The sequence below is a fragment of the Burkholderia sp. E168m15 genome (assembly GCF_016586105.1).
GTDB classification, from domain to species: Bacteria; Pseudomonadota; Gammaproteobacteria; order Burkholderiales; family Burkholderiaceae; genus Burkholderia; species Burkholderia orbicola.
The window spans coordinates 1-57,105 of the sequence record NZ_BCPO01000037.1 but is presented as its reverse complement, the minus strand read 5'-3'; the positions used below and the strand labels follow the sequence as shown (position 1 = coordinate 57,105).

Here is a 57,105-nt window from a genome sequence, read left to right as displayed (position 1 = left end):
TCGCACATGCTCAACGACATGATCCAGTCGTTGATCCTCGCGATCTACCCGATGCTCAAGAGCCAGTTCGCGCTGTCGTTCGCGCAGATCGGCCTGATCACGCTCACTTACCAGATCACCGCGTCGCTGCTGCAGCCGCTCGTGGGCCTCTATACCGACAAGCATCCGAAGCCGTATTCGCTGCCGGTCGGCATGGGCTTCACGCTCGCGGGGCTGCTGCTGATGTCGGCCGCGCCGAATTTCCCGATGCTGCTGGTGGCCGCCGCGCTCGTCGGCTGCGGCTCGTCGGTGTTCCACCCCGAATCGTCGCGGGTCGCGCGGATGGCGTCGGGCGGCCGGCACGGGCTCGCGCAGTCGGTGTTCCAGGTGGGCGGCAATGCCGGCTCCGCGCTCGGGCCGCTGCTCGCCGCGCTCGTGATCATTCCGCACGGCCAGCACAGCATCGCTTGGTTCTCGGCGGCCGCGCTCGTCGCGATGATCGTGCTCACGCAGATCGGCCACTGGTACAAGAAGCATCCGTCGATGAAGAAGAAGGCCGCCTCGGCCGGCCACCCGACGCTGTCGCGCGGCCGCGTGATGGCCGCGATCGGCGTGCTGGTGCTGCTCGTGTTCTCGAAGTACTTCTACCTCGCGAGCATCAACAGCTATTTCACGTTCTACCTGATCGACAAGTTCCACCTGTCGGTGCAGGCCGCGCAGATCCACCTGTTCGTGTTCCTCGCGGCGGTGGCGGCCGGCACGCTGATCGGCGGGCCCGTCGGCGACCGGATCGGCCGCAAGTACGTGATCTGGGTGTCGATCCTGGGCGTCGCGCCGTTCACGATGCTGCTGCCGTACGCGAACCTGTTCTGGACGAGCGTGCTGACCGTGATCATCGGCGTCGTGCTGGCGTCGGCGTTCGCCGCGATCCTCGTCTATGCGACCGAGCTGATGCCCGGCAAGGTCGGGATGGTCGCGGGCCTGTTCTTCGGCTTCGCGTTCGGCCTGGGCGGCGTCGGCGCGGCCGTGCTCGGCCAGCTCGCCGATGCGACGAGCATTCCGTTCGTCTACAAGGTGTGCTCGTTCCTGCCGCTGATCGGCGTGCTGACGGTGTTCCTGCCGAACCTCGAAAGCAGCCGGCGCAAAAAGGCGTGACGAACGACTGGCCGCGGCGTGCGCGCTGCGGCCGGTCGAATGGTTTGGACGGGAAAGTGCGAGACGGCGGCTTCAGGCCGCCGTCGTCGCATGCAGCGTCAGGAAACGCTTGAGGATGCCGGACGAATAGCTGCTCGCGATCGCCGACAGGAAATGCGAGAACGACTGCGTCGCGTGATCGTCGGCCGTATCGGAGATCGTGCGCACGAGCGCGAACGGCACGTCGTGCTCCGCGCACACCTGCGCGATCGCCGCGCCTTCCATCTCGACCGCGAGCGCGTCCGGCAACGCGTCGCGCAGCGCGAGCACTTCCTGCTCGCTCGACACGAACCGGTCGCCGCTGATGACGAGCCCCGCGTGCAGCGCCGCGCCGGCGAGCCCGAAGCGCTCGGCGAACCGCGCGCCCTCTTCCTCGACGAACAGCGTGCATGCAGCCCGCAAGCGGGCCGTCAGCGCCGCGTCGGTCGCGAAGCGCGTGATGCCGAGCAACGGCACCTCGTAGCGCGGAAAGAGCGGCGATGCATCGAGATCGTGCTGCAGCAACGTATCGGCCACGACGACGTCGCCGATACGCACCGTGCGCGACACACCGCCCGCGACACCGGTGAACACCACGCCCGACACGCCGAACACGTGGATCAGCGCGCTGACCGTCGCGGCCGCCGCGACCTTGCCGACCCGCGCGAGCGTGACGACGCAGGCCGCGCCGTGCACGGTGCCGACGTGGTAATCGCGGCGGCCGAGCGTGACCGTCTTCATCGCGCCGTCGGCGCGCATCGCGGCGATCAGGTCGCCGAGCTCCTCGGGCAGCGCGGCCAGAATGCCGAGCGGACGGGCGGCAGGCGTCACGGCGAGGTCGACGTCCATCATTCCACCGCCTGCAGTTTCGCGACCGCGAGCGCGAGCCATTTCTCGCCGTGGCGCTTGAACTTCACCTGCGCCTTCGCATCGGTGCCGTTGCCTTCGAGCGCGGTGACCGTGCCTTCGCCGAACTTGGTGTGGAACACCTGCTGGCCGACCCGGAAGCCGGTGTCGGCCGCGCGCTGCTTGTTCGCGAACGCGGGCAGCGGCGCGGACACGGCCGCATCGACGATCTGCTCACGGCTGCCGCCGCCCGGCCGCGCGAACCAGTCACGCCCGTAGCCGGCATTGTCCGAACGCCCGCCCCAGCGCGACCCGGCCTCGACCTTCGGCGTGAGCCACTTCAGCACGTGCTCGGGCAGTTCGTCGAAGAAGCGCGAGCGCACGTTGTAGCGGGTCTGGCCGTGCAGCATCCGGCTCTGCGCGAACGACAGATAGAGCCGCTCCTTCGCGCGCGTGATCGCGACGTACATCAGCCGGCGCTCTTCCTCGAGGCCGTCCGATTCGAGCACGCTGTTCTCGTGCGGGAAGAGGCCCTCCTCGAGCCCCGTGATGAACACGGCCGCGAATTCGAGCCCTTTCGCCGCGTGCACGGTCATCAGTTGCACCGCGTCCTGGCCGGCCTGCGCCTGGTTGTCGCCGGCCTCCAGCGACGCATGCGACAGGAAGCCCGCGAGCGGCGTCATCGTGTCGGGGTTCTGTGCGGGGTCGGCGGGCGACGCCGGATCGAGCACGTCGACCGCCGGATCGTCGGTTGCGGTGCCGAGCTCGGGCGCCGCGATCGCGCCCGCGCGCAGCGGGATCGAGCGGGCCGGCGTGTCGAGCCCGTAGCCTTCCTCGGCGATGAACGCGGTGGCCGCGTTTACGAGTTCCTGCAGGTTTTCGAGGCGATCCTGCCCTTCGCGCTCGCCCTGGTAGAAATCGGCGAGGCCGCTCGCGCGCACGATGTGCTCGACGGTGTCGGGCAGGTTCATGTGCTGCGTGTCGGCACGCATCTTCGCGATCAGGTTCGCGAACCCGCCGAGGCTCGTGCCGGCCTTGCCGGTCACGTACGGAATCGCGGCGGCCATCGAGCAGCCGTACAGGCGCGCGGCGTCGGCCAGTTGCTCGACCGAGCGCGCACCGATGCCGCGGGTCGGGAAGTTCACGACGCGCGCGAATGCCGTGTCGTCGTTCGGGTTGTCGATCAGGCGCAGGTACGCGAGCGCGTGCTTCACTTCCTGCCGCTCGAAAAAGCGCAGGCCGCCGTACACGCGGTACGGAATGCCGGACGACATCAGCGTGTGCTCGATCGAGCGCGATTGCGCGTTGCTGCGGTACAGGACGGCCACTTCGCTGCGCGCCATCCCGGTATTGATCAGCGAACGGATCTCCTCGACGATCCAGCCGGCTTCCTGCGAATCGGTGCTGGCTTCGTACACGCGTACCGGCTCGCCGTGGCCGGCATCGGTACGCAGGTTCTTGCCGAGGCGGTGCGCGTTGTTCGAGATCAGCTGGTTCGCCGCGTCGAGGATGTTGCCGTGCGAACGGTAATTCTGCTCGAGCTTGATCAGGTTGCGCACGCGGAATTCGTCTTCGAAGTCGCGCATGTTGCCGACGTTCGCGCCGCGGAACGCATAGATCGACTGGTCGTCGTCGCCGACCGCGAAGATCGCGTTCTCGCCGCCCGCGAGCATCTTGAGCCACGCGTACTGCAGCTTGTTGGTGTCCTGGAACTCGTCGACGAGGATGTGCCGGAAGCGCGCCTGGTAGTGCGCGCGCAGCGGCGCGTTGTACGCGAGCAGCTCGTAGCAGCGCAGCAGCAGCTCGGGGAAATCGACGACGCCTTCGCGCTGGCACTGCTGATCGTACGCCTGGTACAGCTCGACGAACTTGCGGTTGAAGTTGTCGGTCGCGTCGACCTTGTCCGGGCGCAGCCCCTGCTCCTTCGCGTTGTTGATGAAGTACTGGACGTTCTTCGGCGGATACTTTTCGTCGTCGACGTTCGCCGCCTTCATCAGCCGCTTGATCGCGGACAGCTGGTCGGCCGTGTCGAGGATCTGGAAGGTCTGCGGCAGGCCCGCGTCGCGCCAGTGCGTACGCAGCATCCGGTTGCACAGGCCGTGGAACGTGCCGATCCACATCCCGCGCGTATCGATCGGCATCATCGCCGACAGGCGCGCCATCATCTCGCGCGCGGCCTTGTTCGTGAAGGTGACGGCGAGCACGGTGGGCGGCGACGCATAGCCCTGCTGGATCAGCCACGCGATGCGCGTGATCAGCACGCGGGTCTTGCCGCTGCCCGCCCCTGCGAGGATCAGCGCCGGTTCGTTCGGCAACGTGACGGCGGCGAGTTGTTCGGGGTTCAGATTGGCGAGCAGATCGGGCATGGAGCGGCGGCTAACGGGCGAGAAAAATGCGGACCCGACATTATAAGTCGGCCGCGCGATGCCGTTTCCGATCCGTTCGGTCGCACGCTGCCTGCGTGTTGCGGGCGGGTTGCGGACACGTTGCGGCCGCGTCCCGGCGGGCCCGCGCCGGCAAGGCGATGGCTGGCCGATGGGCATCCATTTATAATTGTCAGATTCGGCATCCAATTCACGCATTTTTCGGCAGATTTCCAACATGAGCGACAACACGCTTGCGAAGAGCTTCGAGCCCCATACCATCGAGTCCCAATGGGGGCCGGAGTGGGAAAAACGCGGCTATGCCGCCCCGGCATTCGATCCGGCCCGCCCTGATTTCGCGATCCAGTTGCCGCCGCCGAACGTGACGGGCACGCTGCACATGGGCCACGCGTTCAACCAGACGATCATGGACGGCCTCGCCCGCTACCACCGGATGCTCGGCGAGAACACGCTGTGGGTGCCCGGCACCGACCACGCCGGGATCGCCACCCAGATCGTGGTCGAGCGCCAGCTCGACGCGCAGGGCGTGTCGCGCCACGACCTCGGCCGCGAGAAGTTCGTCGAGCGCGTGTGGGAGTGGAAGCAGCAGTCCGGCTCGACGATCACCGGCCAGGTGCGCCGCCTCGGCGCGTCGACCGACTGGTCGCGCGAATACTTCACGATGGACGACAAGATGTCGGCCGCCGTGCGCGACGTGTTCGTCACGCTGTATGAACAGGGCCTGATCTATCGCGGCAAGCGCCTCGTCAACTGGGATCCGGTGCTGATGACCGCCGTGTCGGATCTCGAAGTCGTCAGCGAGGAAGAAAACGGCCACCTGTGGCACATCCGCTACCCGCTCGTCGACGGCTCGGGCTCGCTGACGGTCGCCACCACGCGTCCCGAGACGATGCTCGGCGACGTCGCGCTGATGGTTCACCCGGAAGACGAGCGCTACGTGCACCTGATCGGCAAGCTCGTCACGCTGCCGCTGACGGGCCGCGAGATCCCGGTGATCGCCGACGACTACGTCGACCGCGAGTTCGGCACCGGCGTCGTGAAAGTCACGCCCGCGCACGACTTCAACGACTATCAGGTCGGCCTGCGCCACAAGCTCGCGCCGATCGAGATCCTGACGCTCGACGCGAAGATCAACGACAACGGCCCCGAGCAGTATCGCGGCCTCGACCGCTTCGACGCGCGCAAGGCGATCGTGGCCGACCTCGACGCGCAGGGCTTCCTCGACTCGGTGAAGCCGCACAAGCTGATGGTGCCGCGCGGCGACCGCACGGGCGTCGTGATCGAACCGATGCTGACCGACCAGTGGTTCGTCGCGATGACGAAGCCGGCGCCGGAAGGCACGTTCCATCCGGGCAAGTCGATCACCGAGGTATCGCTCGACGTGGTGCGCGACGGCCAGATCAAGTTCGTCCCGGAAAACTGGACGACCACCTACTACCAGTGGCTCGAGAACATCCAGGACTGGTGCATCTCGCGCCAGCTGTGGTGGGGTCACCAGATTCCCGCATGGTACGGCGAGAACGGCGAGGTGTTCGTCGCGCGCGACGAGGAAGAAGCGCGCGCGCAGGCCGCGGCGAAGGGTTATGCAGGCGCGCTCAAGCGCGACGAGGACGTGCTCGACACGTGGTTCTCGTCGGCGCTCGTGCCGTTCTCGTCGCTCGGCTGGCCCAACGAAACGCCTGAGCTGCAGCACTTCCTGCCGTCGTCGGTACTCGTCACCGGCTTCGACATCATCTTCTTCTGGGTCGCCCGGATGGTGATGATGACGACGCACTTCACCGGCAAGGTGCCGTTCCATACCGTCTACGTGCACGGCCTCGTGCGCGACGCGGAAGGCCAGAAGATGTCGAAGAGCAAGGGCAACACGCTCGACCCGATCGACATCGTCGACGGCATCGACCTCGACACGCTGGTCGCGAAGCGCACGACGGGCCTGATGAACCCGAAGCAGGCCGCGACCATCGAGAAGAAGACGCGCAAGGAATTCCCGGACGGCATCCCCGCGTTCGGCACCGACGCGCTGCGCTTCACGATGGCGTCGATGGCGACGCTCGGCCGCAACGTGAACTTCGACCTCGCGCGCTGCGAAGGCTATCGCAACTTCTGCAACAAGCTGTGGAACGCGACGCGCTTCGTGCTGATGAACTGCGAAGGCCACGACTGCGGCGCCGACAAGCCGGAAGTGTGCGGCGCGGGCGACTGCGGCCCCGGCGGCTACCTCGACTTCTCGGCGGCCGACCGCTGGATCGTGTCGCTCTTGCAGCGCACCGAAGCCGACATCGCGAAGGGCTTCGCCGATTACCGCTTCGACAACATCGCGAGCAGCATCTACAAGTTCGTGTGGGACGAGTACTGCGACTGGTATCTCGAACTCGCGAAGGTGCAGATCCAGAACGGCACGCCGGAACAGCAGCGCGCCACCCGCCGCACGCTGCTGCGCGTGCTGGAAACGGTGCTGCGCCTCGCGCACCCGGTCATCCCGTTCATCACCGAAGCGCTCTGGCAGAAGGTCGCGCCGCTCGCCGGCCGCTATCCGCAGGGCAAGGCCGACGGCGAGGCATCGCTGATGACGCAGGCGTATCCGGTCGCGAACCTGCAAAAGCTCGACGAGGCATCCGAGCAGTGGGCAGCCGACCTGAAGGCGATCGTCGACGCGTGCCGCAACCTGCGCGGCGAGATGAACCTGTCGCCCGCGACCAAGGTGCCGCTGCTGGCGGCCGGCGACGCCGAGCGCCTGCGCTCGTTCGCGCCGTACGTCCAGGCGCTCGCACGCCTGTCCGAAGTGCAGATCCTCGCGGACGAAGCCGCGCTCGACCAGCAAGCGCACGGCGCGCCGATCGCGATCGTCGGCCCGAACAAGCTGGTGCTGAAGGTGGAAATCGACGTCGCGGCCGAGCGCGAGCGCCTGTCGAAGGAAATCACGCGCCTGACGGGCGAGATCGCGAAGTGCAACGCGAAGCTCGGCAACGAGGCTTTCGTTGCGAAAGCGCCGCCGGCCGTGGTCGAACAGGAGCAGAAACGTGTCGCGGAATTCCAGAGCACGCTCGAAAAACTGCGTGCGCAGCTCGATCGGTTGCCTGCGTAACAAACGGTAAGGTCATTTGCGTTCACTATAATGCGAACGTGAACATAGACCGTCTGACAAGTCGATTACAGGAATAAAGGTTCGATCATGTTGAAAGTCACCAAGGCGGTATTCCCCGTTGCCGGTCTCGGCACGCGGTTCCTCCCGGCAACGAAGGCGAGCCCGAAGGAAATGCTGCCGGTCGTCGACAAGCCGCTGATCCAGTACGCGGTCGAGGAAGCGATCGCGGCCGGCATTACCGAGATGATCTTCGTCACCGGGCGCAGCAAGCGCGCGATCGAGGACCACTTCGACAAGTCGTACGAGGTCGAGGCCGAACTCGAGGCGCGCGGCAAGGAAAAGCTGCTCGAACTCGTGCGCAGCATCAAGCCGAGCCATGTCGACTGCTTCTACGTGCGCCAGCCGGAAGCGCTCGGCCTCGGCCACGCGGTGCTGTGCGCGGAAAAGCTCGTCGCCGACAACCCGTTCGCGGTGATCCTCGCGGACGACCTGCTCGACGGCAACCCGCCGGTGATGAAGCAGATGGTCGACGTGTTCGACCACTATCACAGCTCGGTGATCGGCGTCGAAGAGATCCCGCCGTCGGAGACGAAGTCGTACGGGATCGTCGACGGCAAGGAATGGGAAGAGTCGATCGTCAAGATGTCGGCGATCGTCGAGAAGCCGGCGCCGGAAGTCGCGCCGTCGAACCTCGGCGTGGTCGGCCGCTACGTGCTGAAACCGCGGATCTTCGATCACCTGCGTGCGCTGAAGCCGGGCGCGGGCGGCGAACTGCAGCTCACCGATGCGATCCAGGCGCTGCTCGCCGACGAACAGGTGCTGGCCTACAAGTACCAGGGCACGCGCTACGACTGCGGCAGCAAGCTCGGCTACCTGAAGGCGACGGTCGAATTCGCGCTGCGCCACCCGGAAGTCGGTGCGGAATTCGAGACGTACCTGCGCACCCGCGACGGCGCCCAACCGACCGTCTGAACGCGGCAAGGGCGCGCTCCGGCGCGCCCGCCCTCACCTCGCGGCCGCCGCTTCAGCGCGCGTCGGCCGGCTTCACCGAGACGACGCCCGGCATGCCGCCCGCGTCGTCTTTTTTCGTCTTGACCAGCCAGCCGCTGCCGTCGCCGAACGGCACCTTCGCCAGCGCGCTCTTCACGAGCGCCGGCGCGGCCTGCTGCGTACCGGGATCGCGATCGCGCAGCGACGCCGACACGCGATAGACGTCGGCGCCCGATTTCGCATCGACGAAGCGCAGCGTCAGCACGTGACGGTACACGCGGCCCATGAACGGTAGCGCGAACGGCGCGGGCCCGTCGACCGTCACGCACGCGCTGCTCGCCGCGCCGCACCGCTCGGCGCTCGCCGCGACCGCCGCCGGCTGCGTCGCGTACGCGATCGACAGCCGGTAACGCGCGTCCTTGAGCGGCTGCGCATCGAAGCCGCGGCGCGCGAGCTCGTCGCGCACGAGCGTCTCGATCTGCCGGTATTCGGCGTCGTCCGCCTGTGCGGCCGTCCGCGCGAAGTCGTAGCCGTGCGCACCGGATGCAAATGCATTCGGCTGCCCGACCGCACTCACGCCGCTCGTCACGCCGGCGCAACCCGTCAACAGCGACGCCGCCAGCGCGGTCGCTGCCCATTGCTTTCTCATGACTTTCCCCAAATGCCTGCCGTCGCGCCCGGCCCTGTCAGGCGGACGGCTCGTCGATCGCGGGCAGCGACACCGTCACCGCGGTGCCGACACCCACTTCGCTGTCGACCGACACGCTGCCCCCATGGCGCGTGACGACCGTCTTCACGAACGCCATGCCGAGCCCGGAACCCGAGATTTCGGGCCGCTCGCCGGCATGGAATCGCTTGAAACGCTCGAACAGATGCCGCTGATCTTCCGGCGCAATGCCGTACCCCTGATCGCGAATCGTACAGAACATCCGCTTCGATGCGTGCTCGACCGTCAGCGTACACGTGATCACCGTGTCGGACGGACTGTATTTGACCGCATTGTTCAGCAGGTTCACGAAGGCGCGCGTGATCAGCGAGCGGTCCGCGCGCACCCAGCACATGTCGGTGCCCACGCCGGTCTCCACGCGAATGTGCTTCGCCTGCGCCTGCGGCCACACCTCGTCGCTCGCGTCGATCAGCACGTCGACGAGGCTCGTCACCTCGAGCTGGTACGCCTGCGACTCGGCGCGCGCCAGTTGGACGAACTCGTCGGCGAGCGACAGCGCGCGGTGCGCATAGCGCTCGATTCGCGCGAGCAGCCCGCGCATCGCGTCGCTTTCGACGCGGTCGCGCTCGATCTCGACCAGCGCGAGGATCGACGACTGCGGCGAACGCATGTCGTGCGACAGCAGGTGCAGCGCTTCCTCGCGCTGCCGCTCGGCCGCGTGCAGCTCGGTCACGTCGACGAGGCCGGCAATCCAGCCGGTCACGCGCCCTTGCGCGTTCGTACATGCCGCGTAGCGTAGCAGATGGTCGAGCCCGTCGCGATCGCGCACCTCGATGCCGCGCGCCATCGCGTCGTGCTCGGCCTCGAGCGTCGGATCGAGCACGGCCGGCCAGTGCTCGCGGATCGCCGCGTCATGCTCGGCGTTGCCGTCGACGGTCTTCATGAAGGTCAGCTCGCCGAGCGCGGTGCGCAGCGGGCGCCCTTCCGGCAGCGGCAGCGCGAGCCGCGACCCGTAGCGTTTCGCGGCATGGTTGGCGATCAGCACGGTGCCGGCGAGGTCGGTCACGAAGATCGGCTCGGGCATGCTGTCGAGGCTGTCCCACACGAAGCGCTTCATGTCCTGCACACGCTGCGCGGCCTGCGCCATCAGCGCCATCTGCCGCTCCAGCACGTCGCCGCCGACGCTGCGCGTGCGCGGCGCCTCGGGCAGCAAGTGCGGCTCGTCGGCGAGCTTCTGCAGCTCGCGGCGCAGGTACGACATCGTCATTTCCAGCCGCCGCCAGTTCCAGATCGGATAGACGGCGATCAGCCCGAAGATCGCGGGCGCCGGCGTCAGCCAGATGCGCGCCTCGAACAGCAGCGCCAGGCTCGCGACGATGGCGAGCGCGGCGAGGCTCAGCGTCAGCAGCAACGCGCGCCACGGCGACAGCATCAGGAAGCCGCCCAGCAACACGGCGAGCGGCAGCAGCGACGCGACGAACAACCCCGCACGCGACGCGGGCGAAATCGCACTGCCGGTCGCCAGCATGTCGAGCACGTTGGCATGGATATACACGCCGGCGAGCGGGCCGAACTCGCCGGACACCGGCGTCGCGAAGCGATCGTACAGCCCGGATGCCGTCACGCCGACGACGACGATCTTGCCGCGCAGCGCGTCGGGTTTCACGCGCCCTTCGAGCACGTCGTCGAACGACAGCGTCGGATACGCGGGCGTATTGCGGCTGAACGGAATCAGGTAGCGGCCGTCGCCCGCCGCATCACGCGACAGGTCGTGCGCGTCCGCGCCGGGCACGCCGCCGACCGGGTGCAGCCGGCCGGCCTGGATCGCGCGATAGACGGGCACCATCAGTTGCGGCCAGCGCACGCGGCCGTCGCTTTCGAACAGCGCGACGCTGCGCACGATGCCGTCGCGATCGACTTCGAGATTGATATGGCCCAGCCCCGTCGCGCGCGCGGCGAGGGCGGCCACCGGCGGATCGACGGAGCGCGTGCCGTCCGCCTGCTCGGGGCTCAACAGCACGGGCAGGAAGGTCGGCACGCGGCTCATCGCGTCCGCGAACGCGCGATCCTCCGACGATGGTTCGGTAAACAGCACGTCGTAGACGACCGCGGCCGGCTGCGCGCGCGCGAGCGTATCGAGCAGCCGCGCATGCACGTCGCGCGGCCACGGCCAGCGGCCGAGCGCGGATACGCTCTGGTTGTCGATGTCGACGACGACCACGTCGGGCGACAGCGGCAGGCTGCGCAGCATCAGCAGCCGGTCGTAGATCAGCCCGTCGACGCTCGACGACAGGCGGCCGAGCGCGCACACGAGAATCACCGCGATCCCGAGGCAGCCGATCGCGATCCATTCGATCAGGAAGCGGCGGCCGAGGTGCCGCCGCGGAGAAACGGAGTCGGGTTTCATGCGCCGCGGATCAGCGCGACAACGTGAACGCGCTGACCGGACTGGTCTTCTCGTAGAACTTGCCGCCTTCGAATTCCTCGACGGTCACGGCCCAGAAATAGTCGCCCGGCGGCAGGTGCGCGACGGTGATCTGGCGCGCGTGCAGGCCGACCTGGTCGACGACCGGCGCGCTCAGGTCCTTCGAGCGCGACAGCACGAACCGGTAACGCGCATTCTTGCCCGAGCCGTTCGGCGACCAGCGGAACTCGTAACCGCCCGCGCCCTGCGACGCGCTCGCGTCGAGCCCCATCACGCGGCGTTCGAACGCATAGGTGCGCGGCAGCCCCTCGAGGCCGTTCGCATCGATCGCGGCGATCCGCACGAAGTAGTTGCCGTTCGGCACGTCGCGGAACACCGCGCGCGGCGAATCGGTGCGCGTTTCGCGGAACAGGTCGAGCAGCCCCGCATCGTGCGCGAGCTGCACGCGATACGCATGCGCCTGCGCGAGCGGCGTGACGTCGAATGCGACGTCGGGCTCGTCCTGCACCTTGTCGGGATGCGCGAGCGCGGGGGCGCCCAGCAGCTGGACGGGCGCGCCGACCGCGCCGGACGACGTCGCGACGCTGCCGAAATTCGCATGCACGAGCGTCGCGTCGGCCGGCTGCCGGCCGCCCGCGACGCCGACGGTGCCGTCGAGCACTTCGACGCGCGTCGACGCAGTGCCGGCCGCGTCGTAGTTCACGCGAAAGCGCGTGCCGCGCACGCCGGCCACGACCGACGGCGAGCGGATCTGGAAGCGGTCGTCGCGTTTCTTCAGGTGGGTGACTTCGCTGTCGACCGAGCCGCGCGTGAGTTCGAACTCGCGATCGAGCGTACCGGTCAGCACCGTGCGGCGCAGCGACTTCAGGTCGAGCTGGCTGTCGGGCGGCAGGCTCATGTGCGTGCCGTCGGCCAGCTCGATCGTCACGAAGCCGTTCGGGCCGGTACGCACGCGATCGCCTTCGGCGAGCGTCGCATCGTTCGCGAGCGGCGCGAAAGCCGCGCCGGACGCACGCTCGGCCGTGCCCTGCACCGCGATCACGCGTGCGGTGAGCTTTTCCTTGCGCAGGCGCGCGACCGGCAGCTTCAGCGCGATGCCGGGCTGCAGGTGCTTCGGCGCCGGCACGCCGTTGATCTGCTGGAGCAGTTGCCAGTCGTCCGCGCCCTGCAGGTAGCGCGCGGCGACGTCGTACAGCGTGTCGCCGGCCTGCGTGCGATAGACGACCGTCTTGCCTGCGGCGGCGGCCGGCTGCGCCGCGGCCTGCTGCGCGGCGAACGCCAACGCGACCGCGCAGGCCGCGCGCAGCGCTGCCGTACCCAGGTTCGCCGTGCGCTGCGTGAGTCGCGTCGTCACTCCGGTTCCCCCTGGCCGACCCGTTCGAGCCGGTAGCCGTACCCGTAGATCGGCGCGAGACGGTAGCCGTTCTCGGGCCGCAGGCCGAGCTTGGTGCGCAGCATCGAAATGTGCGTATCCATCGTGCGCGACGGAATGTCGGTCGCCTGCTTCCACACGAGGTCGAGAATGTGCGCGCGCGACAGCGGCCGGTCGAGATGCTGGAACAGCAGCAGCGCGAGCTCGAATTCCTTTTGCGTGAGGCTCACGGCCTTGTCGCCGACGTACGCCTGCTTCAGGTTCACGTCGAAACGGAACTGATCGAATTCGCGGACGGTCGCCTCGGCGTTGACCGGATACGCGCGGCGCAGCAGCGAACCGATGCGCGCGCGCAGGATCGGGCCCGACACCGGCTTGACCACGTAATCGTCGGCGCCGGCGTTGAGGATCTGCGTGATCCCCGCCTCGTCGTCGCGGCTCGTCATGAAGATGATCGGCAGGCTGTGCTCGGTCTGGTTGGCGCGCACCCACTTGAGCACTTCCTCGCCGGACATGTCGGGCACGTTCCAGTCGAGCACCAGCAGATCGAACGTCTCGCGCTGCAGGCGCTTCTTCAGGGCCTTGCCTTCCTTGAACGCATAGCACGTATGGCCAACGGCCGTCAGCGTTTGACTGACGAAATCCGTCTGGGCCGGATCGTCATCCAGTACAGCAATTCTCATAGCACCCCGCAAATCGAAGTCGGTTCGTCCATTCGGCTCCCGCGCCTGCCCCGGCCGCGCAACCTGCGCGCGGCGGCGGATACCGGCCAGCGAGCCGTCGTTCGCCGCTCGCGCCACCTGCGCAAACCGGCGACCCCGGCTAAATATCTCAAAAACGGGGCACGGACGAACCGGCGATTTCATCATAGTAGTATGAAATTCGCCAAGAAATTGCGCGGACTATCGCCCTTTCTTCGAATAATCCTTTCTGTTGCGCAACCGGACGCCTAATCGGCGCCCGCGATGCCGGCCACCGGCTCGGCTAAATCGTCGGTCGGCATGCGTGGCGATGGCGGCTCCGACAGCGGCGGTTGCGCCAGCATCCGCTGCAGCTGGTCGCGCACGCGCTCCCACGCATTGGCCGCGTAGTCGGGCTGGCCCGCCGCCCATGCCTGCGCCAGATCGAACACGCGTTCGATCGTTGCGCCACAGTAGGTCGGGCCCGAGCCGTCGTCCCGCGCGGCGTCGCGCAGCCGTTCGTCGAGCCACTCGGCCAGCCACGGCATCTCGGCCGCGGCCGAATCTGCATATGCCTCCAGCGCGGCACGCGCGTGGCGGTCCTGCTGCGGATCGAGCTCGATCCGGCTCAATTCCGAGGTGCGCACGGGCGCGATGCTTTCCGCTCCGGACGGACTTCGAAGGGTCCCTGGTCTGAAGGACATGTCCTCTCCCCGTTGTACGACGGTAGCGTCAGGCATGGCCCCCGAGCCCGCCGTGCGACGTACCGTGGCCGGCGCCTCCGCTGGGAGCGGACGACCGGCCGGGTCAGTATACGCAGCCGGTCACGCAATGAGGTTTAAGAATTGTCAGAGAGGGACGCCCGGTTAGGGAGGCCCGGTTAGGGACGCCCGGTTAGGGAGGCCCGGTTAGGGACGCCCGGTTAGGGACGCCCGGCCAAGGGGGCAACCGGCTTGGGGCGGTCGGCCAGGCGCGACTGCCGAGGCGCGGCCGGCCGGCAGCCCGGCACCGCGGGACGTGCGATGCGTGCCTTCAGCGGCGGCGCATCAGAAACACGAAGGTCTTGTCCTGCGTCGTCGATTCGACGATCTCGTTGCCCGTCTGCTTCGCGAACGCGGCGAAATCGCGCTGCGAGCCCGGATCGGTCGCGAGCACCTTGAGGATCTGCCCGCTTTCCATATCGGCAAGCGCTTTCTTGGCACGCAGGATCGGCAACGGGCAATTGAGCCCGCGCGCGTCCACTTCCTTGTGAATCTGCATCGGCTGTCGACCTTCGAATGACGCGCCACACACGGCGCGGGAGGAAGCCGCGATTTTACCGCAGCGCCGCCGCGCCTGCCCGGCCGCCCACGGCCCCGCGCCCGCCGGCAGGCGGCTCACGCGCCGGAGAAGCCGCCCGCGAGCCGCTCGCGCAAGTGGCGCACCAGCGCGCGCACCGCGCTCGGCACGACCGGGCTGTACGGACGAATCGCGAAAATGTGATCGCCGAACGCGCCCGACGGCCGCCAGCCGTCGAGCAGCGCGACGAGCCGGCCGGCGTCGAGATCGCGCCTCGCGCTGAAATCGGGCAGCAGCGCGATGCCGAGCCCGCCGAGCGCGGCCTCGCGCATCGCCTCGCTGTTGTTCGCCGCGAAACTGCCGCGCACCGGCACGCTCACGCGCTGGCGCCGGCGGCCGTCCGGCTCGAAGCTCCACGCGGCCGGCTCGTTGTCGCGCAGGTAGCACAGGCAGCTGTGATCGACGAGTTCGCTCGGGTGGCGCGGCGCGCCGCGCGCGTCGAGATAGTCGCGGCTCGCGACCAGCAGCGAACGCGTGTCGCACAGCTTCCACGCGACGTGGGTCTGCGGCGCGGTGGTGGTATGGCGAATCGCGAGGTCGAAGCCTTCCTGCGTCAGCGAATGCAGGCGGTCCGACAGGTCGAGCTCGATCTGCACGCCCGGATGCTGGCGCAGGAAATCGGGCAGGTGCGGCACGACCTGCTGGCGCCCGAGCGCGACCGGCACCGTGACGCGCAGCAGCCCGCGCGGCTCGCCGGCGAGATCCTTCACCCGCGCGAAATGCTGACCGATCGACTCGAACGCGTCGCGCGTGCTGTCGACCAGTGTCTGGCCCGCGTCAGTGAGCCGCACGCTGCGCGTGGTGCGGCGCACGAGCGGCACGCCGGCCGCCTTTTCGAGATCGGCGATGCGCTGGCTCATCGCGGCCTTGCTGATGCCGAGCCGCTGCGCGGCAGCCGTGAAACTGCCCGCGGCGGCCAGCACCGTCAGCGAATGGATATGCGGCCAGAGCGCCTGGACATTTTGCTGATTCATCCATTGATTATTCAGAATTCTGAACAGTGAATCAAGTTTCGCGGCCTTCTCCCGCCCTGCCGGTTTCCCTAGACTAGGCGCTGTTGCCCCTCATCCCCAGGAGACACGCATGACCACGGTTCCCGCCTATACGTCCGACGCCGACGTCGGCCACTACCTCGACGGCGCGCCCGTCGCCGGCCGCAGCGGCCGCTTCCAGGACGTCTTCAATCCGGCGCTCGGTCGCGCGGTGCGGCGCGTCGCGCTGGCCGGCAACGACGAAGTCGAACGGGCCGTCGCGTCGGCCCACGCGGCGTTCCCGGCCTGGGCCGACACGCCGCCGATCCGCCGCACGCGCGTGCTGCACCGCTTCCTGCAGTTGATGAACGAGCACCGCGACACGCTGGCGGCGATCATCACGGCTGAGCACGGCAAGGTGTTCTCGGATGCGCAGGGCGAAGTCGCGCGCGGCATCGACATCATCGAATTCGCGTGCGGCGTGCCGCAACTGCTGAAGGGCGACTTCACCGACCAGGTCAGCACCGGCATCGACAACTGGACGATGCGCCAGCCGCTCGGCGTCGTCGCGGGCATCACGCCGTTCAACTTCCCGTGCATGGTGCCGTGCTGGATGTTCCCGGTCGCGCTCGCGACGGGCAACACGTTCGTGCTGAAGCCGAGCGAGCGCGATCCGTCGGCCGCGCTGTTCATCGCCGACCTGCTCACGCAGGCCGGCCTGCCCGCCGGCGTGTTCAACGTCGTGCAGGGCGACAAGGGCGCGGTCGATGCCCTTCTCGATCACCCGGACGTGCAGGCCGTCAGCTTCGTCGGCTCGACGCCGATCGCGGCCTACGTGCAGCAGCGCGCGGTGCAGTCGGGCAAGCGCGTGCAGGCGCTCGGCGGCGCGAAGAACCATCTCGTCGTGATGCCCGACGCGAACATCGACCAGGCGGTCGATGCGCTGATCGGCGCCGCGTACGGCTCGGCCGGCGAGCGTTGCATGGCGATCAGCATCGCGGTGCTGGTCGGCGACGTGGCCGACAAGATCGTGCCGGCCGTGGCCGAACGCGCGCGCAAGCTGGTGATCGGCGACGGGATGTCGCCGGAAGTCGAGATGGGGCCGATCGTCACCGGCGAAGCGCTCAAGCGCATCGAAGGCTATATCGAGCAAGGCGTGAACGAAGGCGCGCAACTGGTGGTCGACGGCCGCGGGCTGCGCGTGCCGGGCCGCGAGGCCGGCTTCTTCACCGGTGGCACACTGTTCGACCACGTGAGCCCCGACATGCGGATCTACAAGGAAGAGATCTTCGGGCCGGTGCTCGGCTGCGTGCGCGTGAAGGATTTCGGCGAGGCGGTCGACCTGATCAACGCGCACGAGTTCGGCAACGGCGTGTCGTGCTTCACGAGCGACGGCGGGATCGCGCGCGAATTCGCGCGGCGCATCCAGGTCGGCATGGTCGGCATCAACGTGCCGATTCCGGTGCCGATGGCGTGGCACGGCTTCGGCGGCTGGAAGAAGAGCCTGTTCGGCGACATGCACGCGTACGGCGAGGAAGGCGTGCGCTTCTACACGCGCCAGAAGTCGGTGATGCAGCGCTGGTCGTCGAGCATCGGCAAGGGCGCCGAGTTCGCGATGCCGACCGCGAAGTAAGCCGGCCGGTGCGCCCTCCGCCGATCCGTTCGGCGGGCGGCGCACCGGCAGTCGGGATCAACCGGCCTTCGTGCCGTGCGCGCCGTCGGCGGTCGGCAGGTACGACAGCTCGAGCCGGTACGCGAGCGCGACGAACAGGCTCTGCGCAAGGCCCATCGTGGCCGTCAGCGCGCGAAAGCCGAACGTCGCGCTGTCCTGCACCATCAGCGTCACTTCCGCTTCCCGCGCAAGCGGGCTCATCCGGCTGTCGGTGATCGCGATCAAGCGTGCGCCGCGCTGCGCGGCCTGCTGCGCGACCTGCACGGTCTCGTCCGCATACGGCATGAACGAGATCGCGATCATCACGTCGCCCTCGCGCACCGAGCGGATCTGGCCGAGATGCATGCTGCCGAGCGCGTCGAACAGCCCGATGCGCTTGTCGGTGTGCTGCAGCGCATAGTCGAGATACACGGCGATCGGAAACGCACGCCGCGACCCGGCGATCCAGATCGCCTGCGTATCGGCGAGCAGGTCGACGGCCTGCGCGAGTGCCTGCGAATCGAGTGTCTGCCGCAACTGCTGCATCCCGGCAATGCTGCCCTTGATGAATTCGTCGGCGATCTGTTCGGGCTGCAGGCTCGAGGAGCCGGCCTCGATCACGTCGCGCAGCCGCAGGTTGTACGCACGCCCCGGCGCGATCTGCTGCGCGAGCCCCTCGCGGAACAACCGCTGCATCTCGGAGAAACCGGAGAAGCCGAAGTGCTTCGCGAACCGCACGACGGCCGACGGCTGGACGCCGCAGGCTTCCGCGAGCGACTGGATGCCTTCCAGCCCAAGCTGGTCCCGATGCGTTTCCACGTGGCGCGCGATCACCTTCAGGCGATTGCTGAGGCCGTCGTACTCCTGCGTCAGGTGCTGCAGGAACGCCTCGACGGTGGCGGGAGGTTTCTCGGATGAGCTCATCGGATAGCGCGAAGTTGACGGCCCCGATGCGCGCGCGCGGCTGGCCGGCGCGGCCCGGGGCTCGACTGGATACATGCATGAAGGGCGAATTTAATCACGTTTGCGGCACGACCCGCGCCGCCGGCTCGCTCCCACGCGCTCGGTCATCACTTGCACACGCTCCACGGCAAGACTGGAAACGATTGTCCAACGCGCTCGCTGCGCCGTAAAGATCAGGGTGTGTACCAAGGCCGGCTACCACGGCGAAGCGTGGTGCAGCCGACCTGCCTCCGTTCAACGATAGTCGACCCACACGCCGCCCGCATCGGCCGAACGCACGCAATTCTCGACCCAGCGCACGCCCTCGACGCCCGCGTGGACGTCCGGAATGCGGATGGCCCTCACCGCTGCGGCGTCGCCGCGATCGGCCGCATCCATCGCGAGTGCGAAACGCGCGTACAGGTTCGACCATGCCTCGAACAGCCCTTCCGGATGCCCGGCACCGATGCGGTCTTCGCGCGTGGCGTTCGGATGCAGGTACGGCATCCCGCGATCGAGCACCTGCGCGGGCTGCCCCTGGATTTCGTAGCGCAACTGGTTCGGATGCTCGTCCCACCATTCGACGCTCGCCTTCGAGCCGATCACGCGCACCTTCTGCCCGTGCATCGAACCGGCGTTCACCGCGCTCGACCACACGTAGCCGATCGCGCCGGTGTCGTACTCCATGATCGTGAACGCGTTGTCCTCGAGCGGCGCGCGGCTCTTCACGAAGCTCTGCCGCGAACACATCAGCCGGCGGATCTTCAGTTCCGGCGCCATCACCTCGGAGATGTACAGCGGATGCGTGCCGATGTCGCCGAGCACGTAGCTCGGGCCCGCGAACTTCGGATCGACGCGCCAGCGCGCGGCCGCGCTCGCGGCCTCGACGCCCTCGCTGTGGAACCCGTGTGCGAACTGCATCTGCACGATGCGGATTTCGCCGAGATCGCCGCGCGCGATCATCTCGCGCGCCTGTTCGATCATCTGGTGTCCGGAATAGCCGTATGCGACGCCGACGATCCGGTTCTTTTCGACCGACAGCCGCTGCAGCGCCTCGGCCTCCTCGGTCGTGAAGCACAGCGGCTTCTCGCAGACCACGTGCAGCCCCGCGTTCAGCGCGGCGCGGCAGATCTCGAAGTGCGTGTTGTTCGGCGTCGCGATCGACACCGCACGGATGCCGTCCGGGCGGCGCGCCTCGGCGTCGAACATCGTCGCGTAGTCGGGATAACAACGCTCGGCGGCGACGCCGAGCTTCACGCCGAACTGGCGGCCGCGTTCGGGATCGATATCGAACGCGCCGGCGACCAGCTGGAAGCTGCCGTCGCGCAACGCGGCCGACCGGTGGCTGTAGCCGATCTGGCTGCCGAGCCCGCCGCCGACCGTGCCCCAGCGAATCGAATGTCCAAGCAGAATCTGTCCGTCAATCATGATGGTGGTGTTCCTGGTCCGTGTTCAGGGGGTTCGGGGGTGCAACGCGCGATGCATCATGCGAAGCCGGCCGACGCGAGAAACGCGCGGCTCGCGGCGACGTCGCGCAGGCTCGTGCCGGCATTGCGCGGGTCGCGCTCCTGTTCGATCGTGATGTACCCGGCGTAGCCGATGTCGTCGAGCGCGTGGCGGATCGACCGGTAGTCGAGCACGCCGGTGCCGATCGGGCACATCACGCCGCGCGCGCACGCGGCGAAGAACGCGATGTGCTCGCCCATCACCGCGTCGTACACGCCCGCGTCGATGTCCTTGAAGTGCACATAGTCGAGGCGCGCCGCATGGCGGCGCAGCCAGGTTTCCGGGTCCATGCCCGAGTAATGCAGGTGGCCGGTATCCAGACAGAGGCCGGCCGTGTCGGCCGGAACGTCGGCGACGATCCGGTCGATCTCGTCCGCGAATTCGATGTAGCCGCCCGCATGCGGATGGATCACCGTGCGCACGCCGAATTCGTCGCGCGCGATCGTCGCGATCTGCCGGATGTGCTCGACCATGCCGGCCCAGCGTGCGCCGGACAGCCGCGGCGCGCGATCGCCGTGGCCGGCCGCGTAGTCGCGTTCTTCATGCCCCCAGTCAATCACGACCAGGTACGGCGCCGCGTAGCGCTGGCCGTCCTGCGTCGGCAGTTTCGGCAGCCGCGTGATCAGCGCGCAGATCTCGCGCGTCTGGCGCAACAGGTTCGGCAGGTTCTCCGGCGCCACGAGATCGTCGAAGATCGTACCGGCGGTGATGCTCAGGCGTTGCCGCTCGAGCTCGGCGCTCACCACGTCGAGTTCGAGCGGGATGTAGCCGTACGGCCCGAGCTCGATGCCCGAGTAACCGGCCTGCGCAGCCTCGGCGAGCACGTGCCGCCACGGCGGCAGGTGCGGGTTCTTCACGTCGTCGACGCCCCAGCAACACGGCGCGCAGCCAATCTTCATCGTCATGTCGGTCTCTCCTGCGGTTCAGCCGCGATAGAACGCGGGGCGTTCGGCCATCGCGATCGATTCGACCGCGCCGCTCTGCTGGGCCCGTACGCACGCGTCGGCCGCGACCGCCGCCGCGTAGCCGTCCCACGCGGACGGCCCGGTCAGCGCGCCCTGCCGCACGCCGTCGATGAACGCCTGCAGCTCGACGTCGTAAGACGCGATGAAGCGCTCCTTCCAGTCGGTCATGATCTCGACCGACTGCCGCGCCGCATGCTTGAGCCCGACGGCCGGCGGATCGGGCAGCTTCGCGATGCCCTGCTCGCCGACGACCTCGCACTGAATGTCGTAGCCGTACTGGCAGTTCACGAAGATCTCGACGTCGATGCGCACGCCGCTCGCGGTTTCGAGCAGCACGATCTGCGGATCGGCGAGATGCGCGGATGCATGGCGCGTCTTCTTCGGATAGACGACCTGCGCGCTCGTGTAATCCTCGCCGAGCAGCCAGCGCAGCACGTCGAGCTCGTGGATCAGCGTGTCGGTGATCGCCATGTCGGTCGTGTAGCGCTCGCCGACCGACTGGTTGCGGTGCGCGCAATGCAGCATCAGCGGCGCACCGATCTGGCCGCTGTCGATCACGCGCTTGAGCGCGCGATAGCCTTCATCGTACGGCCGCATGAAGCCGACCTGCACGAGCCGCTTGCCGTGCGCGACTTCGGCTTCGACGATCCGCATGCAGCCGTCGGCCGTGACGGCCAGCGGCTTCTCGCAGAACACCGGCTTGCCGTGCGCGATCGCGTCGAGCACGAACGCTTCGTGCGTCGGCCCCCACGACGTGACGAGCACGGCCTGCACGTCGGCGGCCGCGACCACTTCGTGGCCGTCGCCGTAGATCTCGGCGTCGAGCCCGTACTTCGTCACCGCATCGCGCGCCTGCTGCGGATCGATGTCGTTGACGGCCACGACGCGCGCGCCGGACAGCGTGCGCGTCAGTCTGCGAATATGGTCCTGGCCGATCGCGCCGCAGCCGATCACGCCGATTTGCAAGGTCATGCAGTTCTCTCCAGTCGTTCGTTCATCAGCGGCGCGGCCCGTGCCGCGCCGGTCAGCAATCGGTCATCAGTCAGCGCGCGGTGCGATCGAAATGGCGATCGACGTAGCGCTGGATCGCGTCACGCATGTAGCGCGACGACGCTTCCGCGCGGTCCTCCCACGCGAACACGCACGACGACATCACGCCGTCGAAGCCGGCGGCGCCGAGTGCGCGGAAAAACACGTCCCAGTCGATCTCGCCCTGCCCGATGTCGAGATGCTGGTGCACGCGGATCTGGTTCGAGCCGGGCGGGTTCACGATGTAGCGCAGCTGGCTGCTCTTGCGGTGGTCGAACGTGTCAGCCACGCGCACGTGCGCGAGGATCGGCGCGGCCTGCGCGATCATCGCGGCCATGTCGTCGCCGTAGTAGAACGTGTGCGGCGCGATATACGACAGCTTCAACGACGGCGAACCGAGATTCGTGACGATGTCGATCGCCGGCTGCAACTGCTCGATCCAGTCCTCCGGATGCGGCTCGACCGACAGCACGATACGTTCGCGCTCGAGGATCGGCAGCAGTTCGTCCATCGAGCGGAACCACGCGGCCTCGCACAGCTCCTTCGGGTTCGCGCCCGGCCGCTCGCCGACCGAGCGCTCGGGCGACGCGCCGCGCCCGAACTCCGACACCATCAGCGGGCACTCCATCTCGACTGCCACCTCGATCGCCTTCTTCCAGCAGCGCACCGCCCATTGCCGCTCGTCGTCGAACGGGCTGGCCCAGCGGTACATCGGCTGCAGCGACGCGAGGCCCACGCCGCTCGCGCGCAGCGCCTGGCGGAATGCGGCCATGCGTTCGCGGGTCGCGCGCGGCATCACCCACCAGTCGAGAAAGTCGCTGCGCGGCGACAGCTCGATCTGGTCGTAGCCGAGCTCGGCCACCGCGTGCGGCAGGCGATCGAGCGGCAGATGGCGAATCATGTAGGGGTCCAGTGCGATCTTCATCGGGGGTCCTTTGCGAAGTCTGATTCCGGGCTCACGCGCGCGCTCAGCGACGCGACTTCTTGTTGCGGTACTGATCGGCGATCACGGCCGCGACGATGATCGCGCCCTTCACCATCTCCTGGTAGTACGCGTCGATGCGGATGAACGTGAAGCCCGACGTCATCACGCCGAGGATCAGCACGCCGATCACGGTGCCCGTCACGCGGCCGAGGCCGCCCGACAGCGACGTGCCGCCGATCACGACGGCCGCGATCGCATCGAGCTCGTACATCACGCCCATGCCCGACTGGCCGGAGATCGCGCGCGCGGCCGTCACGGTACCGGCGATGCCGCTCAACAGGCCCGCGATCGCGTAGACGAAGATCAGGTGCCGCGTGACGTTGATGCCGGACACGACGGCCGCGTGGCGGTTCGCGCCGATCGCATACGTGTACTTGCCGAAGCGCGTGTAGCGCAGCACGACGTGGAAGATCGCGGCCACCACCAGGAAGATGATCACCGGATTCGCCCCTGCACCGATCGCCGCGAACGGGTCGGTCAGCATCGACACCGGCATTCCGTTGGTGAACCACTTCGCGAAGCCGCGCGCGGCGACCATCGTGCCGAGCGTCGCGATGAACGGCGGGATGCCCGTCAGCGCGATCAGCGTGCCGTTCAGGAGGCCCACCAGCAGCCCGACGCACACGCCGGCCAGCACCGGCCAGATGACCGGCAGGTCGGTGAGGTGCGGAAACACCGCGCGCGGGAAGTCGGACACCTGCGCGAGGCTCGCCGACACGACGGCGGCCGCCGCGACGACCGAGCCCGACGACAGGTCGATCCCGCTGGTGATGATCACGAGGTTCACGCCGACCGCGATGATGCCGATCACGGCCATCTGCAGCACGATGATCTCGAGCCGCTCGGCATTGAACAGGAAGCTCTGGCCGACGACGATCCAGCCGACGACCTCGAAGAACAGGCTGATGCCGACCAGCACCAGGAAGATGCTCAGTTCGGGCGGCCACTTCGCATGCCGCGACTTGAGTGTCATGGTCTGCGCATCCGCGACCGGGTTCAGGTTGCCCATTTCAGTTGTCTCCAATCTTGTTGCGGCTCAGCGCGACGCGAGATCCATGATGCGGACCTGGTCGGCGTCCTTGCGATCGACGATGCCGGTCATGCGCCCTTCGTGCATCACCATCACGCGATCGCTCATCCCCAGCACTTCCGGCATTTCCGACGAGATCATCAGCACCGCGACGCCCTTGCCGGCGAGCGCGCTGACGAGCCGGTGGATCTCGGCCTTCGCGCCGACGTCGATGCCGCGCGTCGGTTCGTCGAGGATCAGGATGCGCGGCTGCGTGAGCAGCCACCGGCCGATCAGCACCTTCTGCTGGTTGCCGCCCGACAGGTTCTGGATTTCCTCGTGCAGCCCGGGCGACTTCACGCGCAGCATCCGGCTCATTTCCTCGCAGTCGCGCTTCAACTGCGCCTGCTGCACGAAATTGAACTTCACGTAGCGGTGGCTCAGCACCGCCGCTTCCATGTTCGCGAGCAGGTCGAGATTCAGGAAGCAGCCGGAATCCTTGCGGTCCTCGGTGAGGAACGCCATCCCGTGTTTCATCGCCTGCGCGGGCGTCGCAATACGCACCGGCTTGCCGTCGATGCGGATCTCGCCCGACGTGGCCGGCACGACGCCGAACAGCGCCTCTGCGACGTTCGAGCGCCCGGAGCCGACGAGGCCCGCGACGCCGAGGATTTCGCCCGCGCGCAGTTCGAAGCTCACGTCGCGGAACACGCCGTCGACGCAGAGATCCTTCACCGACAGCACGACGTCGCCGATCGGCACGTCTTCTTTCGGGAACATCTGCGTGATTTCGCGCCCGACCATCATGCGGATGATGTCGTCGCGCGTGACGTCGCTCGACGCATGCGTGCCGATGTACTTGCCGTCGCGAAACACCGAGAACTCGTCGGCGATCTCGAACAGCTCGTTCATCTTGTGGGTGATGTAGACGATGCCCTTGCCCTGCTCGCGCAGCTGGCGAATGATGCGGAACAGGTGCGTGACTTCCTTGTCGGTCAGCGCGGAGGTCGGCTCGTCCATGATCAGCACGTCCGAGTCGAACGACACGGCCTTCGCGATCTCGACCATCTGGCGGCTCGCGACGGTCAGCGTGCGCACGTCGGTCTCCGGATCGATGTCGATCGACAGCCGCTCGAACAGCGCGGCCGTGCGGCGGCGCAGCTCGGCGTGATCGATCAGGCCGAAACGGTTCTTCGGTTCGCGGCGAATCCAGATGTTCTCCGCGACCGTCATGTACGGCATCAGGTTGAGTTCCTGATGGATCATCGCGATGCCGCGGTCGAGCGCATCGAGCGGGCCGTTCAGCACGACCGGTTCGCCGTTGATCAGGATTTCGCCCTGGTCGGGCGTGTAGACGCCCGCAATGATCTTCATCAGCGTGGACTTGCCGGCGCCGTTCTCACCCATCAGCGCATGCACGGTGCCGCGGCGCACGCGGAACTGCACGCCGTCGAGCGCGACGACGCCGGGAAAGGACTTGCCGACGCCGCGCACCTCGAGCACGCAGTCGGCCATGGGCGCACCGGACGAACCGGGCGCGGCGGACGACGCGGCCGGCGCGCTTTCGCTGGCCATCGAGCGCGCGATCCTGGCTGTAAACATGGACGTTCCTCGAAAATCGCGCGCGAACCCGGTCGCGCCGGGCCCGCGCAGTTCAGCGGAAAAACCGGTCAGTGCTTCGCGTACTGGTTCATGTTCTCCGGCGTCACGAGTTCGAACGGCACGTTCACGTAGCGATCGACCGGCTGCTTCTTCGCGAGCTTGAGCGCCGCGGCCACCGCCTGCGCGCCCTGCCCGGTCGCGTTCTGGTACACCGACACCTTCAGCTCGCCGGCCTTCATCGCCGCGAGCCCGTCCGGCGTCGCGTCGATACCGGCGACGACCGTCTTCGGCGTGAGCTTGCGCGCGGCCTTCAGCGCGTTGATCGCGCCGATCGCCATTTCGTCGTTGTTCGACACGATCGCGTCGAACTTGGTCCCGGAGCTCAGCCAGTTCATCGTGATGTCCTGGCCCTGCGTGCGGCTCCACTTGCCTTCGCGCTTGTCGACGATCTTCATGCCCGCGCATTCCTTCGTCGCGATCACGTCCTCGATGTCCTTGGTGCGCGCGCGCGCCGATTCGTTGGACAGCTCGCCCATCAGCACCAGGAGGTCGCCCTTGCCGCCGAGCAGCTTGCACACCTGGCGCGCCTGCAGCGTGCCCGACTGCTTTTCGTCGGACGCGACGACCGCGACGCCGGCCGGCAGCTTGTCGAAATCGACCGGCTTGCGGTTCACGTAGATGAGCGGGATCTTCGCCGCGGTCACCATCTTCGTGATCTTCGGCGTCGCGTCGGTATCGACCGGATTCACGATGATCGCGTCGACCTTCTGCGCGATCATGTTCTGGACCTGGCTCAACTGCTTGCCGACGTCATTGCCGCCGTCCTCGATCTGCACCGTCGCGCCGTCCTTCTTCGCCGAATCGGCGATGCTGTTGCGCAGGATGGTCAGAAACGTGTCGTCGAACGATGCCATCGTCACGCCGATCTTCTCGGCATGCGCGAGCGGCGCAGCCAGGATCGCGGCGGCCGCGACGGCCATCAGCTTGGTCTTCATGATCAATCTGTCTCCTCATCTCCGGGGGCGGAAGACGGCGCGTTGCGCGCCGCCGGGCCGAGTCCGATCTGGTCCGATCGGGACTGAAGCATCCGGATGAAACTGTAGATCACTTCCTCGAAAATTTGGAAATTTATTTCTACGTGATTTCACCTAGGGAACTGTATTTCCAAAAAGTCTAGACTCCGTTCCGTAGCCCGACTCCCGGTGGCAGGCAGCCTCGTGTCGTGCGGCATAGGCCGCGGACAGTCGCCACCGGATCGGTCCCCTAATCTGCCGGCAGCGCCGAACGCCGGCCGCGAGCGTGACACGTGATATGAGCCTGCTGAACTTTCCGAGTGACCGCCCCATCGATCTCGCCTGCCTCGGCCGCGTGGCCGTGGATCTCTATGCGCAGCAGTACGGCAGCCGCCTCGAGGACGCGCGCAGCTTCCAGATGTATCTCGGCGGCTCGTCGGGCAACGTCGCGTTCGGCGTCGCGCGGCTCGGGTTGAAGACCGCGATGATTTCGCGCGTCGGCGACGAGCAGATGGGCTGCTTCCTGCGCGAGACGCTCGAGCGCGAAGGCTGCGACACGAGCCAGCTGCAGACCGACCGCGAGCGCCTCACCGCGCTGGTGCTGCTCGGGCTGAAGGATCGCGATACGTTCCCGCTGCTGTTCGTGCGCGAGAACTGCGCGGACATGGCCGTGCGCGCCGACGAGATCAGCGAGGATTTCATCGCCGGTTGCCGCGCACTGGCGATCACCGGCACGCATCTGTCGACGTCGGGCACGCGCGAAGCGTCGCTGACTGCGCTCGGCTATGCGCGCCGCCACGGCGCGGTCCGCATCCTCGACATCGACTACCGGCCGGTGCTGTGGGGACTGACCGCGCGCGGCGCCGGCGAAAACCGCTACGTGCCCGACGCGCAGGTGACACGGCAACTGCAGCAGGTACTCGGCGAATTCGATCTGCTGGTCGGCACCGAGGAGGAATTCCTGATCGCGGGCGGTGTGCCGCATGACCTGATCGGGTCGTTGCAGGCGGTGCGCGCGATCACGAACGCGACGCTGGTCGTCAAGCGCGGCGCGCTCGGCTGCTGCGTGATCGAAGGCGACATTCCGGCCGGCATCGACGCTGCGCCGACCTTTCTCGGCGAGCGCGTCGAGGTGCTCAACGTGCTCGGCGCGGGCGATGCGTTCCTGTCCGGCCTGCTGTCGGGGCTGCTGCGCGGGCGCGACTGGGCCGAATCGACGCGCATCGCGAACGCGTGCGGCGCGATCGTCGTGTCGCGCCATGCGTGCTCGGCCGCGATGCCGACGCCGGCGGAACTCGCGCACTGGTTCGACGGCAGCCGCAATCCGCAGGTCGACGCCGACCGCACGCTCGCGCACCTGCATCGCGTGACGGTGCCACGCCGAGAATGGGACGACCTGTGCGTGATGGCGTTCGACCATCGCAGCCAGTTCTACGAGCTGGCGGTGCAGGCCGGCGCGGACGAAGCGCGGATCAAGACGTTGAAGCGCCTGCTCGTGCGCGCGGTCGAACAGGTCGAGCGCGATCGCGGCATCGCCGGCCACGTCGGCGTGCTGATCGACGGCGGCGCGTACGGTAGCGACGCGCTCGCGTCGGCCACCGGGCGCGGCTGGTGGGTCGGCCGTCCGGTCGAGCTGCCGGGCTCGCGGCCGCTGCGCTTCGACGACACGCGCTCGGTCGGCTCGTCGCTCACGCACTGGCCGACCGAACAGGTCGTGAAGTGCCTCGTCCACTATCACCCCGACGACCCTGTCGACCTGCGCGTCGAGCAGGAGCAGCGCGTGCTGGAACTGTGGGAAGCCACGCGCGCGAGCGGCAACGAGCTGCTGCTGGAAATGATTCCGCCGCGCGCGGTCACGCCGGCCGGCACCGAGGACGACGCGGTGCTGCGCACGATCGCGCGCTTCTACAACCTCGGCGTGAAGCCCGAATGGTGGAAGCTCACGCCGCTCACCGCCGACGGCTGGGCGCGGCTCGCCGCGCTGATCGCCGAGCGCGACCCGCATTGCCGCGGCGCGGTGATCCTCGGGCTGAACCAGCCGCTGCAATACCTCGTCGACAGCTTCCGCTCGGCGACCAACCCGATCGTCAAGGGCTTCATGGTCGGGCGCACGTTGTGGGCCGATGCGTCGCTGAACTGGTTCGCGGGCCGGATCGACGATCAGGCGCTGATCGACGAAGTGGCCGGCAACTTCGCGCAACTGGTCGACGCGTGGCTGGGCCGCCGTACCGCCGCGCGCGCCGCCGCGGCCTGATGCCCGTGTTCGTGACGACCACCCGACTTCTCTCTATCGAACGACGATGACCACCACCGTAAGACTGACCGTCAGCCAGGCGCTCGTGCGCTACCTGGCCGCCCTGCGCGCCGAAGTCGTCCAGCCCGACGGCCGCACCGAGATCCTGCCGTACTGCGGCGGCGTGTTCGCGATCTTCGGCCACGGCAACGTGGCCGGGCTCGGCGAAGCGCTGCACGCGGAGAAAGGCCGGCTGCCGACGTTTCGCGCGCACAACGAGCAAGGGATGGCCAATGCGGCCGTCGCGTTCGCGAAAGCGAATTTCCGCCAGCGGATGATGGCCGCGACGTCGAGCATCGGCCCCGGCGCCACCAACATGCTGACTTCGGCCGCGCTCGCGCACGTCGGCCGCTTGCCGCTGCTGCTGCTGCCCGGCGACGTGTTCGTGTCGCGGCTGCCCGACCCGGTGCTGCAGCAGGTCGAGGATTTCGAACAGGGCGACGTCAGCGCGAACGACTGCTTCCGGCCAGTCACGCGCTACTTCGACCGCATCACGTCGCCCGAGCAACTGCTCGTCGCGCTGCCGCGCGCGATCCAGGTAATGATCGATCCCGCGCAATGCGGACCCGTGTGCCTCGCGCTGCCGCAGGACGTGCAGACCTTCGCGTACGACTGGCCCGAGGATTTCTTCGCGCCGCCGCTGATCCGGATGCGCCGGCCGCCGGCCGACGCGCTCGAGCTCGCCGATGCGCTCGACGTGCTGAAGGCCGCGAAGAAGCCGCTGATCGTCGCCGGCGGCGGCGTGCTGTACAGCCAGGCGTGGGATACACTGCACGCGTTCGCCGACACGCACGGCGTGCCGGTCGCCGAATCGCAGGCCGGCAAGGGCAGCCTCGCGTGGGATCACCCGCTGAACCTCGGCTCGATCGGCGTGACGGGCTCGCCCGCCGCGAACCGCGCGGCCGCGCAGGCCGACGTCGTGTTCGCGGTCGGCACGCGGCTGCAGGATTTCACGACCGGCTCGCACGCGCTCTACGGCGACGCGACGCTGCTGAGCCTGAACGTGCAGCCGTTCGACGCGGGCAAGAAGCGCGGCCGGCAACTGGTGGCCGATGCGCGCACCGGCCTCGGGCAACTGTCGGCCGCGCTGGCCGGCTGGCGCGCCGATCCGGCGTGGACCGCCGCGAACCGCGACCAGGCCGCCGCGTGGAACGCGCGCGTGACGGAGCTGACCACCCGGATTCCGAAGGACACGCTGCCGTACGACGCCGAAGTGATCGGCGCGGTGCGCGACTCCGCGGCCGACGCGGGGCGTGACAGCGCGCGCGACGATCTGGTCGTCTGCGCGGCCGGCACGCTGCCGGCCGAACTGCACAAACTGTGGCGCAGCGGCGTACCGGGCAACTACCACATGGACTATGCGTATTCGTGCATGGGCTACGAAGTCGCGGGCGGCCTCGGCGCGAAGCTCGCGCGGCCCGAGCGCGAAGTCATCGTGATCGTCGGCGACGGCTCGTACATGATGCTCAACGCGGAACTCGCGACCTCCGTGATGCTCGGCCGCAAGATCATCGTCGTGATCCTCGACAACCGCGGCTACGGCTGCATCGAGCGGCTGCAACTCAATTGCGGCGGCGCGAGCTTCAACAACATGCTCGACGACTGCGTGCCCGAAGGCGGCGAACGCTCGACGATCGACTTCGCGATGCATGCACGCTCGATGGGCGCCGAAGCCGTGCACGTGCGCGACGTCGGCGAGCTGCGCCACGAAATGAAGCGCGCGCGTGCGGCGACGACCAGCCAGGTGCTCGTGATCGACACTACGCACCAGCGCACGACCGACGACGGCGGCGCGTGGTGGGAAGTCGCGGTGCCGCAGGTGTCCGAACGCGCCGGCGTCGTGGACGCACACCGCGCGTATCTCGACGCGAAAAACCGCCAGCGGCGCTGATCCGCTCACCCTTTCCATCGGCCGCGCCGAGACAACACCATTCGAACCAGGAAACACGTCATGAGCTGGAACGTCCGCATCGGTATCAATCCCCTGTCGTGGATGAACGACGACCTGCCGTCGCTCGGCGGCGAGACGCCGCTCGAAACGGCGCTGAAGGAAGGCGCCGAAATCGGCTATGCGGGCTTCGAGCTCGGCAACAAGTTTCCGAAGACGGGCCCCGAACTGAAGGCGAAGCTCGCCGAATTCGGGCTCGTGTGCGTATCGGGCTGGTATTCGGGCTTCCTCGCGGAGCTCGCGCCGGGCATGACCGATGCCGATGCGGTCGCCGCCGAAATCGAGCACTGCCGCGCGCACATGACGAAGCTGCAGTACAACGACGTGAAAGTCGTCGTGTACGGCGAATGCGCGGGCACGATCCAGGGCAACATCGACACGCCGGTCGCGAAGCGGCCGCGTTTCGTCGACGACGCAGCGTGGCGGCGCTATGCGGCGCGCCTCGACGCATTCGGCGCGCACCTGCTCGACACGTACGGCATCAAGCTTGCCTACCATCACCACATGGGCGCATACGTCGAGTCGCCGGACGACGTCGACCGGCTGATGGCGCTGACCGATCCGGCGAAGGTGTTCCTGCTGTTCGACACGGGCCACGCGTATTTCGGCGGCGCGGCCGACCCGGTCGCGCTGCTGAAGAAGCACGTGTCGCGCGTCGCGCACGTGCATTGCAAGGACGTGCGGCCGCAGGTCGTCAACCAGGCGCGCAACGACGGCTGGAGCTTCCTGAACGGCGTGATCAACGGCACCTTCACGGTGCCGGGCGACGGCGCGCTCGACTACGACGCGACGCTGCGCACGCTGAAGGACGCTGGCTATGAAGGCTGGCTCGTCGTCGAGGCCGAGCAGGACCCGGCCGTCGCGCCGAGCTATGCGTATGCGAAGAAAGGCTACGAATCGCTGCGCGCAATCGTCGACCGGTTGAGCGCGTAAGACGGCACGCAGGCGCGTGAGCGCTCGAGCCCTACCCTATTGCGGAGACCCATTTCATGACGATTTCTCCCCTGCTGATCAAGGCATCCGCCGACCGCGAGATCTGTAACGTCACGCCCGAATCGGCCGGCTGGAAGCACGTCGGCTTTCGCGCGCTGCGCCTGAAGGCCGGCGACACGGAAACGCTCGACACCGGCACGCGCGAACTGTGCGTCGTGGTGCTGACGGGCACCGTGCGTGCCGAAGTCGACGGCGAAACCTACGATGCACTCGGCAAGCGCGACAGCGTGTTCGAGGACGTGTCGCCGGACGCGCTGTACGTGCCGGGCGGCAAGCGCGTCACGCTGGTCGCGACGCGCGATGCGGAAGTCGCGCTGTGCACCGCGCCGTACGCGAGCGGCGACAAGCGCGTGCTGCGCCTCGACGGCGAGCGGATGCGCCGTTCGGTGCGCGGGCAAGGCACCAACACGCGCTACGTATGCGACATCCTGATGGGCGACAATCCGGCCGCCGACCGGCTGCTCGTCGTCGAAGTCGTCACGCCGGCCAGCCATTCGAGCAGCTATCCGCCGCACAAGCACGACCGCGACGCGGCGCCCGACGAGACGTCGCTCGAGGAAACCTATTACCACCGGATCGATCCGCCGCAGGGTTTCGCGTTCCAGCGCGTGTACACGGACGACCGCAGCCTCGACGAAGCGTGCGCGGTCGAGAACCACGACGTCGTGATGGTGCCGCGCGGCTATCACCCGGTGGTCGCGCCTCACGGCTACAACCTGTACTACCTGAACGTGATGGCGGGCCCGAGCCGCGCGTGGGCGTTCAAGAACGATCCCGCGCATGAGTGGATGCTCGACGCGGCGCCGAAACGTTGAAGTGCTGAAGAAGTGCTGACGTGCTGAAACGCCGAAGCACTGAATGGAACACGGGCCCTCGCGCGGCCCCTGACGATGCGACGCCCGGCACGCGCGTACCGCGCCGGCCACGCTACGGAGCCGCCATGGTGACGCCCCCCTTTCGCCTTGCACCCCACGCCTTCGACGACGACGCGTCGAACCCGGCCCTGCCGCACTTCAATGCGGCCGTCGCACGTCGAATGGGCGAAATCGCGGTCAACCTCGCGTCGCGACGCGGGCTGCCGATCGCGGTCGGCATCGTCGGCGGGCACGCACCACTGTTCTACTGCGCGCTCGACGGCAGCGGCGCGCACGACGGCGATGCGATCCGCCGCCGGCAGAACACGGTGCTGCGGTTCGGCCAGAGTTCGCTCGCGGTCGGCGCTTGCTTCCGGCGTGCCGGCTGGTCGCTGCGCTCGCAGGGCCTGTCGGACGACGACTATGCGCTCGACGGCGGCGGTGTGCCGTTGCGGGTCGCCGGGGCCGGCATCGTCGGCGCGATGACGATCGCGGGGCTCGGCTCCGAAGCCAATCACGCGCTCGTCGTCGAATGCCTGCGCTGGCACGTCGGCGCGAATGCGCTCGCAATGAGCGCGTAGCGGCGCGAACGGCGCACACGCACCGTTCGCGTGGACTGCGTGGATGCTCAGCGCAGCCCGCCGCTCGCGACGAGACGCTCGCCGGTCAGCCAACGTGCATCGTCCGACGCGAGAAATACGGCGACCGACGCGATGTCGTTCGGCTCGCCGAGCCGGCCGAGCGGCGTCTGGCTACGCACCTGTGCGTCCATATCGGAACCGATGATGCCCGCGCTGTGCGTGCCTTCGGTCACGACCATCCCCGGGTTGATCGCGTTCACGCGGATCTTGCGCGGGCCGAGTTCGAGCGCGAGCACGCCGGTGATCGCGTCGACCGCGCCCTTCGTGCCGCTGTACACGGCGCTGGCCGGCGGCGTGATGCTGGTCACCACCGAGCTGATGTTGATGATGCTCGCGCCTTCGCCGAGATGCTTGACCGCGGCCTGCGTGGTCAGCAGCACGCCGAACACGTTCGTGTCGAACTGCCGGCGGTAGTGTTCCTCGGTGATTGCTTCGATCGGTGCGAATTCGTACACGCCGGAGTTGTTGACGAGCACGTCGAGACGGCCGTACGTGTCGATCGCGGTATCGACGATGCGCTGCGCATCGGCGGCCTTCGACACGTCGCCGCCGACCGCGACCGCGCGGCCGCCCGCTTCGGTGATCGCGCTCACGACCGCGTCCGCACCCGCCTTGCTGCTCGCGTAGTTGACGACGACCGCTGCGCCTTCGTCGGCCAGTGCCTTTGCGATTGCCGCGCCGATGCCCTTGGATGCGCCCGTGACGATCGCGACCTTGCCTGTCAGCTTGCTCATGATTTCATTCCTCAGTCCGAAGACGTTCGATGGATGGTGCCGGTTGCCGCGACGATGCGTTGACGCGTCGACGCGTTGTGAGGGCGACCGGCCTGACTGGCAATGTACGTTGCGGCACCGCAGCGATAAAGCGGCTCGACGCGAATTGACTGGCGGAGTTTGCCGAACAATCGACCGGGCGCGGTCAGCCGGCGCTCAACCACGCATCGGCGACCTCGCCGCCCAGCCCGTCGAGCGCGCCGTCGTAGACGATCCGTCCGCGCCCCATCACCGCAACGCGCCGCGCGAGCCGCGGCGCGAGTTGCAGCCGCTGCTCGATCAGCATGATCGCGACGCCATCGGCCTGCAGCGCGGCGAGGCATGCGCCGACTTCGTCGACCGCGAGCGGCGCGAGCCCCTCGGCCGGCTCGTCGACGATCAGCCCGCGCGGGCGGCCGGCGAGTGCGCGCACCAGCGCGAGCACCTGCTGCTCGCCGCCCGACAGCCGCCCGGCTTTCACGTCCGCGCGCGCGGCCAGCAGCGGAAAACGCTCGAACAGACGATCGAGCGCCGTGCGTTCGGCGGCGCCGCTCGCGCCGCGCAAACCGAGCCGCAGGTTGTCGCGCACGCTCAGCAGCGGAAACACGTCGCGGCTTTCAGCCACGTAAGCAACGCCGCGCCGCGCGATCTCGAACGTGCGCGCACCCGCGCATTCGGCGCCGGCGATGCGCACCGAGCCGGCCGTGCGTACGAGCCCCATCACGGCCTTCGCGAGTGTCGAGCGTCCCGAGCCGTTGCGGCCGAGCAGCGCGAGCGTCTCGCCCGGCGCGAGCGCGAGATCGACGCCGTCGAGCACGGGCTGCCTCCCGTACCACGCGCGCAGCCCGCGAATGTCGAGCACGGCGTTCATGCCGCGCCCTCGCCCAGGTACGCGGCACGCACGCTCGGATCGGCGCGGATCGCATCGGGCGCGCCGGTCGCGACCACCGCGCCGCGCACGAGCACCGTGATGCGTTCGGCGAAACCGAACACCGCGTCCATGTCGTGCTCGATCATCAGCACCGTGCGGCCCTGCGTCGTCGCACGGATCAGCGCGATCATCCGCGCCGCCTGCGCGCGGCTCATGCCGGCCGTCGGCTCGTCGAGCAGCAGCGTACGTGCACCGCTCGCGAGCGCGATCCCGAGATCGAGCGCGCGTTGCTCCGCGTAGCTCAATTCACCGGCCGGCGTGTCGCGCCGCGCGTCGAGGCCGATGTCGTACAGCACGCGCGCGGCCGCGAGATCGATCGACGCCGATTCGCGCAGCCGGGTCCACCAGCGCCGCCGCTCGGCCGGCGCATGCAGCGCCGCGCAGCGCAGGTTGTCGAATACGCTCAGGCGCGCGAATGCGCTCGTCTGCTGGAAACTGCGGCCGATGCCGAGGCGGCTCGCGACGACCGGCCCGCGCCCGCGCAGCTCGACGCCGTGCAGCATGACGCGCCCGCGCGTCGGGCGCGTCGCCCCGGCGATCACGCCGAACAGCGTCGACTTGCCCGCGCCGTTCGGTCCGATCAGCGCGTGGCGCTCGCCGGCCGCGATGCTCAGATCGACGCCGTCGAGCACGGTCTGCGCGCCGAAGCGCTGCACCACGCCGTGAAGCGCGATCGCGTTGCCGTTCATCGTGCGTCCTCCTGCGTGGCGACCGCCGCGCCGTGCCCGAGCCGCGCGCGCCAGCCCCACAGCAGCGTGCCGATGCCGGCCGCCGAAGCCGCGACGGCCCAGCCGACCGGCGTATCGGCGTCGATGCCCCATGTGCCGAAAGCGAGGCCCGTGCCGTCGTCCTGCGCGAAGCGCCACGCATAGCCGAGCTCGGCCGCGCAGACGATCGCGACGCCCCAGAACACGCACGCACCGATCGCGCACAGCACCCGCCAGCGCTCGGTCGCCGGCACATCGCGCCGCAATGCATGCGCGAGCGCCTGCGCGATGCCGGCGATCCCGCCCGGCGCGGCCACGACGACCGCGACGAACAGCACGCCCAGATACAGCGCCCACGCACGCGACACGCCCGCGACGCCGATACTCAGCGCGGTCAGCACGGCCGCGCCGGCCGCCGGCCCGAAGAACGCACCGGTGCCGCCGATCACCGCGGCGATCAGCACGGTCGCCGAGCGCGCCATCGACACGCTGTCGGGCGTCGCGAGTTCGACGTCGATCAGCGTCAGCGTGCCGGCGACGCCGGCGAAGAACGATGCGCAGGTGACCATCGCGAGCCGCACGCGGCGCGGATCGGTGCCGAGCGCCGCGACGCGCGCCGGGTTGTCGCGCACCGCGTTCGCGAGCCGCGCGAGCGGTGTGCGCGTCAGCACATGCATGGCCGCCGCCGACACGACGCACCACGCGGCGATCAGCGCATACGCGTGGGCCGGCGCGCCGAAATACCCGTTGCCCCACGGCGCGCCGCTCGCCCGGTCGATCGGCACGCCGCCGATCCCGCCGAACCACGCGGGCACGCTCCACGCGGCGGCCGCGACGCATTCGCCGAGCCCGAGCGTGATCATCGCGAACGCGGTGCCCGAGCGGCGCGTCGCCAACAGCCCGGCGACGAACCCGAAGCCCGCGCCGGCCATGCCGCCGACGAGCGGCAGCAGCGGCAGCGGGCCGCCGACGTGATTGAACCAGTGGGCGGCCGCGAACGCGCCGAGGCCTGCGAATGCCGCATGCCCGAACGACAACAGCCCGGTCGTGCCGAGCTGCAGGTTGTACGACAGCGCGAGCACGACGAGCGCGGCCGTCTGCGCGAGATAGCCGAGCACCGCACCATGCGGCCACAGCCACGCGGGCAGCGCGACGCACGCGGCGAACAGCGCCCAGCGCATGCATCCGGCCAATGCGCGGCTACGCATCGACACGCTCGCCGAACAATCCGCGCGGCCGCGCGACCAGCACCGCGACGAGCAGCAGGTACGGCACCAGCGGCGCCAGTTGCGCGATCGACACCGCTGCCACGCTGTCGGGCAGCGCGATCCCCGTCCATTGCGCGAGGTCGCGCAGCGACGTGTCGCTCGCGGCCGCGAAGGTCTGCGCGAAACCGACCGCGAGCGACGCGACGAACGCACCGCCGAGCGAGCCGAGCCCGCCGATCACGACCACCGCGAACACGACCGACCCGACCGTCTCGGCGAGCGCCGGTTCGATCACCGCGAGCGGCGCGCCGATCACGCCGGCCAGCGCCGCGAGCGCGGTGCCCGCGCCGAACAGCGCCGTCATCACGCGCGGCACATCGTAGCCGAGCGCCTCGACCGCCGCGCGATGCGTGAGCGCCGCGCGCACGACGAGCCCGATACGCGACGCGCGCAGCAGCACGCCGAGCGCGACCAGCATCGTCGTGGACATCGCCATCATGAACAGCCGGTAACGCGGCAAGGCGAGACCGAACACGGTCACGGGCGCGCCGTCGAACAGCGGCGGCACCGGCGCCGGCAGCGGCGCGAGGCCCCACACGAGTTTCGCGCCCTCGCCGATCAGGTATGCAAGACCGAAGGTCAGCAGCAGTTCGCTCGTATGGCCGCGCGCCTGCACGCGGCGCAGCAGCGCGCGTTCGCAGCCGGCGCCGAGCAGCCCGACCGCCAGCGGCGCGAGCACGAGCGCGGGCCAGAAGCCCGCCCAGGCCGCGATGCTGTAGCCCACGTACGCACCGAGCATGTAGAAGCTCGCATGCGCGAAGTTGAGCACACCCTGCACGCTGAAGATCAGCGTGAGGCCGGCCGACAGCATGAACAGCAGCAAGCCGTAGCTGAGGCCGTTGAAGGCCTGGAGCGCGAACGCGTGCACCGCGCAGCGTCAGGCGGCGAGCGGTTCGAGCGCGGCGCGCAGCGCGTCGGGCAGCGGCACCGGGCGGCGCGTGCCGCGATCGACGTACACGTGCACGAAATGCCCCTGCGCGGCGGGCGACGCATCGCCTTGCGCGAACAGCCCGACTTCGTAGCGCACGCTCGACGTGCCGAGCTTCACGACGCGCAGCCCCGCGTCGACCGATTGCGGGAACACGAGCGGCGCGAAGTAGTTGCACTGCGTCTCGACGACCAGCCCGATCGTCTGCCCGTGCTCGACGTCGAGCACGCCCGCGCGGATCAGGTACTCGTTCACGACGGTGTCGAAGTAGCTGTAGTAGACGACGTTGTTCACGTGCCCGTAGACGTCGTTGTCCATCCAGCGGGTCGTGATCGGCAGGAAGTGGCGATAGGCGTCGCGCGGACGCGGCTGCGGCTTGTCGGACATGGCGATGGCGCTCAGGACGAGGGAAGCGAAGGGAACGATGGGAACGGTTGGAACGACGCGCGGCGGCCGAAGCACGCGGCGCGCCGGCAGGCAACGCGGCGCCGCGTCGCGATCACGCGCGGCACGGCGGACGACACGCCGCGGGCAGGCCGGCGCGTCACTGCCCCGGCCGGTCGACGAATTCGAAATCGAGGCCGCGCGCGCGCATCCAGTCGGCGAGCGCAACACCCGTGCCGGCACGCCACGGGCGCAGCAGCGGTGGATCGACGAGCTTGTATTCGAGCAGTTCCGGCGACAGCGACACCGTGCCCGACGCCCGCACGTGGTACGCGATGATCAGTTCGTTCTTGCGGATGAATTCGTACACGCCGACGAGCGACACCTGCTCGGCCTTCAGCGCGGTTTCCTCGAACACCTCGCGGGCGATGCCGTCCTCGGGCGTCTCGCCGTTTTCGAGGAAGCCGGTGATCAGCGCGAACATCCCTTCGGGCCACGCGGCGTTGCGCGCGAGCAGGATCTTGCCGTCGAGCTCGACGATCGCGGCGACGACCGGCAGCGGGTTGTTCCAGTGCACGTAGCCGCAGGTGTCGTCGGGGCAGGCCTGGCGGACGCGGCCGCCTTCATGGTCGGGATCGGAACGCTCGGTCAGCGGGCTCGCGCAGCGCGGGCAAAAGCGGTAGTCGGCGGTGGTCATCGATGGGGATCTGGCGAGCGCCGGGCATCGGCCTGCAGGCCGCGTCGGACACCCGCTCGGCGCGGGAAAGGCTTCATTCTAGCGAGTTTGCCCGCGCCCGAGACGATCCGGCCCCACCGGCGTCAGGGCAACCTGCGCCCGTGTGCGGCAGTCGCCGCGAAGCCGGCGGCGCCGAGCAGTAGCGCGGCCACCGCGACCCACAGCGCAGGTGTGAACGACCCGAAGCGCGCGGCCAGCGGCGCCGCGACGAGCGGCCCGAGGATCTGCCCGACGCCGTACGAGGCGGTCGCATAGCCCATCAGCCCGGCCGCGCGCTCGCCGTGCAGACGCCTTGCCTCGCGCATCGCGAACAGCGTGATCGCGGTGAACGGCAGGCCGAGCAGCGCGCTGCCGATCGAGAAACCGGCCGCGTTCGGCCACACGATCCCGGCTACGATACCGAGCGCCTGCGTCACGCAGCCGGCCGCCAGCAGCAGCCGGTTGTCCCAGTGTCCGGGCAGCCGCGCGGCGGTGATCGCGCCGAAGATCAGCGCGGCGCCGAACATCGGCCAGAACAGGTCGGGCCACGGCGAGGCGGCCGGCAGCGCGGCGCGCGCGATCACCGGCAGGAACGTCGCGGTGATGATGTAGCCGAAGCCGGGGGTGCCGTAGAGCACGACGAGCCACGCGGCGTCCGCGCGAGGGCTTCGCGTATCGGCCCGCGCCGCCGGGGTGGCGGGCGCACCGGTGGCCGCATACGGCGCGGCAGCCGGCGGTGCGGCCTGTGCGTGCGCCGGGGTCGGAGTCCGTTCGGGAGCCGGCGTCGTACCAAACGTGCGCCAGATCGCGACCGACAGGACAGCCGACAACGCCGCGAAACCCAGCCAGCCCACCGCCGCGTGCTGCCCGGCCAGCGCACTGCCGATCAGCCCCGTCACCACGATGCCGACGCCCGGCCCCGCGTAGATCACCCCGCTCCATTCGGGCGCATGCAGCTCGGCCAGACGCCGCAACCCCCATTGCGACACGAACACGAACGTCCATGCGCTGACGACGCCCGCGACGAAGCGCACGACGAGCCACACCGGCAGCAGGTGGCCGACGCCCATCGCGGCGGTCAGCAGCACGGTCGCGACGAGCCCGAAGCGCACCATCCGCGCCGGCGCGACGCGCAGCGCCGCGCAAGTGACCGCGCCGACGAAGTAGCCCGCGTAATTCGACGATGCGAGCCAGCTGCCGCCCTTCAGCCCGATCGAGCCGTCCGCGAGCATCAACGGCAACAGCGGCGTGAACGCGAAACGGCCGACGCCGAGCACGACGGCCAGGCCGACCATGCAGGCGAGCGCGGCCGCGCGGGCATGGCGGTCGGCCTGGTCGGACGAAAGCACGCGGGCGGCGGCGGTCAGGGCATCGAAGCGGGACATGGCGGCATGGACCGGCGCGTCGCGCGCCGGCCGGATCGGAAATCGGAATGGGCCCATCCTAGCTTGACCAACCGTTCTCGAAAAATGAATAATTAAGAATCGATTCATCCCTAGGAGAGAATCATGGACCTGGCGGCGCTGGCGATTTTCCGGGCGGTCGTGCGCGAAAACGGCGTGACGCGCGCGGCGGCCAAGCTCAATCGCGTGCAGTCGAACGTCACGACGCGCATCAAGCAACTGGAGGAGGAACTCGGCGCGGCGCTATTCGTGCGCGACGGCCGCCGGCTCGTACTGACCCCGGCCGGGCACACGCTGCTGCCATATGCGGAGCGCCTGCTCGCGCTCGCCGACGAGGCGCGCGACGCGGTGCGCGAGGACACGCCGCGCGGCCGGCTGCGGCTCGGCACGATGGAAAGCACGGCCGCGAGCCGGCTGCCGACCCTCCTCGCGCGCTACCACCATGCATGGCCCGACGTGTCGCTCGAACTGCTGACGGGTACGACGGGCTGCCTGATCGACCGCGTGCGCGACTTCGAGATCGACGCCGCGCTGTTCGCGCGCCCGCCCGAGCCGGACACGCTGCCCGACACGTTCGAGACGGTGCCGATCTTCCGCGAGGATCTCGTGCTGCTCACGCCGCGCGGCCATCCGCCGGTGCGCACGCCGCGCGACGTGATCCTGCCCACGCTGATCGCGTTCGAGCGCGGCTGCGCGTATCGCAAGTACGTCGAACGGTGGTACGCGGCGCACGGCGTGAAGCCGGCCCGGGTGCTCGAACTCGGTTCGTATCACGCGATCGTCGCGTGCGTCGCGGCCGGCGCGGGCGTCGCGGTCGCGCCACGTTCGGTGCTCGATCTGCAGCCGGAGACCGGCAACATCGCCGCGCACACGATTCCCGAACTCGAAGGCATCGACACGCTGCTCGGGTGGCGGCGCGGTTATGCGTCGGCGGCGCTCGCCGCGCTGCGCGATGCGCTCACCGACGCCGCGCGGCAGCCTGGGGACATGACGACGCCAACGGTGACCGTGCCGGCCTGACCCGTATGCGCGCGCCGCCGCATCGATCGACGCGCATGGGCTGCACAAACGAAACGACCCGACCGGCGCCTGCCGATCGGGTCGTTTTTCGATTCACGCGATGCCGTCAGGGCGACGGCATCGCATCGGTCGTGCAACGCTCAGGGATCAGAGCCGTTCTTCGACCCAGCCCTTCACGCCGGCCAGCGCGCCCGGCAGGTTCGCCGGCTCGGTGCCGCCCGCCTGCGCCATGTCCGGACGGCCACCGCCCTTGCCGCCCACTTGCTGCGCGACGAAGTTCACGAGCTCGCCGGCCTTGACCTTCTTGCTCGCGTCCGGCGTGACGCCCGCGATCAGGCTCACCTTGCCGCCTTCGACGGCCGCCAGCACGATCGCCGCGCTCTTCAGCTTGTCCTTCAGCTTGTCGACCGTTTCGCGCAGCGTCTTCGCATCGGCGCCGTCGAGCGTCGCGGCCAGCACGTACACGCCCGCCACTTCGACGGCCTGCTGCGCGAGCTCGTCGCCCTGGCTCGACGCGAGCTTCGACTTCAGCGCGCCCAGTTCCTTCTCGAGCGACTTCACCTGCTCCTGCACCTGCGCGATGCGCTGCGTGAGTTCCGACGGCTGCGCCTTCAGCGCGGCCGCGGCTTCGTTCACGCGCGCGTCGAGCTCCTGCACGTAGCGCACCGCGTTGTCGCCGGTGATCGCCTCGACGCGGCGGATACCGGCCGCGACGCCGCCTTCGACGACGATCTTGAACAAGCCGATGTCGCCGGTGCGGTGCACGTGCGTGCCGCCGCACAGTTCGCGCGAGAAGCCGAGGTCGAGCACGCGCACTTCATCGCCGTACTTCTCGCCGAACAGCGCCATCGCGCCGCCCTTCACCGCTTCGTCGTACGGCATCACGCGCACGATGCCCGGCGCGTTGGCCAGGATCTCGTTGTTGACGATCTGCTCGACGCGACGGATTTCGTCGTCGGTCATCGGTGCGTTGTGCGCGAAGTCGAAACGGGTCTTGTCCGCGTCGACGAGCGAACCCTTCTGCTGCACGTGCGCGCCGAGCACCTCGCGCAGCGCCTTGTGCATCAGGTGGGTGGCCGAGTGGTTGCGCTGCGTGCGGGCGCGGCGCTGCGCGTCGATTTCCGCGCGCAGCACGTCGCCGACCTTCAGCGTGCCCTGCTCCAGCGTGCCGTGGTGACCGATCACGTCGGCCTGCACCTTCAGCGTGTCGGCCACCGCGAAGCGCGTCGCGGCGTTCGCGAGCACGCCCTGGTCGCCGACCTGGCCGCCCGATTCCGCGTAGAACGGCGTGTGGTCGAGCACGACGACCGCGTCCTGGCCGGCCTTCACCTCGTTGACGGCCGAACCGTCCACGTACAGCGCGACGACCTTCGCGTCGTCGAACGCGATTTCCTCGTAACCGTGGAAGGTGGTCTTGGCGCCCGAGTATTCGAGGCCCTGCGTCGCCTTGAACTTGCCGGCCGCGCGCGCCTGCTCGCGCTGACGCGCCATCGCGTCGTCGAATGCCGGCTCGTCGACCGTCATCCCGCGCTCGCGGCACACGTCGGCCGTCAGGTCCAGCGGGAAGCCGTACGTGTCGTGCAGCTTGAACGCGAGTTCGCCGTCGAGCACCTTGCCGCCCTTCGCCTCGACCTCTGCCAGCGCGGCTTCGAGGATCGACATCCCGTGCTCGATCGTCTCGAAGAAGCGCTCTTCTTCCTGGCGCAGCACGTCGGTCACGCGCTGTTCGGCTTCCTTCAGCTCCGGATAGGCGGTGCCCATCTCGGCGACGAGGTCGGCCACCAGCTTGTGGAAGAACGCGCCCTTGCGGCCCAGCTTGTAGCCGTGACGGATCGCGCGGCGCACGATCCGGCGCAGCACGTAGCCGCGACCTTCGTTGCCGGGGATCACGCCATCGACGATCAGGAACGAGCACGCGCGGATGTGATCGGCGATCACCTTCAGCGAGTTGTTCGTGAGGTCGCTGATCTCGGTCACGCGCGCGGCGGCCTTGATCAGGTTCTGGAACAGGTCGATATCGTAGTTGCTGTGCACGTGCTGCAGCACCGCGGCGAGACGCTCGAGGCCCATGCCGGTGTCGACCGACTGCTTCGGCAGGCGCGTCATGTTGCCCTGCGCGTCGCGGTTGAACTGCATGAACACGAGGTTCCAGATCTCGATGTAGCGGTCGCCGTCTTCTTCAGGCGACCCCGGCGGGCCGCCCCACACGTCCGGGCCGTGGTCGTAGAAGATTTCGGTACACGGGCCGCACGGGCCGGTGTCGCCCATCGTCCAGAAGTTGTCCGATGCGTAACGCGCGCCCTTGTTGTCGCCGATCCGGATGATCCGCTCGGTCGGCACGCCGACTTCCTTCGCCCAGATGTCGTAGGCCTCGTCGTCTTCCCGGTAGACGGTCACCCACAGCTTGTCCTTCGGCAGCTGGTAGACCGTGGTCAGCAGCTCCCACGCGAACTTGATCGCGTCGTGCTTGAAGTAGTCGCCGAACGAGAAGTTGCCGAGCATCTCGAAGAACGTGTGGTGGCGCGCCGTGTAGCCGACGTTCTCGAGGTCGTTGTGCTTGCCGCCCGCGCGCACGCTGCGCTGCGCCGTCGTGGCGCGCGAGTACGGGCGCGGGTCCGTGCCGAGGAAGACGTCCTTGAACTGGACCATGCCCGAGTTCGTGAACATCAGCGTGGGGTCGTTACCGGGCACGAGGCTCGACGAGCGGACGATCGTGTGGCCCTTCGATTCGAAGAATTTGAGGAATTTCTCGCGGATTTCGGCAGCTTTCATGGCGTGCGGGGACAGTCTGGCAAAGACGGCTTCAAACGCCGGCGCCCCAGGCGGGGCGCGCGGCGGCATGGATTCGGAAACGATCGATTATACGGGATCGGGGCCGGCTTCCGGGCAAAGCGCCGGCAACGCGGCTCGGCCATCCGGACGAGCCGCCTGGGCCACCCGCGCGGCCGATTCGCCTTAAGATGCTCGGCATGCCAATCGGCCTTGCCCGACAACGCAGGCCCGCCATGAAAGGAGACGATTCGACGATGGGTGCCCTGAGCCATATCCGCGTGCTGGACCTGACCCGCGTGCTCGCGGGCCCGTGGTGCGCGCAGACCCTTGCCGACTTCGGCGCGGACGTGATCAAGGTCGAGCGCCCGGGCGCCGGCGACGACACGCGCCACTGGGGGCCGCCGTACCTGAAGGACGCGGACGGCGCCGATACCGCCGAAGCCGCGTACTACCTCGCGGCGAACCGCAACAAGCGCTCGGTGACGATCGACATCGCGACGCCCGAAGGGCAGCAGATCGTGCGCGAGCTCGCCGCGCGGAGCGACGTCGTGCTCGAGAACTACAAGGTCGGCCAGTTGAAGAAATACGGGCTCGACTATGAGGCGCTGCGGGCGGTGAAGCCCGATCTCGTCTACTGCTCGGTCACCGGCTTCGGCCAGACCGGCCCGTACGCGCACCGCGCGGGCTACGACTTCATCGTGCAGGGGATCGGCGGCTTCATGAGCATCACCGGCGAACGCGACGGCGAGCCGGGTGGCGGCCCGCAGAAGGCCGGCGTCGCGATCGCCGATCTCGCGACCGGCCTCTATTCGACGATCGCCGTGCTCGCCGCGCTCGCGCATCGCGACCGCACGGGCGAAGGCCAGTACATCGACATGGCGCTGCTCGACGTGCAGGTCGCGCTGCTCGCGAACATGAACACCAACTTCCTCGCGAGCGGCAAGCCGCCGGTGCGCTGGGGCAACGCGCATCCGAACATCGTGCCGTACCAGACGTTCCAGACGCGCGACGGCTGGATCATCGTCGCGGTCGGCAACGATGGGCAGTTCCGCAAGTTCGTCGAGGCCGGCGGCCGGCCCGAGCTGGCCGACGACGAGCGCTTCGCGACGAACCCGTCGCGCGTGCGTCACCGCGACACGCTGGTGCCGATCCTCGCGGAGATGGTGAAGGCCCGCGGCAAGGCCGACTGGATCGGCGCGCTCGAAGCGGCCGGCGTGCCGTGCGGGCCGATCAACGATCTCGACGAGGTGTTCGACAACGAGCAGGTGGTCGCGCGCGGGATGCAGGTGTCGCTGCCGCACCCGTGCGGCGCGGACGTGAAGCTCGTGCGCAACCCGATCCGGATGAGCGCGACGCCGCCCGATGCGCGCACGGCCCCGCCGCTGCTCGGCGCGCAGACGGAAGACGTGCTGCGCGACATGCTCGGCTACGACGACGTGCGGATCGCCGCGTTGAAGGCGAAACAGGCGATCTGACGCGATTCGGGTGACGGCGTCGCGGCGGCTGCGGGCGCACGTGGCGTGCAACGACGGGATCACACGGCCGCGACCCGCGCCCGACCGGCAGGCTGACTAACGCCCGAGCGCGTCGAGCCAGCCGCGCGCTTGCGGCCAGTCGCCGAGCCCGCTATCCGCGTTGATGTGGCCGCGCGGGCCGAGGTCATGGAACGTGCTGCCCCACGCGTTCGCGCAGCCGCGTGCGAACGCGAGTGAACCGTACGGATCGTCGCTGCTCGCGACGACACAGGTGGGAAACGGCAGCCGCTCGTGGGGCACCGGGCCGAAGCCGTGTGCCTCTGCCGGAAACACCGGCCCGGCGGGATCGGGCAACGCGACGAGCAGCGCGCCGCGCACTTTCGCGAGCGCGGCCGGGCGTGCATAGCGGGTCGCCCACCAGGCGGTGGTCAGCGTGCCGAGGCTGTGGCCGGCGATCAGCACGGGCCCGCGCGCGGCTTCGACCGCCCGGTCGAGCGCGAGACACCAGCCATTGCGGAATGCGCGGTTCCAGTCAGGCATCGTGACCCGCGAGAAGCGCGCATCCGCGCGCTCCCAGCGGCTTTGCCAGTGGAGCGGGCCCGAATTGGCATAGCCCGGCAGGACGAAAACGACGGGGTCGGTCATGGAAGGATTCGTCGACGAATGGAATCGTGTTGTAGCGTCGACGCAGTGTCGCACACCCGCCTCTCCCTGATGGTGCCTGTCAAAATCCGGGGGATGTGCGTGACCTTCGAGCGGGTCGTGACGCGCTCAGGCAGGCGTCACGACCGGTCGGCATGCAGCGGCGCCCGCGTCGCGGGCGCCAGCCGGCGTGGCAGATCAGCGTACGCCGGCGCCGACCAAGCCGCCTGCCGCTGCGCCGGCCACCGTGCCGACCGGGCCGCCCGTGATCAGGTAGCCGAGCGCGCCGCCCGCGGCCGCGCCGATCCCGGCATTGCGTTGCGTATGCGTCATCGCGCATGCGCCGAGTTGCGACAGGGCCGCGACGATCACCGCGGTACGAACGAGAAAAGTGGTCTTCTTCATCATGATTATTGGCTTCCTCCCGCCAGGCAAAAATTGCGAATGGCGGCATTGAATCGGTAAAGCGATCATAGGAAAACCCGAACGGTGCCGGCAATCCGATTTACGTCGTGTTACAGCCGACACACACTCGATATATTGCGAAACACCTCGCGAACCGAGGGCAGCCGACCGGCAGGCCGCGCGGGACGGACCCCGGTCAGGTAGAATTACAGGATTAAACCGGCGCGACGCGCCGACACAACCCTGACGCCAACCGCATGAGCACCGAACGCAACGACGCCCCCGCGGCTTCCAATTTCATCCGCAACATCATCGACGACGACAACCGCACCGGCAAATGGGGCGGCCGCGTCGAAACGCGCTTCCCGCCCGAGCCGAACGGCTATCTGCACATCGGTCACGCGAAGAGCATCTGCCTGAACTTCAGCGTCGCGCGCGACTACGGCGGCGTGTGCCACCTGCGCTTCGACGACACGAACCCGGAAAAGGAAAGCGTCGAATACGTCGACTCGATCGTCGACGCGGTGCGCTGGCTCGGCTTCGACTGGCGCAAGGACGCGGTCGATCATCAGTATTTCGCGAGCGACTACTACGACAAGCTGTACGAATTCGCCGAGCTGCTGATCCAGCGCGGCAAGGCGTACGTCGACAGCCAGAGCGCCGACGAAATGCGCGCGAACCGCGGTTCGCTGACCGAAGGCGGCAAGCCGTCGCCGTTCCGTGATCGCACGCCGGCAGAAAACCTCGACCTGTTCCGCCGCATGAAGGCCGGCGAGTTCAAGGAAGGCGAGCACGTGCTGCGCGCGAAGATCGACATGGCGTCGCCGAACATGAACATGCGCGACCCGGTGATCTACCGGATCCGCTACGCGCACCATTACCGCACCGGCGACGCATGGTGCGTGTATCCGATGTACGACTACACGCACTGCATCTCGGATGCGCTCGAAGGCATCACGCATTCGCTGTGCACGCTCGAATTCGAGGATCACCGCCCGCTGTACGACTGGGTGCTGAACGAACTCGCGGAAGCCGGCGTGTTCACGCGCCCGCTGCCGCAACAGATCGAATTCTCGCGGCTGAACCTCACGTACGCGATCACCAGCAAGCGCAAGCTGCTGCAGCTCGTCACCGAAGGCCATGTCGACGGCTGGGACGACCCGCGGATGCCGACGATCGTCGGCGTGCGCCGCCGCGGCTTCACGCCGGAAAGCATTCATCTGTTCTGCGAACGGATCGGTGTGACGAAGATCGATTCGTGGATCGACATGAGCATCTTCGAAGGCGCGCTGCGCGACGACCTCGACGACAAGGCCGCGCGTACGGTCGCGGTGCTCGATCCGCTGAAGCTCGTGATCGACAACTATCCGGAAGACCTCGAGGAAGCCTGCACGGCGCCCGTGCATCCGCACCATCCGGACCGCGGCGTGCGCACGTTCCCGATCTCGCGCGAGCTGTGGATCGAGCGCGAGGACTTCGTCGAGAATCCGCCGAAGGGTTATTTCCGGCTGTTCCCGGGCAACAAGGTGCGCCTGCGCTACGGCTACGTGATCGAGTGCACGGGCTTCGACAAGGACGCCGACGGCAACGTGACGGCCGTGCACTGCAACTACTTCCCGGACAGCAAGTCGGGCACCGAAGGCGCGAACACGTACAAGGTCAAGGGCAACATCCACTGGGTCAGCGCGAAGCACGCGCAGCCGGCCGAAGTGCGGATCTACGACCGCCTGTTCAAGGAGCCGCACCCGGACGCGGGCGGCGCGAACTTCCTCGAGGCGCTGAACCCCGATTCGAAGAAGATCGTGCAGGCGTACGTCGAGCCGGGCAACGGCGACGTCGCGCCGGAAACGCGCCTGCAGTTCGAGCGCCACGGCTACTTTGTTGCAGACCGTGTCGATTCGAAGCCGGGCAAGCCGGTGTTCAACCGGATCGTCGGGCTGCGCGACAGCTGGGGCAAGCCGGCCTGACGGCCTGCTGCACGCGGCGGCGTGCGGCTTCGCAAGCCGCCCCGCTGCCTGCCCATGAAAAAAACCGGCTCGAGGGCCGGTTTTTTTATCGGCGTGCGCCGAAGGACGGATGGCCGCAGCGACAGCGGCGGCGCTCATTCACGCGCCCGACAACCGCCGATGCAGCTCCGCCAGCGACAGCTTCGTGCGAAACAGCCGCGCGAGACTGCGGCTCGCATAGGTGTCGACGTCGCCCGGCACGGTCCAGCGATACGCATCCATCTCGGGAATCATCGAGCCGTCGCGACGGCTCGGAAACAGCGACGTACACGTACACCGCGCGGGATCGATCTCGCCTTCGGCCACCTGCACCGCGAACAGGTGCAGGTCCTTGTCGTGCCGGTACGCGAAACGGCCGAGATCGAGCAAGCGTGCCGGCGCGAACTCGATGCCGGTTTCCTCGAGCAGTTCGCGCAGCGCGGCGTCGGCCGGCGTCTCGCCCGGTTCGCCCTGCCCCTTCGGGATGTCCCAGTGCGTGGTGTCCGTCGCGTGCGCGAGGAACACGCGGCCGGCCGTATCGAGGATCACGACGCCGCACGACACCGTGCGCGGCGCGCCGCCCCGCTTCATCATGCGCGTGCTCAGCGCTTCTGCAGCTGCCACTTGCCCGCGGCCGTCTTGCAGTAGACGGGCTTGAGCGTCATCGTCTGGCCCTTCGCGGTGATTTCGGTCGCGATTTCGCGGCAGGTCTTGCCGTCCGTCTCGGTCGTGCTCGGCGTGAGCTTCGCGTCGATCTGCGTGCCGCGGCCGTTGCTCTGCCACGTCGTGGTTTCGCCGTCCTTGCCTTCGTCGCGCGCCTGCACGACCGCCCTGGAGAGCGACGCGCGATCGGTCTTGCTGAAATAGCTGATCGGCGTGTCGTTCAGGAAATTCAGGTTGTTCTGCGCATGGGCGGGCAGCATCGCGGCTGCGCACGCGGCGCCGGCCAGCACACGCGTGACGATGGAAAGGGATGCACGCATCGACATGTTTTTCTCCTTGGATGTTCGATCGAACGGCGTGGCGCATGCCGGCGGACCGGGGGCCGGCCCTCCGGTATGCGCCACGCCCGTCAGCGAGCGAGCATAGCATGCGTGCTGTAATGAACGCCTCTAGGGCTTGGCTAACGCGGCCGTTTGCTGATACCCGTCAGTCAGCGTGCCGAGGAACGCGATCACGTCCTTGATCTCGGCCGCGTTCAGCGCCGGCTGGTCGCCGCGCTTGCGGTCGAACGGCGCTTCGCGGTTGATGTTCGGCCAGTAGCGCTTCGGCAGATCGTCGTAGATCTGCACCTTGCCGTGCACGACCGGATAGAACTTCTCCGGATGGATGTCGCGTTCGACGTAGAAGCGCATCACGTCCTCGAGCGAGTGATACACGCCGTTGTGGAAGAACGTCTTGCGCAGCGCGACGTTGCGCAGCGACGGCGTGCGGAACAGCCCGCAGAATTCGTCGCGGCCCTTCAGGTCGGTGCGTTCGGGGCCGCAGGCGCCGAGATCGTAGAAGCGCGGGTCGCGATTGACGGGCAGCGCGCGGTTGCGCGGCACCGCGATCGCGATCAGCCCGAAATCGCTGAACTGCGGCGGGCCGCCTTCGAGCGTGCGCTGGCTGATGTGGCAGCTCGCGCAGTTGCCCTTCTTCTCGTCGTTGAACAGCTGCAGGCCGTGCAACTCCGCGGGCGTGAGCTGCGCGTGACCGGCCAGATACGCGTCGTATTTGCTCGTGTACGGATCGAACAGCGCCGGCTGCTGCTGGAATGCGTCGAGCGCGCGCAGCACCGCATCGAACGTCGCCCGGTCGTCGCCGAGCACCTGGTCGCCGAACGCCTTGCGGAACGCGTCGGCGTACGGCGCTGCGCGAACCGCCTTCGCGACCCGCGCGGGCGAACTGCTCATCTCGAACGGCGACGTGAGCGGAATGCGGGCCTGCGCATCGCGCGTATCGACGCGACCATCCCAGGTCAGCCCGCCGGTCGGCCCCGCGTCGATGCTTTCGTCACCTTCGTCCGGCGAATCGTGGAAGTGCTCGCTGAACGGCGGGATACCGCGCAGGTACTTCAGCGACGGCACCGCGCGAAAGCCGGTACGGTGCATGTCGTCGCCGCCCAGCTGCACCGACAGCGCGTTCGGCGGCCCGAACGCATGCTCGACGCTGTGGCACGACGCGCAAGCGAGCTTGCCGGACCCGGACAGCGACGGATCGAAGAACAGCTGCTTGCCGAGCGCCGTCATCTGCTTCACGCCCTCGAACACCTGCGCACGCGTCTGCGGCTGGCTGGCCGGCGCGACCGCCGGGGCGGCCGGAGTGGCCGGAGCGGCCTGCGCCGCCGGTACGACGGACGCGGCCGACGCACTCGTGCCGGGCTGCGCATCGCAACCAGCCAGCGCCGCGAGCGCGCCAACCATCGCGAGCGTCGCCGCAGCGGGAATCAGCGATCGCGCGGACGCGAAGGATTTCAGAAGGGTGTGCATCGTTGTTCTGGTAGCGGTGGGCAATCGGCCGGAGCTTATGTCAGTTCCGTGACCGTTGGATGACGTTCAACCGACAGTCAATTGAAAGCGTCCCTACACCCGGCTGTCAAATCGGTTCCAGATAATGCGCGCAGCCGGGCGGTACCGCGAGGTTCGCACGCCGGCCCTCCCGCCACCCGGTTCCCACACGCGACCAACGACGAATGAGAGAGAACATCGCATGAAGAAGCACGCCTGGATTCGCTACACGCCGATCGCCCTCGCGGCCGCGCTCAGCCTGACCGCCTGCGGCGGCGACGACGTCACGCAACAGGGCCTGTCGGCCGTCAAGAACGTCGTCGTGATCTACGCGGAAAACCGCAGCTTCGACAACCTGTACGGCAACTTCCCTGGCGCGAACGGCCTGCAGAACGCGACGGCCGCGAATTCGGTGCAGAAGGATCGCGACGGCTCGACGATGGCGACGCTGCCGAAGATCTGGGGCGGCCTCACCGCGACCGGCATCACGCCGGCGGTGACCGAGGCGATGACGGCGAACCTGCCGAACGCGCCGTTCGCGATCGACGATCCGAAAGGCTTCAACCAGTCGATGAGCATCGCGACGCGCGACATCGTGCACCGCTTCTACCAGGACCAGATGCAGATCAACGGCGGCAAGAACGACATGTACGCCGCCTGGACCGACGCGGGCGGCCTGACGATGGGCCACTACACGGCCGATCCGTCGAAGCTGCCGCTGTGGAAGATCGCGCAGCAGTACGTGCTCGCCGACAACTTCTTCATGGGCGCGTTCGGCGGTTCGTTCCTGAACCACCAGTACCTGATCTGCGCGTGCGCGCCGTACTACGCGAATGCCGACAAGAGCCCGGCGGCCGGCAAGATCGCCGTGCTGAACGCCGACGGCAAATCGCTGAAGGTCGCGACGAATTCGCCGGCGTCCGCGCTGAGCGGCCCGCCGAAGTTCGTCAACGACGGCGCGCTCACGCCCGACTTCTACGGCATCAACACGATGCAGCCGGCGTATCAGCCGAGCGGCAACAAGGCGGCCGCGGGCGGCGATCCGCTGCTCGCCGACCCGGCCAATCCGTCGACGATGCCGCCGCAGACGGCGACCAACATCGGCGACCTGATGACCAACGCGGGCGTGTCGTGGGCGTGGTATTCCGGCGCGTGGGGCCAGGCGCTGCAGGCGAGCCAGAACGGCACGTCGAACGTGATCTACGGCGCCGACCTGTCGACGCCGAACTTCCAGCCGCACCACCAGCCGTTCAACTACTTCGCGAACCAGGCGCCGGGCACCGCGAGCCGCGCGCAGCACCTGCTCGACGGCGGCGCGAACGGCGCCGAGTTCATCAAGGCGATCGATGCGGGCACGCTGCCGCAGGTCACGTTCTACAAGCCGCAAGGCAACCTGAACGAGCACCCGGGGTACACGGACGTCACGTCCGGCGACCAGCACATCGCCGACGTGATCGCGCACCTGCAGGCCAGCCCGCAGTGGAAGAACATGGTCGTGGTCGTCACGTACGACGAAAACGGCGGCTTCTGGGATCATGCGACGCCGCCGAACGCCGACCGCTGGGGCCCGGGCACCCGCATTCCCGCGCTGATCGTGTCGCCGTATGCGAAGAAGGGCTTCGTCGATCACACGCAGTACGACACGGGTTCGATCCTGCGCTTCATCACGCGCCGCTTCTCGCTGCCGCGCCTCGCGGGCCTGCAGCAGCGCGACGACGCGCTGAAGGCGAACGGCGCGCAGCCGATGGGTGACCTGACGAACGCGCTCGCGCTGTCGCCGAACCTGTAACGGCATCGCCATCACCGCGAACGGGCCGACCAAACTGCCGGCCCGGACGAACGAAGGGCAGCCCCGCGGGGCTGCCCTTTTTCATGTCGCGTGCGGGTTGCCGCGCGCCGCCGTCACCAGCCGTACTTCAGCTCGACGCCGACATAATCCGCGTTGTGCCCGCCCGCCTGCCGGATCGCGTCGCCGACCTGGAAATGCACGGCCTCGATCGCGCCGATCAGGTTCGCGGCGATCGTCCAGTCCGCGCGCAGCTGCACGTACATGCCCGTCCACAACCCGCCCTTGCCCGCCGTGCCCGGCACCGGGATGTTCGGCTGCTGATAGACGGCGTCGCCGGTCGTCTCCCGCCACTGGAAGCCCAGCGCGCCGAGCAGCGACAGGTTCGCCGACGGTTTCAGCGTCACCGACGGCTTCACGTGAATCAGGTTCGCGTAACTCGTATAGCCGGCCAGCGTGAAGTAATAGCCGTTCGGAAACAGCGGATTGAAGGTGCCGACGCGGCCGTCGTGCGGATGCCGGTCGCCCGATGCCGCGTCGACCTGCAGCGCAATGCGCGGCGACCACGGCGCGTCGAGCCTGTAGCCGGCGATCGAACCGACGGCCCACGCGCCGATCGTGGCGTTGCCGACCGTGCCGCTCTGCAGCATCGTTTCGAGATCCCAGTCGAAGCGCCCGTGCGTGCCCGTGTAGCGAACGTCCCATACGTCGCGATGCTCGGGGCCGCTCGCATCGAGAAAACGCGCGCTGCTGCGGTTGTAGCGCGACCAGTAGCCGGACAGGTCGCCCGGCCCGACCGACTGCCGCTCGAAGCGCACGCCGCTGAACGTGAGATCGCGATTCGACACGTCGTCGAAATCGGACGCGTTGCGGTTCTGCACCGGCTGCGTCGCATAGCCGATGAAGCGCCACTTGCCGTATTCGTAGTCGGCCCACACCGCATCGAACGCCAGCCGCACGTTCGGGCCGTCGCGCGCGGCGATGAAGCGCTGCAGGTCGAACGCCATCTCCTGCCGGCCGACGCGGAACTTGACCGTGCCGCCGCCGAGCGCGCCCGTGTAGGTCGCGAACGCCTGTTCGAGATCGAGCGGGTTCCTGTCGACCGGCGACACCGTGTTCTTGCCGAATGCGCGTGCGTCCTGCAATTGCGCGAAAAACTGCCAGTGCGGGCCGAGATGCGCATCGGCGTGCACTTCGACGCGCTGGATCAGGTACGTATCCGATTGCGCGGAGCCGATGCCGAACAGCGGCGCGTCGTTGGTCTCGAGACGCTCGCGCAGGTTCACGCCGAGTGACAGATAGGATTGCGGATCGTTGCCGAGGGGAAGGTATTTCAACCCGTCGAGCGGCGCGCGCGGCACGCACGGATTCGCGAGCACCGACCAGTCTTCCTGCCAGCGGTTGAACAAGATCGTCGGGCGTTTGGCGGTGCACGTCGAGGCCGGCGCCGAAGCCGATGACGCGGTCGACGCCGGCGCCGGTTCTTGCGTCGAAGTCGACGCAGTTGCCGTTTCCGCGCACACCGCGTCGACGCCCGCGAACAACAGCCCCGCGACGATCGACACGCGCGCGGCCCGCTCGACGCGGCGGCCGTGGCGTCGCCTGCGTCGCTCGATCATGCGCGCTCCTGCGCGGTGGTACCGGCCGCTCGCGCCGCGCACAGCGCGAGCATCGCGAGCGCGCCGGCAGGCACCAGCAGCGCCAGGAACCCGACATAGCGAAACCCGAGCGCACCGCCCGCCGCGCCGAGCGCGAACGCGACGATCGCCGGCAGCATCTTCGCGAAGCGTGCGCGCGCGGTGGCGCGCACGCCGTCCGCCGTGCCGGGAGACAGGATGTCGACCGCATCCAGGATCGCCTGCGTGACGTTGCCGGTCATCACCGTATTCGGCACGCCGCCCGCGCGGGCGATCACGCGCGGATGCGCATTCTGCACGCCCATCGCGAACGTGCCGACGATGCCGGCCACGAGCGCCGCCAGGCTGTCGGGCTGCGTGACGGGCGTCGCCCACACGCCGGCCGCACAGAAGCCGAGCAACAGCACGGCCTGCACCGTATGCAGCACGCGCGTGCCCTGCCAGGCGGGTCGCGCGGCCATCGACCGCGCGATCAGGCTGCTCGCGATCACGCCGCACACGAACGCGGGAAACACGCTGAGCTTCAGCACGACGCCCTGACCGAAGCCGGCGATGCCCGCGCCGATCAGCACGAAGTTGCCGGTCACGTGCGCGGTGAACAGCCCGAACAGCGCGACGAAGCTGAGCGTATCGACGAAGCCGGCCACCGCGGCAAGGATCGTGTCCTCGTGCTTCATCGCGCCACGCTCGCGTGGATCTCGGCGACGTAGCCGCCCGGAAACTGCACGAGCGCCGCGTCGCGACCGTCCGACTTGAACGGCGGCACCAGCACCGTCACGCCCGCGGCTTCGGCCTGCTTCAGCGTCGCGGCGAGATCGGTGACTTCGTAGCCGGTCATTTCACGCCCGAACGGGTAAGGCAGATGGCCGTCGGTCACCAGCACGGTCATCTTGCCGAAACCCGATTCGATGCGAATCCGGCGGTACGTATCGTCCGGCCGGCCGATCTCGATGCCCGGCGCCTTCAAGTTATCGGACACCACTTTACCCTTCGAGAACTTGACGAAGTCGTGCACGAACTTGCGCACGCTTTGCGGCGACACGTACACGCGATTCTCGGGAATGGTCTGCAGTGCGTCGTAATTAGGCACCTGCGTGTGCCAGTACAGCTGCATGTTCACGCCGCCCGCCCACGTGATGATCGCGTCGCGGCCGATCGGGTCGGGGAACGTGTCGACGATCACGTCGGCACCGTGCTCGCGCGCCGACTTCACGGCAACGTCCATGTCGGTCACGAGATAACCGGTGCGCTCCGCGCAGAACGGATACGGGATCGGCGTCTTGAAGCCGAACACCGAGATCGTGCCGACCGGCGTGAGCACCAGTTGCGACATCGTCTGGCTCGGCGTGGGCGTGACCTGGAACACGCCCTGCTTCGACTTCTTGCCGCCGAAGGTCGCGACGAAGCTGTCGGTGAAGCGGTCGAAGTCTTCGGGTGCGACGCACACGTGCGTCGTGTCGTACTGCGGGCCGACCGCCACCGTCGGCACCGCCGCGGGCGGCACCGGCGGTTTTGCGAACGTCACGGGGGCAACGGCGAGGCCGCCCGCGAGCATCGCGGCGAGCAGCACGGAACGAACAGATTTCATCACAGGATTTCCTGGTTGTTGCATCGTCATCGAATGGAACGGCCATCATCGGCCGATTGCCGCGCATCGTCGAGCATGGTCGCGAGCACGAGTGCCGCGATCAGCCCGAGATGCTCGAAAAAGCTGTTGAGCGCCATGAAGTGTTCGGCTCCCGAACGGTTCCAGAAATCGTTCGCCACGACCATCGCGACGAGCGTCAGCATGCCGAGACTGCCGGCGCCGAGCCACGTGAAGCGGCGAAACACCACGCACAGCGAGCCCGCGATCTCGACCGCGATCGCAAGCGCTGCCCACAGCGCGGCCGGCTGCAGGCCGAAATGCGCCTGCTCCGCGACCGCGCCGGGGAAGTCGAGCGCCTTCGCGACGCCGCCGAGCAAATAGGCGGACACCAGCGCGAGGCGCGAGAGCGGCAGGACCCACGGCTGCGACAGCAGCGCGCGGACCCACGCGGGGGTGCCGTAGACGGAGCGCGTCGTCATGTCAGACGGCCCAGCACGAACAACCGAACGCGCCCCAGAAACCCTTCGCGTCCGACGTCGGCAACGTGCGGCCCCACGCGCCCGCGTGCGCATGCTGGTGAACGTTGCATTCGTTCGCGCAGCCGCACATCGCAGCGGCCGCCGCGCGTTGCAGCGGCGCGCCGTTGCGCTGCGTCGCGCCCCAGCCACCATAGCCCCCGAACTCGCGCACCGGCGACCAGTCGGGCATCGCCGGCGGGATCGGCGCGTCGTGCGAGGCGAACGGCCCCGCGCCCCATACGATCTTCCCGTCGACCACCGTCAGCAATGCGGTCGTGCCGGCGATATCGTCCTCCGCGCACGCGAAGAAATCGCGATCCGGGACGATCAGGTCAGCGAGCTGCCCGACCGCAATCCGG

At 68.4% G+C, this 57,105-nt stretch carries 49 protein-coding genes (1 of these 49 only partly in view); 13 read left to right on the top strand and 36 right to left on the bottom strand.

The window, feature by feature from the left end; all coding sequences use genetic code 11:
- Positions 1-1,134: the 3' portion of an MFS transporter gene (locus JMF86_RS06820; RefSeq protein WP_201316846.1), read on the top strand. Its footprint begins 105 nt before the window's first position; the window shows 1,134 of its 1,239 coding nt (coding positions 106-1,239); its start codon lies off the left edge, out of view; the stop codon is at positions 1,132-1,134.
- Between the two features lie 72 nt (positions 1,135-1,206).
- Here JMF86_RS06820 and JMF86_RS06815 read toward each other — a convergent pair whose 3' ends face one another.
- Together JMF86_RS06815 and JMF86_RS06810 are read right to left on the bottom strand one after the other, a co-directional pair.
- Entirely contained in the window at positions 1,207-2,001 is a 795-nt protein-coding gene (locus JMF86_RS06815; protein ID WP_374039643.1) for a 5'-methylthioadenosine/adenosylhomocysteine nucleosidase, read from the bottom strand.
- Positions 2,001-4,364, bottom strand: coding sequence for a UvrD-helicase domain-containing protein (locus JMF86_RS06810; RefSeq protein ID WP_201316844.1), 2,364 nt, complete (start codon positions 4,362-4,364; stop codon positions 2,001-2,003). Before JMF86_RS06810 ends, JMF86_RS06815 begins: the two co-directional genes overlap by 1 nt.
- 235 nt (positions 4,365-4,599) lie before the next feature.
- Here JMF86_RS06810 and JMF86_RS06805 point away from each other — a divergent pair, with 235 nt between their 5' ends.
- Positions 4,600-7,467: a valine--tRNA ligase gene (locus JMF86_RS06805; RefSeq protein WP_201316843.1), complete on the top strand. Its 2,868-nt coding sequence runs from the start codon at positions 4,600-4,602 to the stop codon at positions 7,465-7,467.
- A gap of 87 nt (positions 7,468-7,554) precedes the next feature.
- The gene (galU, locus tag JMF86_RS06800; protein WP_006476218.1) at positions 7,555-8,439 is read left to right on the top strand and encodes a UTP--glucose-1-phosphate uridylyltransferase GalU; all 885 of its coding nucleotides are present in this window, start codon (positions 7,555-7,557) and stop codon (positions 8,437-8,439) included.
- Between the two features lie 52 nt (positions 8,440-8,491).
- Here galU and JMF86_RS06795 read toward each other — a convergent pair whose 3' ends face one another.
- The 7 genes from JMF86_RS06795 to JMF86_RS06765 all read right to left on the bottom strand — a co-directional run bounded on the left by JMF86_RS06795 (position 8,492) and on the right by JMF86_RS06765 (position 15,913).
- The gene (locus JMF86_RS06795) at positions 8,492-9,106 is read right to left on the bottom strand and encodes a DUF4136 domain-containing protein (protein WP_011545219.1); all 615 of its coding nucleotides are present in this window, start codon (positions 9,104-9,106) and stop codon (positions 8,492-8,494) included.
- A gap of 37 nt (positions 9,107-9,143) precedes the next feature.
- Positions 9,144-11,531, bottom strand: coding sequence for a CHASE2 domain-containing protein (locus JMF86_RS06790; RefSeq protein ID WP_201316842.1), 2,388 nt, complete (start codon positions 11,529-11,531; stop codon positions 9,144-9,146).
- Positions 11,532-11,541: 10 nt separating this feature from the next.
- The gene (locus JMF86_RS06785) at positions 11,542-12,903 is read right to left on the bottom strand and encodes a FecR domain-containing protein (protein ID WP_201316841.1); all 1,362 of its coding nucleotides are present in this window, start codon (positions 12,901-12,903) and stop codon (positions 11,542-11,544) included.
- Complete coding sequence (locus JMF86_RS06780) at positions 12,900-13,604, bottom strand: response regulator transcription factor (protein ID WP_006490421.1); 705 nt, start codon at positions 13,602-13,604, stop codon at positions 12,900-12,902. The genes JMF86_RS06785 and JMF86_RS06780 overlap by 4 nt, the downstream gene beginning before the upstream one ends.
- A gap of 266 nt (positions 13,605-13,870) precedes the next feature.
- Positions 13,871-14,305, bottom strand: a complete 435-nt coding sequence (locus JMF86_RS06775; RefSeq protein ID WP_201316840.1) for a peptidase — start codon at positions 14,303-14,305, stop codon at positions 13,871-13,873.
- Between the two features lie 328 nt (positions 14,306-14,633).
- On the bottom strand, positions 14,634-14,861 hold the full coding sequence (locus JMF86_RS06770; protein ID WP_006402122.1) for a sulfurtransferase TusA family protein: 228 nt from the start codon (positions 14,859-14,861) through the stop codon (positions 14,634-14,636).
- 116 nt (positions 14,862-14,977) lie between these two features.
- Complete coding sequence (locus JMF86_RS06765; protein ID WP_011545214.1) at positions 14,978-15,913, bottom strand: LysR family transcriptional regulator; 936 nt, start codon at positions 15,911-15,913, stop codon at positions 14,978-14,980.
- A gap of 109 nt (positions 15,914-16,022) precedes the next feature.
- Between JMF86_RS06765 and JMF86_RS06760 the strand changes: the two genes are divergently transcribed.
- Positions 16,023-17,543 carry a CoA-acylating methylmalonate-semialdehyde dehydrogenase gene (locus JMF86_RS06760; RefSeq protein WP_201316839.1) on the top strand — a complete coding sequence of 507 codons (1,521 nt, stop codon included), beginning with the start codon at positions 16,023-16,025 and terminating at the stop codon, positions 17,541-17,543.
- 57 nt (positions 17,544-17,600) lie between these two features.
- Here the strand turns inward: JMF86_RS06760 and JMF86_RS06755 are convergent, their stop codons facing one another.
- From JMF86_RS06755 to JMF86_RS06720, 8 genes are all read right to left on the bottom strand, one after another.
- Positions 17,601-18,485, bottom strand: a complete 885-nt coding sequence (locus JMF86_RS06755; RefSeq protein ID WP_077180236.1) for a MurR/RpiR family transcriptional regulator — start codon at positions 18,483-18,485, stop codon at positions 17,601-17,603.
- 273 nt (positions 18,486-18,758) lie between these two features.
- Complete coding sequence (locus tag JMF86_RS06750; protein WP_201316838.1) at positions 18,759-19,931, bottom strand: Gfo/Idh/MocA family protein; 1,173 nt, start codon at positions 19,929-19,931, stop codon at positions 18,759-18,761.
- A gap of 56 nt (positions 19,932-19,987) precedes the next feature.
- Positions 19,988-20,914, bottom strand: coding sequence for a TIM barrel protein (locus JMF86_RS06745; protein WP_201316837.1), 927 nt, complete (start codon positions 20,912-20,914; stop codon positions 19,988-19,990).
- A gap of 18 nt (positions 20,915-20,932) precedes the next feature.
- Positions 20,933-21,946 (bottom strand): Gfo/Idh/MocA family protein, encoded by a 1,014-nt coding sequence (locus JMF86_RS06740; protein WP_201316836.1) that lies wholly within the window; start codon positions 21,944-21,946, stop codon positions 20,933-20,935.
- A 70-nt stretch (positions 21,947-22,016) separates the two neighbouring features.
- Entirely contained in the window at positions 22,017-22,928 is a 912-nt protein-coding gene (locus JMF86_RS06735) for a sugar phosphate isomerase/epimerase family protein (protein ID WP_027812322.1), read from the bottom strand.
- Positions 22,929-22,971: 43 nt separating this feature from the next.
- Entirely contained in the window at positions 22,972-23,997 is a 1,026-nt protein-coding gene (locus JMF86_RS06730; RefSeq protein WP_006476229.1) for an ABC transporter permease, read from the bottom strand.
- A 27-nt stretch (positions 23,998-24,024) separates the two neighbouring features.
- A complete protein-coding gene (locus JMF86_RS06725) occupies positions 24,025-25,599 on the bottom strand; it encodes a sugar ABC transporter ATP-binding protein (protein ID WP_126360994.1) in 1,575 nt (524 codons plus the stop codon).
- A gap of 68 nt (positions 25,600-25,667) precedes the next feature.
- Positions 25,668-26,594: a sugar ABC transporter substrate-binding protein gene (locus JMF86_RS06720; protein WP_011545206.1), complete on the bottom strand. Its 927-nt coding sequence runs from the start codon at positions 26,592-26,594 to the stop codon at positions 25,668-25,670.
- Between the two features lie 316 nt (positions 26,595-26,910).
- Between JMF86_RS06720 and iolC the strand changes: the two genes are divergently transcribed.
- From iolC to JMF86_RS06695, 5 genes are all read left to right on the top strand, one after another.
- Entirely contained in the window at positions 26,911-28,866 is a 1,956-nt protein-coding gene (gene iolC / locus JMF86_RS06715; RefSeq protein WP_201316835.1) for a 5-dehydro-2-deoxygluconokinase, read from the top strand.
- A 46-nt stretch (positions 28,867-28,912) separates the two neighbouring features.
- Positions 28,913-30,796 (top strand): 3D-(3,5/4)-trihydroxycyclohexane-1,2-dione acylhydrolase (decyclizing), encoded by a 1,884-nt coding sequence (iolD, locus tag JMF86_RS06710; protein WP_201316834.1) that lies wholly within the window; start codon positions 28,913-28,915, stop codon positions 30,794-30,796.
- 60 nt (positions 30,797-30,856) lie between these two features.
- Entirely contained in the window at positions 30,857-31,786 is a 930-nt protein-coding gene (gene iolE, locus JMF86_RS06705) for a myo-inosose-2 dehydratase (protein WP_201316833.1), read from the top strand.
- A gap of 56 nt (positions 31,787-31,842) precedes the next feature.
- Positions 31,843-32,661 carry a 5-deoxy-glucuronate isomerase gene (iolB, locus tag JMF86_RS06700; protein WP_175788187.1) on the top strand — a complete coding sequence of 273 codons (819 nt, stop codon included), beginning with the start codon at positions 31,843-31,845 and terminating at the stop codon, positions 32,659-32,661.
- 125 nt (positions 32,662-32,786) lie between these two features.
- Positions 32,787-33,281, top strand: a complete 495-nt coding sequence (locus JMF86_RS06695; RefSeq protein WP_027807886.1) for a heme-degrading domain-containing protein — start codon at positions 32,787-32,789, stop codon at positions 33,279-33,281.
- Positions 33,282-33,328: 47 nt separating this feature from the next.
- Here JMF86_RS06695 and JMF86_RS06690 read toward each other — a convergent pair whose 3' ends face one another.
- From JMF86_RS06690 to JMF86_RS06655, 8 genes are all read right to left on the bottom strand, one after another.
- Positions 33,329-34,075 carry a glucose 1-dehydrogenase gene (locus tag JMF86_RS06690; protein ID WP_027807887.1) on the bottom strand — a complete coding sequence of 249 codons (747 nt, stop codon included), beginning with the start codon at positions 34,073-34,075 and terminating at the stop codon, positions 33,329-33,331.
- 184 nt (positions 34,076-34,259) lie between these two features.
- On the bottom strand, positions 34,260-34,964 hold the full coding sequence (locus JMF86_RS06685; protein ID WP_201316832.1) for an ABC transporter ATP-binding protein: 705 nt from the start codon (positions 34,962-34,964) through the stop codon (positions 34,260-34,262).
- Positions 34,961-35,713, bottom strand: a complete 753-nt coding sequence (locus tag JMF86_RS06680) for an ABC transporter ATP-binding protein (protein WP_201316831.1) — start codon at positions 35,711-35,713, stop codon at positions 34,961-34,963. The genes JMF86_RS06685 and JMF86_RS06680 overlap by 4 nt, the downstream gene beginning before the upstream one ends.
- Positions 35,710-36,939 (bottom strand): branched-chain amino acid ABC transporter permease, encoded by a 1,230-nt coding sequence (locus JMF86_RS06675; RefSeq protein WP_201316849.1) that lies wholly within the window; start codon positions 36,937-36,939, stop codon positions 35,710-35,712. Before JMF86_RS06675 ends, JMF86_RS06680 begins: the two co-directional genes overlap by 4 nt.
- Positions 36,932-37,867, bottom strand: a complete 936-nt coding sequence (locus tag JMF86_RS06670; RefSeq protein ID WP_027814092.1) for a branched-chain amino acid ABC transporter permease — start codon at positions 37,865-37,867, stop codon at positions 36,932-36,934. The genes JMF86_RS06675 and JMF86_RS06670 overlap by 8 nt, the downstream gene beginning before the upstream one ends.
- 9 nt (positions 37,868-37,876) lie before the next feature.
- Positions 37,877-38,314, bottom strand: a complete 438-nt coding sequence (locus JMF86_RS06665) for a thioesterase family protein (protein ID WP_027787751.1) — start codon at positions 38,312-38,314, stop codon at positions 37,877-37,879.
- Positions 38,315-38,471: 157 nt separating this feature from the next.
- The gene (locus JMF86_RS06660; RefSeq protein WP_201316830.1) at positions 38,472-39,008 is read right to left on the bottom strand and encodes an NUDIX domain-containing protein; all 537 of its coding nucleotides are present in this window, start codon (positions 39,006-39,008) and stop codon (positions 38,472-38,474) included.
- 122 nt (positions 39,009-39,130) lie between these two features.
- Complete coding sequence (locus JMF86_RS06655; protein ID WP_201316829.1) at positions 39,131-40,411, bottom strand: YbfB/YjiJ family MFS transporter; 1,281 nt, start codon at positions 40,409-40,411, stop codon at positions 39,131-39,133.
- A 123-nt stretch (positions 40,412-40,534) separates the two neighbouring features.
- On the opposite strand from JMF86_RS06655, the gene JMF86_RS06650 reads away from it, so the two are divergent.
- Positions 40,535-41,449 (top strand): LysR family transcriptional regulator, encoded by a 915-nt coding sequence (locus tag JMF86_RS06650; protein ID WP_053523990.1) that lies wholly within the window; start codon positions 40,535-40,537, stop codon positions 41,447-41,449.
- A gap of 147 nt (positions 41,450-41,596) precedes the next feature.
- On the opposite strand, the gene alaS is transcribed toward JMF86_RS06650, so the two are convergent.
- The gene (gene alaS / locus JMF86_RS06645; protein ID WP_201316828.1) at positions 41,597-44,221 is read right to left on the bottom strand and encodes an alanine--tRNA ligase; all 2,625 of its coding nucleotides are present in this window, start codon (positions 44,219-44,221) and stop codon (positions 41,597-41,599) included.
- A gap of 254 nt (positions 44,222-44,475) precedes the next feature.
- Here alaS and JMF86_RS06640 point away from each other — a divergent pair, with 254 nt between their 5' ends.
- Positions 44,476-45,696: a CaiB/BaiF CoA-transferase family protein gene (locus tag JMF86_RS06640; RefSeq protein ID WP_027813482.1), complete on the top strand. Its 1,221-nt coding sequence runs from the start codon at positions 44,476-44,478 to the stop codon at positions 45,694-45,696.
- 96 nt (positions 45,697-45,792) lie between these two features.
- On the opposite strand, the gene JMF86_RS06635 is transcribed toward JMF86_RS06640, so the two are convergent.
- Positions 45,793-46,341 carry an alpha/beta hydrolase gene (locus JMF86_RS06635; RefSeq protein WP_201316827.1) on the bottom strand — a complete coding sequence of 183 codons (549 nt, stop codon included), beginning with the start codon at positions 46,339-46,341 and terminating at the stop codon, positions 45,793-45,795.
- Between the two features lie 195 nt (positions 46,342-46,536).
- Positions 46,537-46,746 carry an ornithine acetyltransferase gene (locus tag JMF86_RS06630; RefSeq protein WP_006497729.1) on the bottom strand — a complete coding sequence of 70 codons (210 nt, stop codon included), beginning with the start codon at positions 46,744-46,746 and terminating at the stop codon, positions 46,537-46,539.
- 254 nt (positions 46,747-47,000) lie between these two features.
- Between JMF86_RS06630 and JMF86_RS06625 the strand changes: the two genes are divergently transcribed.
- A complete protein-coding gene (locus tag JMF86_RS06625; protein WP_054927633.1) occupies positions 47,001-48,710 on the top strand; it encodes a glutamine--tRNA ligase/YqeY domain fusion protein in 1,710 nt (569 codons plus the stop codon).
- Between the two features lie 138 nt (positions 48,711-48,848).
- Here the strand turns inward: JMF86_RS06625 and JMF86_RS06620 are convergent, their stop codons facing one another.
- From JMF86_RS06620 to JMF86_RS06610, 3 genes are all read right to left on the bottom strand, one after another.
- Complete coding sequence (locus tag JMF86_RS06620; RefSeq protein WP_011545186.1) at positions 48,849-49,319, bottom strand: NUDIX hydrolase; 471 nt, start codon at positions 49,317-49,319, stop codon at positions 48,849-48,851.
- 11 nt (positions 49,320-49,330) lie between these two features.
- The gene (locus tag JMF86_RS06615; protein ID WP_012328329.1) at positions 49,331-49,717 is read right to left on the bottom strand and encodes a hypothetical protein; all 387 of its coding nucleotides are present in this window, start codon (positions 49,715-49,717) and stop codon (positions 49,331-49,333) included.
- A 123-nt stretch (positions 49,718-49,840) separates the two neighbouring features.
- Positions 49,841-51,199 (bottom strand): cytochrome-c peroxidase, encoded by a 1,359-nt coding sequence (locus JMF86_RS06610; protein ID WP_201316826.1) that lies wholly within the window; start codon positions 51,197-51,199, stop codon positions 49,841-49,843.
- A 220-nt stretch (positions 51,200-51,419) separates the two neighbouring features.
- Between JMF86_RS06610 and JMF86_RS06605 the strand changes: the two genes are divergently transcribed.
- Positions 51,420-53,006 carry an acid phosphatase gene (locus JMF86_RS06605; RefSeq protein ID WP_011694259.1) on the top strand — a complete coding sequence of 529 codons (1,587 nt, stop codon included), beginning with the start codon at positions 51,420-51,422 and terminating at the stop codon, positions 53,004-53,006.
- A gap of 113 nt (positions 53,007-53,119) precedes the next feature.
- Here JMF86_RS06605 and JMF86_RS06600 read toward each other — a convergent pair whose 3' ends face one another.
- The 5 genes from JMF86_RS06600 to JMF86_RS06580 all read right to left on the bottom strand — a co-directional run.
- Positions 53,120-54,622 carry an alginate export family protein gene (locus tag JMF86_RS06600; protein ID WP_201316825.1) on the bottom strand — a complete coding sequence of 501 codons (1,503 nt, stop codon included), beginning with the start codon at positions 54,620-54,622 and terminating at the stop codon, positions 53,120-53,122.
- Positions 54,619-55,317 carry a YoaK family protein gene (locus JMF86_RS06595; protein WP_201316824.1) on the bottom strand — a complete coding sequence of 233 codons (699 nt, stop codon included), beginning with the start codon at positions 55,315-55,317 and terminating at the stop codon, positions 54,619-54,621. Before JMF86_RS06595 ends, JMF86_RS06600 begins: the two co-directional genes overlap by 4 nt.
- Entirely contained in the window at positions 55,314-56,228 is a 915-nt protein-coding gene (locus JMF86_RS06590) for a glyoxalase (RefSeq protein ID WP_201316823.1), read from the bottom strand. Before JMF86_RS06590 ends, JMF86_RS06595 begins: the two co-directional genes overlap by 4 nt.
- Positions 56,229-56,254: 26 nt before the next feature.
- The gene (locus JMF86_RS06585; RefSeq protein WP_201316822.1) at positions 56,255-56,707 is read right to left on the bottom strand and encodes a DoxX family protein; all 453 of its coding nucleotides are present in this window, start codon (positions 56,705-56,707) and stop codon (positions 56,255-56,257) included.
- A 1-nt stretch (position 56,708) separates the two neighbouring features.
- Positions 56,709-57,105: amidohydrolase family protein (locus JMF86_RS06580; protein WP_374039642.1), on the bottom strand; the 397-nt coding region annotated here is incomplete at its 5' end.

What these genes read in the sequence shown, in the direction of transcription:
- JMF86_RS06815 (WP_374039643.1), bottom strand. Translation starts at nt 2,001, where the DNA reads ATGGACGTCGACCTCGCCGTGACGCCTGCCGCCCGTCCGCTCGGCATT.
- JMF86_RS06810 (WP_201316844.1), bottom strand. Translation starts at nt 4,364, where the DNA reads ATGCCCGATCTGCTCGCCAATCTGAACCCCGAACAACTCGCCGCCGTC.
- JMF86_RS06805 (WP_201316843.1), top strand. Translation starts at nt 4,600, where the DNA reads ATGAGCGACAACACGCTTGCGAAGAGCTTCGAGCCCCATACCATCGAG.
- galU (WP_006476218.1), top strand. Translation starts at nt 7,555, where the DNA reads ATGTTGAAAGTCACCAAGGCGGTATTCCCCGTTGCCGGTCTCGGCACG.
- JMF86_RS06795 (WP_011545219.1), bottom strand. Translation starts at nt 9,106, where the DNA reads ATGAGAAAGCAATGGGCAGCGACCGCGCTGGCGGCGTCGCTGTTGACG.
- JMF86_RS06790 (WP_201316842.1), bottom strand. Translation starts at nt 11,531, where the DNA reads ATGAAACCCGACTCCGTTTCTCCGCGGCGGCACCTCGGCCGCCGCTTC.
- JMF86_RS06780 (WP_006490421.1), bottom strand. Translation starts at nt 13,604, where the DNA reads ATGAGAATTGCTGTACTGGATGACGATCCGGCCCAGACGGATTTCGTC.
- JMF86_RS06775 (WP_201316840.1), bottom strand. Translation starts at nt 14,305, where the DNA reads ATGTCCTTCAGACCAGGGACCCTTCGAAGTCCGTCCGGAGCGGAAAGC.
- JMF86_RS06770 (WP_006402122.1), bottom strand. Translation starts at nt 14,861, where the DNA reads ATGCAGATTCACAAGGAAGTGGACGCGCGCGGGCTCAATTGCCCGTTG.
- JMF86_RS06765 (WP_011545214.1), bottom strand. Translation starts at nt 15,913, where the DNA reads ATGAATCAGCAAAATGTCCAGGCGCTCTGGCCGCATATCCATTCGCTG.
- JMF86_RS06760 (WP_201316839.1), top strand. Translation starts at nt 16,023, where the DNA reads ATGACCACGGTTCCCGCCTATACGTCCGACGCCGACGTCGGCCACTAC.
- JMF86_RS06755 (WP_077180236.1), bottom strand. Translation starts at nt 18,485, where the DNA reads ATGAGCTCATCCGAGAAACCTCCCGCCACCGTCGAGGCGTTCCTGCAG.
- JMF86_RS06750 (WP_201316838.1), bottom strand. Translation starts at nt 19,931, where the DNA reads ATGATTGACGGACAGATTCTGCTTGGACATTCGATTCGCTGGGGCACG.
- JMF86_RS06745 (WP_201316837.1), bottom strand. Translation starts at nt 20,914, where the DNA reads ATGACGATGAAGATTGGCTGCGCGCCGTGTTGCTGGGGCGTCGACGAC.
- JMF86_RS06740 (WP_201316836.1), bottom strand. Translation starts at nt 21,946, where the DNA reads ATGACCTTGCAAATCGGCGTGATCGGCTGCGGCGCGATCGGCCAGGAC.
- JMF86_RS06735 (WP_027812322.1), bottom strand. Translation starts at nt 22,928, where the DNA reads ATGAAGATCGCACTGGACCCCTACATGATTCGCCATCTGCCGCTCGAT.
- JMF86_RS06730 (WP_006476229.1), bottom strand. Translation starts at nt 23,997, where the DNA reads ATGGGCAACCTGAACCCGGTCGCGGATGCGCAGACCATGACACTCAAG.
- JMF86_RS06725 (WP_126360994.1), bottom strand. Translation starts at nt 25,599, where the DNA reads ATGTTTACAGCCAGGATCGCGCGCTCGATGGCCAGCGAAAGCGCGCCG.
- JMF86_RS06720 (WP_011545206.1), bottom strand. Translation starts at nt 26,594, where the DNA reads ATGAAGACCAAGCTGATGGCCGTCGCGGCCGCCGCGATCCTGGCTGCG.
- iolC (WP_201316835.1), top strand. Translation starts at nt 26,911, where the DNA reads ATGAGCCTGCTGAACTTTCCGAGTGACCGCCCCATCGATCTCGCCTGC.
- iolD (WP_201316834.1), top strand. Translation starts at nt 28,913, where the DNA reads ATGACCACCACCGTAAGACTGACCGTCAGCCAGGCGCTCGTGCGCTAC.
- iolE (WP_201316833.1), top strand. Translation starts at nt 30,857, where the DNA reads ATGAGCTGGAACGTCCGCATCGGTATCAATCCCCTGTCGTGGATGAAC.
- iolB (WP_175788187.1), top strand. Translation starts at nt 31,843, where the DNA reads ATGACGATTTCTCCCCTGCTGATCAAGGCATCCGCCGACCGCGAGATC.
- JMF86_RS06695 (WP_027807886.1), top strand. Translation starts at nt 32,787, where the DNA reads ATGGTGACGCCCCCCTTTCGCCTTGCACCCCACGCCTTCGACGACGAC.
- JMF86_RS06690 (WP_027807887.1), bottom strand. Translation starts at nt 34,075, where the DNA reads ATGAGCAAGCTGACAGGCAAGGTCGCGATCGTCACGGGCGCATCCAAG.
- JMF86_RS06685 (WP_201316832.1), bottom strand. Translation starts at nt 34,964, where the DNA reads ATGAACGCCGTGCTCGACATTCGCGGGCTGCGCGCGTGGTACGGGAGG.
- JMF86_RS06680 (WP_201316831.1), bottom strand. Translation starts at nt 35,713, where the DNA reads ATGAACGGCAACGCGATCGCGCTTCACGGCGTGGTGCAGCGCTTCGGC.
- JMF86_RS06675 (WP_201316849.1), bottom strand. Translation starts at nt 36,939, where the DNA reads ATGCGTAGCCGCGCATTGGCCGGATGCATGCGCTGGGCGCTGTTCGCC.
- JMF86_RS06665 (WP_027787751.1), bottom strand. Translation starts at nt 38,314, where the DNA reads ATGTCCGACAAGCCGCAGCCGCGTCCGCGCGACGCCTATCGCCACTTC.
- JMF86_RS06660 (WP_201316830.1), bottom strand. Translation starts at nt 39,008, where the DNA reads ATGACCACCGCCGACTACCGCTTTTGCCCGCGCTGCGCGAGCCCGCTG.
- JMF86_RS06655 (WP_201316829.1), bottom strand. Translation starts at nt 40,411, where the DNA reads ATGTCCCGCTTCGATGCCCTGACCGCCGCCGCCCGCGTGCTTTCGTCC.
- JMF86_RS06650 (WP_053523990.1), top strand. Translation starts at nt 40,535, where the DNA reads ATGGACCTGGCGGCGCTGGCGATTTTCCGGGCGGTCGTGCGCGAAAAC.
- alaS (WP_201316828.1), bottom strand. Translation starts at nt 44,221, where the DNA reads ATGAAAGCTGCCGAAATCCGCGAGAAATTCCTCAAATTCTTCGAATCG.
- JMF86_RS06640 (WP_027813482.1), top strand. Translation starts at nt 44,476, where the DNA reads ATGGGTGCCCTGAGCCATATCCGCGTGCTGGACCTGACCCGCGTGCTC.
- JMF86_RS06635 (WP_201316827.1), bottom strand. Translation starts at nt 46,341, where the DNA reads ATGACCGACCCCGTCGTTTTCGTCCTGCCGGGCTATGCCAATTCGGGC.
- JMF86_RS06630 (WP_006497729.1), bottom strand. Translation starts at nt 46,746, where the DNA reads ATGATGAAGAAGACCACTTTTCTCGTTCGTACCGCGGTGATCGTCGCG.
- JMF86_RS06625 (WP_054927633.1), top strand. Translation starts at nt 47,001, where the DNA reads ATGAGCACCGAACGCAACGACGCCCCCGCGGCTTCCAATTTCATCCGC.
- JMF86_RS06620 (WP_011545186.1), bottom strand. Translation starts at nt 49,319, where the DNA reads ATGAAGCGGGGCGGCGCGCCGCGCACGGTGTCGTGCGGCGTCGTGATC.
- JMF86_RS06615 (WP_012328329.1), bottom strand. Translation starts at nt 49,717, where the DNA reads ATGTCGATGCGTGCATCCCTTTCCATCGTCACGCGTGTGCTGGCCGGC.
- JMF86_RS06610 (WP_201316826.1), bottom strand. Translation starts at nt 51,199, where the DNA reads ATGCACACCCTTCTGAAATCCTTCGCGTCCGCGCGATCGCTGATTCCC.
- JMF86_RS06605 (WP_011694259.1), top strand. Translation starts at nt 51,420, where the DNA reads ATGAAGAAGCACGCCTGGATTCGCTACACGCCGATCGCCCTCGCGGCC.
- JMF86_RS06600 (WP_201316825.1), bottom strand. Translation starts at nt 54,622, where the DNA reads ATGATCGAGCGACGCAGGCGACGCCACGGCCGCCGCGTCGAGCGGGCC.
- JMF86_RS06595 (WP_201316824.1), bottom strand. Translation starts at nt 55,317, where the DNA reads ATGAAGCACGAGGACACGATCCTTGCCGCGGTGGCCGGCTTCGTCGAT.
- JMF86_RS06590 (WP_201316823.1), bottom strand. Translation starts at nt 56,228, where the DNA reads ATGAAATCTGTTCGTTCCGTGCTGCTCGCCGCGATGCTCGCGGGCGGC.
- JMF86_RS06585 (WP_201316822.1), bottom strand. Translation starts at nt 56,707, where the DNA reads ATGACGACGCGCTCCGTCTACGGCACCCCCGCGTGGGTCCGCGCGCTG.